This window comes from Pseudomonas sp. ok266 (assembly GCF_900110195.1).
In the GTDB taxonomy this organism is placed as follows: Bacteria; Pseudomonadota; Gammaproteobacteria; order Pseudomonadales; family Pseudomonadaceae; genus Aquipseudomonas; species Aquipseudomonas neuropathica.
Window position 1 is genome coordinate 227,955 of record NZ_FOCU01000002.1, and the last position, 57,671, is coordinate 285,625.

At 60.0% G+C, this 57,671-nt stretch carries 47 protein-coding genes and 1 riboswitch (2 of these 48 cut by a window edge); of the genes, 34 read left to right on the forward strand and 13 right to left on the reverse strand.

Annotated features, from left to right (window positions below; all coding sequences use genetic code 11):
• Together BMY54_RS04580 and BMY54_RS04585 are read left to right on the forward strand one after the other, a co-directional pair.
• Positions 1-693, forward strand: the 3' portion of a protein-coding gene (locus BMY54_RS04580) for a DUF4123 domain-containing protein (protein WP_093430116.1). It extends 21 nt beyond the left edge of the window; 693 of the gene's 714 nt are visible here — the last part of the coding sequence; its start codon lies beyond the left edge, outside the window; it ends in the stop codon at positions 691-693.
• 336 nt (positions 694-1,029) lie between these two features.
• Positions 1,030-1,350 (forward strand): hypothetical protein, encoded by a 321-nt coding sequence (locus tag BMY54_RS04585; RefSeq protein ID WP_093430117.1) that lies wholly within the window; start codon positions 1,030-1,032, stop codon positions 1,348-1,350.
• 50 nt (positions 1,351-1,400) lie between these two features.
• On the opposite strand, the gene BMY54_RS04590 is transcribed toward BMY54_RS04585, so the two are convergent.
• A complete protein-coding gene (locus tag BMY54_RS04590) occupies positions 1,401-1,856 on the reverse strand; it encodes a hypothetical protein (RefSeq protein ID WP_093430118.1) in 456 nt (151 codons plus the stop codon).
• Between the two features lie 424 nt (positions 1,857-2,280).
• On the opposite strand from BMY54_RS04590, the gene BMY54_RS04595 reads away from it, so the two are divergent.
• A complete protein-coding gene (locus BMY54_RS04595) occupies positions 2,281-3,120 on the forward strand; it encodes a 23S rRNA (adenine(2030)-N(6))-methyltransferase RlmJ (protein WP_093430119.1) in 840 nt (279 codons plus the stop codon).
• 129 nt (positions 3,121-3,249) lie between these two features.
• Here the strand turns inward: BMY54_RS04595 and msrA are convergent, their stop codons facing one another.
• The 5 genes from msrA to aceE form a co-directional block, all read right to left on the reverse strand.
• A complete protein-coding gene (msrA, locus tag BMY54_RS04600) occupies positions 3,250-3,915 on the reverse strand; it encodes a peptide-methionine (S)-S-oxide reductase MsrA (RefSeq protein ID WP_093430120.1) in 666 nt (221 codons plus the stop codon).
• A 220-nt stretch (positions 3,916-4,135) separates the two neighbouring features.
• Positions 4,136-6,832 carry a putative bifunctional diguanylate cyclase/phosphodiesterase gene (locus tag BMY54_RS04605; RefSeq protein WP_093430121.1) on the reverse strand — a complete coding sequence of 899 codons (2,697 nt, stop codon included), beginning with the start codon at positions 6,830-6,832 and terminating at the stop codon, positions 4,136-4,138.
• 252 nt (positions 6,833-7,084) lie between these two features.
• Positions 7,085-8,482 carry an alkaline phosphatase D family protein gene (locus BMY54_RS04610; RefSeq protein WP_093430122.1) on the reverse strand — a complete coding sequence of 466 codons (1,398 nt, stop codon included), beginning with the start codon at positions 8,480-8,482 and terminating at the stop codon, positions 7,085-7,087.
• Between the two features lie 276 nt (positions 8,483-8,758).
• Positions 8,759-10,732, reverse strand: coding sequence for a dihydrolipoyllysine-residue acetyltransferase (aceF, locus tag BMY54_RS04615; RefSeq protein ID WP_093430123.1), 1,974 nt, complete (start codon positions 10,730-10,732; stop codon positions 8,759-8,761).
• An 11-nt stretch (positions 10,733-10,743) separates the two neighbouring features.
• Positions 10,744-13,389 (reverse strand): pyruvate dehydrogenase (acetyl-transferring), homodimeric type, encoded by a 2,646-nt coding sequence (gene aceE / locus BMY54_RS04620; RefSeq protein WP_007915682.1) that lies wholly within the window; start codon positions 13,387-13,389, stop codon positions 10,744-10,746.
• 384 nt (positions 13,390-13,773) lie between these two features.
• On the opposite strand from aceE, the gene glnE reads away from it, so the two are divergent.
• From glnE to BMY54_RS04680, 12 genes are all read left to right on the forward strand, one after another.
• On the forward strand, positions 13,774-16,713 hold the full coding sequence (glnE, locus tag BMY54_RS04625) for a bifunctional [glutamate--ammonia ligase]-adenylyl-L-tyrosine phosphorylase/[glutamate--ammonia-ligase] adenylyltransferase (RefSeq protein ID WP_093430124.1): 2,940 nt from the start codon (positions 13,774-13,776) through the stop codon (positions 16,711-16,713).
• Between the two features lie 307 nt (positions 16,714-17,020).
• Positions 17,021-18,055, forward strand: a complete 1,035-nt coding sequence (gene waaF / locus BMY54_RS04630; protein WP_093430125.1) for a lipopolysaccharide heptosyltransferase II — start codon at positions 17,021-17,023, stop codon at positions 18,053-18,055.
• 1 nt (position 18,056) lies between these two features.
• Entirely contained in the window at positions 18,057-19,118 is a 1,062-nt protein-coding gene (waaC, locus tag BMY54_RS04635; RefSeq protein ID WP_077570514.1) for a lipopolysaccharide heptosyltransferase I, read from the forward strand.
• Positions 19,118-20,239 carry a glycosyltransferase family 4 protein gene (locus BMY54_RS04640; RefSeq protein ID WP_093430126.1) on the forward strand — a complete coding sequence of 374 codons (1,122 nt, stop codon included), beginning with the start codon at positions 19,118-19,120 and terminating at the stop codon, positions 20,237-20,239. Before waaC ends, BMY54_RS04640 begins: the two co-directional genes overlap by 1 nt.
• Entirely contained in the window at positions 20,239-21,045 is an 807-nt protein-coding gene (gene rfaP / locus BMY54_RS04645; protein WP_093430127.1) for a lipopolysaccharide core heptose(I) kinase RfaP, read from the forward strand. The genes BMY54_RS04640 and rfaP overlap by 1 nt, the downstream gene beginning before the upstream one ends.
• A complete protein-coding gene (locus BMY54_RS04650) occupies positions 21,045-21,779 on the forward strand; it encodes a lipopolysaccharide kinase InaA family protein (RefSeq protein ID WP_093430128.1) in 735 nt (244 codons plus the stop codon). The genes rfaP and BMY54_RS04650 overlap by 1 nt, the downstream gene beginning before the upstream one ends.
• Positions 21,776-22,528 carry a lipopolysaccharide kinase InaA family protein gene (locus BMY54_RS04655; RefSeq protein WP_093430129.1) on the forward strand — a complete coding sequence of 251 codons (753 nt, stop codon included), beginning with the start codon at positions 21,776-21,778 and terminating at the stop codon, positions 22,526-22,528. Before BMY54_RS04650 ends, BMY54_RS04655 begins: the two co-directional genes overlap by 4 nt.
• Positions 22,528-23,979 (forward strand): lipopolysaccharide kinase InaA family protein, encoded by a 1,452-nt coding sequence (locus BMY54_RS04660; protein ID WP_093430130.1) that lies wholly within the window; start codon positions 22,528-22,530, stop codon positions 23,977-23,979. Before BMY54_RS04655 ends, BMY54_RS04660 begins: the two co-directional genes overlap by 1 nt.
• Positions 23,980-24,098: 119 nt before the next feature.
• Positions 24,099-24,434 carry a YceK/YidQ family lipoprotein gene (locus BMY54_RS04665; RefSeq protein WP_093430131.1) on the forward strand — a complete coding sequence of 112 codons (336 nt, stop codon included), beginning with the start codon at positions 24,099-24,101 and terminating at the stop codon, positions 24,432-24,434.
• A gap of 172 nt (positions 24,435-24,606) precedes the next feature.
• Positions 24,607-26,361, forward strand: a complete 1,755-nt coding sequence (locus BMY54_RS04670; protein ID WP_093430132.1) for a carbamoyltransferase family protein — start codon at positions 24,607-24,609, stop codon at positions 26,359-26,361.
• Positions 26,354-27,262 (forward strand): glycosyltransferase family 2 protein, encoded by a 909-nt coding sequence (locus tag BMY54_RS04675; protein WP_093430133.1) that lies wholly within the window; start codon positions 26,354-26,356, stop codon positions 27,260-27,262. The genes BMY54_RS04670 and BMY54_RS04675 overlap by 8 nt, the downstream gene beginning before the upstream one ends.
• 75 nt (positions 27,263-27,337) lie before the next feature.
• Positions 27,338-28,777: a hypothetical protein gene (locus BMY54_RS04680; protein ID WP_256573804.1), complete on the forward strand. Its 1,440-nt coding sequence runs from the start codon at positions 27,338-27,340 to the stop codon at positions 28,775-28,777.
• Between the two features lie 3 nt (positions 28,778-28,780).
• Here BMY54_RS04680 and BMY54_RS04685 read toward each other — a convergent pair whose 3' ends face one another.
• A complete protein-coding gene (locus BMY54_RS04685; RefSeq protein ID WP_093430135.1) occupies positions 28,781-29,434 on the reverse strand; it encodes a toluene tolerance protein in 654 nt (217 codons plus the stop codon).
• Positions 29,435-29,559: 125 nt separating this feature from the next.
• Here BMY54_RS04685 and msbA point away from each other — a divergent pair, with 125 nt between their 5' ends.
• From msbA to BMY54_RS04720, 7 genes are all read left to right on the forward strand, one after another.
• Positions 29,560-31,386, forward strand: coding sequence for a lipid A export permease/ATP-binding protein MsbA (gene msbA / locus BMY54_RS04690; protein WP_093430136.1), 1,827 nt, complete (start codon positions 29,560-29,562; stop codon positions 31,384-31,386).
• On the forward strand, positions 31,380-32,276 hold the full coding sequence (locus BMY54_RS04695) for a GNAT family N-acetyltransferase (RefSeq protein WP_093430137.1): 897 nt from the start codon (positions 31,380-31,382) through the stop codon (positions 32,274-32,276). The genes msbA and BMY54_RS04695 overlap by 7 nt, the downstream gene beginning before the upstream one ends.
• Before the next feature lie 4 nt (positions 32,277-32,280).
• Positions 32,281-33,681, forward strand: a complete 1,401-nt coding sequence (locus BMY54_RS04700; RefSeq protein ID WP_093430138.1) for a PIG-L deacetylase family protein — start codon at positions 32,281-32,283, stop codon at positions 33,679-33,681.
• A gap of 64 nt (positions 33,682-33,745) precedes the next feature.
• Positions 33,746-35,167, forward strand: coding sequence for a bifunctional D-glycero-beta-D-manno-heptose-7-phosphate kinase/D-glycero-beta-D-manno-heptose 1-phosphate adenylyltransferase HldE (hldE, locus tag BMY54_RS04705; protein WP_093430139.1), 1,422 nt, complete (start codon positions 33,746-33,748; stop codon positions 35,165-35,167).
• Between the two features lie 130 nt (positions 35,168-35,297).
• Positions 35,298-36,272: a glycosyltransferase family protein gene (locus BMY54_RS04710; protein WP_093430140.1), complete on the forward strand. Its 975-nt coding sequence runs from the start codon at positions 35,298-35,300 to the stop codon at positions 36,270-36,272.
• Positions 36,273-36,959, forward strand: a complete 687-nt coding sequence (locus BMY54_RS04715; protein WP_093430141.1) for a hypothetical protein — start codon at positions 36,273-36,275, stop codon at positions 36,957-36,959.
• A 58-nt stretch (positions 36,960-37,017) separates the two neighbouring features.
• Positions 37,018-37,818 (forward strand): hypothetical protein, encoded by an 801-nt coding sequence (locus tag BMY54_RS04720; RefSeq protein ID WP_093430142.1) that lies wholly within the window; start codon positions 37,018-37,020, stop codon positions 37,816-37,818.
• A 4-nt stretch (positions 37,819-37,822) separates the two neighbouring features.
• Here BMY54_RS04720 and BMY54_RS04725 read toward each other — a convergent pair whose 3' ends face one another.
• The 4 genes from BMY54_RS04725 to BMY54_RS04740 all read right to left on the reverse strand — a co-directional run bounded on the left by BMY54_RS04725 (position 37,823) and on the right by BMY54_RS04740 (position 41,334).
• Positions 37,823-38,785, reverse strand: a complete 963-nt coding sequence (locus tag BMY54_RS04725) for a metal ABC transporter ATPase (protein WP_093430143.1) — start codon at positions 38,783-38,785, stop codon at positions 37,823-37,825.
• 31 nt (positions 38,786-38,816) lie between these two features.
• Positions 38,817-39,629 (reverse strand): aldo/keto reductase, encoded by an 813-nt coding sequence (locus BMY54_RS04730; protein ID WP_093430144.1) that lies wholly within the window; start codon positions 39,627-39,629, stop codon positions 38,817-38,819.
• Positions 39,626-40,801, reverse strand: a complete 1,176-nt coding sequence (locus BMY54_RS04735; RefSeq protein ID WP_093430145.1) for an NAD(P)/FAD-dependent oxidoreductase — start codon at positions 40,799-40,801, stop codon at positions 39,626-39,628. Before BMY54_RS04735 ends, BMY54_RS04730 begins: the two co-directional genes overlap by 4 nt.
• A gap of 200 nt (positions 40,802-41,001) precedes the next feature.
• Positions 41,002-41,334 (reverse strand): DMT family transporter, encoded by a 333-nt coding sequence (locus tag BMY54_RS04740; protein ID WP_016985677.1) that lies wholly within the window; start codon positions 41,332-41,334, stop codon positions 41,002-41,004.
• Between the two features lie 109 nt (positions 41,335-41,443).
• On the opposite strand from BMY54_RS04740, the gene BMY54_RS04745 reads away from it, so the two are divergent.
• Complete coding sequence (locus tag BMY54_RS04745; RefSeq protein WP_093430146.1) at positions 41,444-42,340, forward strand: LysR family transcriptional regulator; 897 nt, start codon at positions 41,444-41,446, stop codon at positions 42,338-42,340.
• 11 nt (positions 42,341-42,351) lie between these two features.
• Positions 42,352-43,626, forward strand: a complete 1,275-nt coding sequence (waaA, locus tag BMY54_RS04750) for a lipid IV(A) 3-deoxy-D-manno-octulosonic acid transferase (protein ID WP_093430147.1) — start codon at positions 42,352-42,354, stop codon at positions 43,624-43,626.
• A gap of 91 nt (positions 43,627-43,717) precedes the next feature.
• Here waaA and BMY54_RS04755 read toward each other — a convergent pair whose 3' ends face one another.
• Entirely contained in the window at positions 43,718-45,151 is a 1,434-nt protein-coding gene (locus tag BMY54_RS04755; protein WP_093430148.1) for a TolC family outer membrane protein, read from the reverse strand.
• Positions 45,152-45,357: 206 nt separating this feature from the next.
• Positions 45,358-45,463: riboswitch (TPP riboswitch) on the forward strand.
• 146 nt (positions 45,464-45,609) lie between these two features.
• Here BMY54_RS04755 and thiC point away from each other — a divergent pair.
• Both thiC and cytX read left to right on the forward strand, forming a co-directional pair.
• Entirely contained in the window at positions 45,610-47,502 is a 1,893-nt protein-coding gene (gene thiC, locus BMY54_RS04760; RefSeq protein WP_093430149.1) for a phosphomethylpyrimidine synthase ThiC, read from the forward strand.
• A gap of 140 nt (positions 47,503-47,642) precedes the next feature.
• A complete protein-coding gene (gene cytX / locus BMY54_RS04765; protein ID WP_093430150.1) occupies positions 47,643-48,935 on the forward strand; it encodes a putative hydroxymethylpyrimidine transporter CytX in 1,293 nt (430 codons plus the stop codon).
• Here cytX and BMY54_RS04770 read toward each other — a convergent pair.
• Positions 48,904-49,650, reverse strand: coding sequence for an RsiV family protein (locus BMY54_RS04770; RefSeq protein WP_093430151.1), 747 nt, complete (start codon positions 49,648-49,650; stop codon positions 48,904-48,906). The genes cytX and BMY54_RS04770 overlap by 32 nt on opposite strands.
• Before the next feature lie 228 nt (positions 49,651-49,878).
• Here BMY54_RS04770 and BMY54_RS04775 point away from each other — a divergent pair, with 228 nt between their 5' ends.
• The 8 genes from BMY54_RS04775 to parC all read left to right on the forward strand — a co-directional run.
• Positions 49,879-50,496 carry an NUDIX domain-containing protein gene (locus BMY54_RS04775; protein WP_093430152.1) on the forward strand — a complete coding sequence of 206 codons (618 nt, stop codon included), beginning with the start codon at positions 49,879-49,881 and terminating at the stop codon, positions 50,494-50,496.
• The gene (locus tag BMY54_RS04780) at positions 50,487-50,939 is read left to right on the forward strand and encodes a DUF1249 domain-containing protein (protein WP_034151669.1); all 453 of its coding nucleotides are present in this window, start codon (positions 50,487-50,489) and stop codon (positions 50,937-50,939) included. The genes BMY54_RS04775 and BMY54_RS04780 overlap by 10 nt, the downstream gene beginning before the upstream one ends.
• A gap of 99 nt (positions 50,940-51,038) precedes the next feature.
• Entirely contained in the window at positions 51,039-51,854 is an 816-nt protein-coding gene (gene cpdA, locus BMY54_RS04785) for a 3',5'-cyclic-AMP phosphodiesterase (protein ID WP_093430153.1), read from the forward strand.
• Positions 51,855-52,145: 291 nt separating this feature from the next.
• Complete coding sequence (locus tag BMY54_RS04790) at positions 52,146-52,754, forward strand: YqiA/YcfP family alpha/beta fold hydrolase (RefSeq protein ID WP_093430154.1); 609 nt, start codon at positions 52,146-52,148, stop codon at positions 52,752-52,754.
• 50 nt (positions 52,755-52,804) lie between these two features.
• Positions 52,805-54,712 (forward strand): DNA topoisomerase IV subunit B, encoded by a 1,908-nt coding sequence (gene parE, locus BMY54_RS04795; protein WP_093430155.1) that lies wholly within the window; start codon positions 52,805-52,807, stop codon positions 54,710-54,712.
• Entirely contained in the window at positions 54,712-55,701 is a 990-nt protein-coding gene (locus BMY54_RS04800; RefSeq protein ID WP_093430156.1) for an esterase-like activity of phytase family protein, read from the forward strand. Before parE ends, BMY54_RS04800 begins: the two co-directional genes overlap by 1 nt.
• Entirely contained in the window at positions 55,698-56,222 is a 525-nt protein-coding gene (locus BMY54_RS04805; RefSeq protein WP_007915776.1) for a retropepsin-like aspartic protease family protein, read from the forward strand. Before BMY54_RS04800 ends, BMY54_RS04805 begins: the two co-directional genes overlap by 4 nt.
• A gap of 7 nt (positions 56,223-56,229) precedes the next feature.
• Positions 56,230-57,671, forward strand: the 5' portion of a protein-coding gene (gene parC, locus BMY54_RS04810) for a DNA topoisomerase IV subunit A (RefSeq protein WP_093430157.1). The gene runs 823 nt beyond the window's last position; the window shows 1,442 of its 2,265 coding nt (coding positions 1-1,442); the start codon lies at positions 56,230-56,232; its stop codon lies off the right edge, out of view.

The following is a 57,671-nucleotide window of genomic DNA, read 5'->3' on the forward strand; positions in this document are numbered from 1 at the left end:
CCTGCCGATTGGTTGGCGCGGGAGCCGTTGAAAACTTCCGAGCAGTTGTTTGCGGTTTTCAGTAATGCCAGCGAGGCAAAGCCGTTCAAGGCTTGGTCAGAAGCGGCCAGTCCGATCTGGGCCGGGACGATCTATGCCGAGTGGGATGCGGTGATGCCTTACGTGGGAATTGTCGCTGCTGACAGTGAGTTTCTGCATTGGGTCGCCACTACCGAGTCGCGGGATTGGGGATGGTTGGCGGTGTCTTCGGCGAGTCTTGAAGAGGTGGCGGCGCACTTTCGCAGCCTCACCCAAGTGTGGATGCCGGGCGGCAAAACGGTGTTTTTTCGTTTCTGGGACGGGCGGTTTCTATTGCCGGTTCTGCAGGCCAATGAAGTGGATACGGCGCAGCTGTTTCCGCTGATCGGGCGTTGTTTGATTAATGGTCAGGCGCTGGAAATTGGTGGCAGGGCGCAGGTTTCGGGGCGGGCATTGCCGTGGTGGCAGGTGCCGGAGTCAGTGCTGGCGCAGCAGGGTAATGACGTGCAAACGGCCAATGCGTTGCAGTGGTTGAGCGAAGAATATCCGGTTCTTTTCGAGGCCTTTCCCGAGGCGGTTTTGCGTTGCAAGGTGAGGCGGTTTTTTCAGGTTTCAATGTCGGAAGATTCGTCGCAATCGGCGTTACTGGCGTTTTTGCTGGCAGAGTCGGAGTGAGTTTTCGGGGCGAAGGTCTCAGACGATTCCTTCGAGTTGCGGCGGTTTTCATGAACTGGTGGGCGGTGGGTTGCAGGGATAGTCTTTTCGTTGTCACTGCGAGAGTGGTGGCAGGGCGTAGGACCCCTGTGAAATTCACCGCGCACCAGCGCTGTCGTTTGATTGCGGCACTTAATACGTGTCCGTAGCATCGTTTGCGGCAGCTGTGCGCGGGAACGCTTCGGCGTGACTGAGTTTGGTGGGTTTCTCAGTTTCCTACTCTCGCGTACGGCTGCCACCTATACCCGTAGGAAGGTCACTTGGCAGCCTCTCTAAACCTATTGAGGTAAAACTGAAATGACTATGCTTAAACCCGATCCACCCTACGAAAAGATCATCCCCCATCCCGACAACCGCTTCATGGCGCTGACCGGCAATTGCAGCGACATGCCGACGCTGTTCATCGACACCCACGTGCCCCTCGACATCCTCATGGACGCCGCCAACCATCGCCTGCGCGCCGTGATCCAAGTGCTGGAAAACATGTGCATGCGCGGCTCGGTCGAATGCGACTCCGTCATCCTCAGCGACTTCGCCCAGCTCTGCGTGATTCCTTTGCGCGACGGCTGTGATGTGCTGGATGTCATCGGCAGGCGCCTGCGCGGCATGCCCGCCTGAAAAAGGTCAAAAGATCGCAGCCTGCGGCAGCTCCTACACGAGATTGGTGCTCACCCTGTTGGAGCTGCCGAAGGCTGCGATCCTTTGACTTTGATGGATGGAATGTACGCATCCTGCGTTTTGATAAAGCGGCTGAACGCCTCGGAGTTGTAGACCTTCAGGCACGCAAGGAACACTACTTTTTCATTCGAGTATTTGCTGTTTGAAGGTGTCTCTTCGTAAGCCGTTAATACGTAGTTTCGGGTTTCTTTATAGGGGTCGTGCAGCACCTGCAGTGTGTCTTCATTTTGCAGGATGGAATGCATGCCTTTGCCCATGAACGAATAGGCATTGGCGGACAATGCGATGTCTTTTTCCAGCGCGGAGTGTTCGTTGAATGGCTTCAGAATGCAGTGGCTCAGGCCGTAGTTCTTTAGTGTCTCGCGTGCCTGTTCAATGTGAGTTTCGTCGGCAAGGGCGAGGTATGGGCTAAGCAGGCTGAATAAGCAGATGATCAGATATCGCATGAGTTTTTGACTTCCTGTCGTTCATGGCTAGCCAGTTTAACGCCATAAAAGCAAAGCCCCTCACCCTAACCCTCTCCCAGAGGGAGAGGGGACTGACCGAGTTGTCTGGGTGATGTACGCCGACCTGCGACTTCAGCGGTGAACTTCGCTTGGCCAAGCCTGGAGGGTGGTGTTCTTTCTGGGGACTGACCGAGTTGTCTGGGCGGTTTACGCCGACTTGCGACTTCTGCACTGATCTTCGCTTGGACAAACCTGAGATCACGCTGATCTTTCAGGTCGGTGTAACTCGCAAGATCACCACCGTCAGTCCCCTCTCCCTCGGGGAGAGGGCTAGGGTGAGGGAAAGGCTTTTGTCCGCTCGGCTGCGAACCCCTGACTTGCCACGCGGTAAAAGGTAAACTTTGCGCCCTTCGCAGGAGCAGCCATGAATTATCGTCACGCCTTCCATGCCGGCAATCACGCCGATGTGTTCAAACACCTGACCTTGACCCGCCTCATCGCCTTGATGTCGCGCAAGGAGCAGCCGTTTGCCTATCTCGACACGCACGCCGGCATCGGTCTGTATGACTTGCAGGGCGATCAGGCCAACCGTACCGGTGAGTACCTGGAAGGCATCGCGCGCTTATGGGATCAACCGGATCTGCCGGCGCTGACCGCCGACTACATGAAGGTGCTGCATGATATGAACCCGGACGGCCAGTTGCGCTATTACCCGGGTTCGCCGGAGCTGGCGCGGCGCCTGACCCGCCCGCAGGACCGGGTGATGCTCAACGAGAAACACCCGGAAGACGGCGTGCTGCTCAAGGACAACATGGCCGGCGATCGTCGGGTCAAGGTTCATCTCGGCGAAGGCTGGCACGTCGCTCGTGCGATGTTGCCGGTGCAGGAAAAGCGCGCGGTGATGCTGATTGACCCGCCGTTCGAACAGCTCGACGAGATGCAACGTTGCGCGGCGTCGTTGAAAGAGGCGATTGGTCGTATGCGCCAAACCGTGGCGGCGATCTGGTATCCAGTGAAGGACCAGCGTGCGTTGCGCCGTTTCTATCAGGATCTGGCTGGCACCGGTGCGCCGAAGTTGCTGCGTGTGGAGCTGCTGGTGCATCCGCTGGATACGCCGAACAGCCTGAACGGTTCGGGCATGGCGATTGCCAATCCGCCGTGGGGGCTGGAGGAGGAATTGCGTGAGCTGCTGCCGTGGTTGTCGAAGAAGCTGGGGCAGACTCAGGGTGGGTGGCAGATGGATTGGTTGATTGCCGAGAGCTGATCAACGGCAAGATCAAAAGATCGCAGCCTGCGGCAGCTCCTACGCGGTTCGGCGTCGTCCACCAATGTGCGGACGATCACTGATCTCCTGTAGGAGCTGCCGAAGGCTGCGATCTTTTGCTTTCAAGGGTCAGTTACCCGCCAGGCTCGGTGGCATGCACACGCCAGTGCCGCCGATCCCGCAATAACCCTCAGGGTTCTTCGCCAGATACTGCTGGTGATACGCCTCGGCGAAGTACACGGTCGGCGCCTGTTCGATTTCGGTGCTGATTTCCCCCAGACCTGCTTTCGACAGCTCGGCCTGATAGGTCGCTTTGCTTTTCAGCGCCGCGTCCAGGTGCTCAGGCGAGGTTGCGTAGATCACCGAGCGGTACTGCGTGCCGATGTCATTGCCTTGGCGCATGCCCTGCGTCGGGTTGTGCAGTTCCCAGAACATCGCCAGCAGCTCTTCGTAGCTGACCTTGGCCTTGTCATACACCACCAGCACCACTTCAGCGTGGCCGGTCAGGCCCGAGCAGACTTCTTCGTAGGTCGGATTCGGCGTGAAACCGCCGGCATAACCGACGACCGTGCTGACCACGCCTTCACGCTGCCAGAAGCGGCGCTCGGCGCCCCAGAAGCAGCCCAGACCGAAGATCGCAAAGTCGACGTCCTGGAAAAACGGGCCAAGCAGCGGGGTTTCTTCAAACACGAAGTGCTTTTCAGGCAGGGTCATCGCGGTTTCGCGGCCGGGCAGAGCTTGTTCTTTAGTCGGGAGCACGTTCTTGTTCACCAGAATTTCCGAGCGCAGAACCATGATCGTTCCTCTCAGTCAGGTTGGATGTGAAAAGTCAGACCGCCAGTGTGCCGAATGATGCCCGACTTAGCACTCTCCAAATGTGGGGGCGACGGTGCGACGATTCGACTTGCTCGCGAAAGCGGTGGGTCAGGCAATGTTGATGTCGACTGACACTCCGTCTTCGCGAGCAGGCTCGCTCCCACAGGGGAGTGTCTTCTAGAGGAACGGCTTGTGGTGATCAGAGGCAGAGCGGACCGCGCGGGTAGCGTTTCAGCGCTTGGATGAGTTCAGCGCCCGGAATCGGCCGGTCAAACAGGTAACCCTGTCCGACATCGCAACGGTGGCGGCGCAGGAACGCCAGTTGTTCGGCGGTCTCGATGCCTTCGGCCACAACCTTGAGTTTCAGGTTGTGCGCCATGGCGATCACCGCCGAGGTGATTTCCATGTCGTCCTGGTTGTCGGGAATTTCGTGGATGAAGCTGCGATCAATCTTGATGATGTCGATCGGGAATTTCTTCAAATAACTCAGCGATGAATACCCGGTGCCGAAGTCGTCCATGGCTAGCGTCAACCCAAGGCGCTTGAGCTGGTCGAGTTGCAAGTGGGTGTCTTCGGTGGCTTCCAGCAGCAGGCCTTCGGTCAGCTCCAGCTCGAGCAGATTGGCCGGCAGCGCTTCTTCCTTGAGGATGTTGGCGATCGAGGCGACCAGATCCGGGTCGGAGAACTGTTTCGGCGACAGGTTGATCGCCACTTGCAGATTGCCCATGCCGGCGGCAGTCAACGCCTTGCTCATGCGGCAGGCCTGACGCGCGATCCACTTGCCGATCGGAATGATCAAGCCGGTTTCTTCGGCGACGCTGATGAACTGGTCCGGGCGAATCATGCCGCGTTCCGGGTGGTTCCAGCGCAGCAGCGCTTCCATGCCCAGCAGACGCCCGCTGCGCAGGCACAGCTTGGGCTGGTAGAACACGTCCAGCTCGTTCTGGGTCAGGGCTCGGCGCAGGTTGTTTTCGACGAACAGTTTGTAGCTGGCCTCGGCGTTCAGTGCTTCGGTGAAGACTTGCACCTGATGTTTACCGTTGGCCTTGGCTTTGTGCAGCGCCAGGCCGGCGTTACGCATCAGCGTTTGCGGATCGCGACCGTGTAGCGGCGCGCAGGCCAGGCCGACCGAACCGGTGACGCTGATCAACTGGTTGTCGACGAACATCGGCTTGTCGAGGGTCGCCAGCAATTGGTTGGCGATCTGCTGACCGGTCGCCAGGTCGGTGTCGTCGAGCAGCACGGCAAACTCGTTACTGGCGAACCGCGCGAGGCTGCCACTTGGGCTCAGGCTGTTGCGCAGACGCCGGGCCAGACTGATCAGCAGCTTGTCGCCGGTCTGGTGACCGAGGCTGTCGTTGATCCGCTTGAAATTGTCGATGTCGACCAGCAACAGGCTGATCGGCGTATCGCTGTCGCGGGCGAAGCGTTCGTCCAGATTGCGGATAAACGCCGGCCGGTTGCCGAGGTTGGTCAGGTTGTCGGTGTAGGCCAGTCGTTCGATGCGCTGCTGCGCCAGTTTGGTCTGGGTGATGTCTTCGTAGATGCCGATGTAATGCGTCAGCTCACGGTTGTCACCGTAGACCTTGGAGATCGACAGCTGACCCCAGTACGGTTCGAGGTTCTTGCGGCGGCTTTTGAATTCGCCCTGCCAGCTGTTGCTCTTGGCCAGCGCCGAGGGCGCGTCGAACAACAGTTCACTGAGGTTTTCCAGCGCCGGCAGCTCGGACAGACGCTGGCCGTGGACTTCTTCGGTGGTGTATTGGGTGATCGCGGTGAAGCTCGGGTTGACGTACTCGACCACGCCGTCGCAATTGACCAGCAAAAACGCGTTGGCGCTTTGCTCGACTGCACGCTGGAACAGGTGCAGGGCGCTGGTGGCAGTGCGGCGGTTGTGGTTGTTGATGACTTGCGCAAACTGGTCAGCCAGCTCGCCGGCAAAGGCGATTTCATCGGACTGCCAGGCGCGGGTGACGCCGGTCTGTTCCAGACACAGCACGCCGACCACTTGCCCGTCGACGCGAATACTGGCGTCGAGCATGGCGTTGACGTCGCGCGGGCGCAGGGCTTCGGCCATCTCCCGGGTACGCGGGTCGCGCATCGCGTTGTGCGCATCGATGGCGCGACTGCCGTGCAGGGCGTCCATGTAATCCGGGAAGCTACTGATGTCGATCACGTCCGGAAGGATATATTCCTGGGTCGCGCGGTGGTACGCGGAGATCGGCACCAGATGCTGGCCTTCGAGGTTCCACAAGCTGGCGCAGTCGATTTCATAGATATCGCAGGCGCAGCGGGTGATCAGCTCGGCGGCTTCCTGCAACGAGTTGTGCGTGCTGTAGCGCTGGCGCGCGAGCAGCAGAATCAGGTCCTGCTGGGCGCGCACGCGTTCCAGGTGCTGCAGTTGTTCCTGCTGCGCGCGTTGATTGAGTTCAAGGGCGATTTGCAGGCGTGAATTCTGGGTTTCGAGGTCGACGCAGGGCACCTGCGGCACTTCGTCGAACACATCATCGACCGCCAATAGATAGCCGCGCAGCAGATGACGATTGTGCTGTTTATACGCTTCGCCCAATTCGAGGATGTTCAGCTTGCCCGCGGCGGTGTGCAGGGTATAGCGCACCAGATAATGCGGGCTGTCGCGCAGTTGCTGCTGGATCGCGTCGTGCAGTTGATAGCGCGCTTCGGGTTCCATCAGGCTGGCGTAGGGTGAACCGACCAGGGCGCAAAGCTCAACGGCCGGCTGACCGAACTGGCGTTCACAGTTGGGATCGAGAAACAGCATCGCCCAACTGGCTTCATTCAAGCGCTCGAAACGCAGCATGCCGAGCCGCGAGGGCACAGGCAACTGCGTCACTACCTCGGCCGCCATACGGCTGGCGGCATCGGGTTGGCTCTTCATGAAGGGAACTCGCTTGGAAATATGCTGAACGCGCCGGGCTCTCGCCCTCTTTACTGTTGCCTGCGGCAAGGTTGCATCATTGCGGCACTGACTGACAAGAGACATGAAGGCCAAGTGCTATAAGAATATGTCGGCTGCGTCGGGCATTTCTCCAGCACGTCGTTGAAAAGAGTAAAAGATCGCAGCCTTGGGCAGTGTCTACAGGGGAATGCGCCCTCTGTAGGCGCTGTCGAAGGCTGCGATCTTTAAGGGTTAGCGCAGCTTTATGGCGATCGACTGCAGCCGTTTTCCATCCCGATCATGGTAATTGACCATAAGCTGATCAGCCTCGACCACCAAGTGGGCGAAATTGTCTTCACTCACCACCGTGCTGGTCAGTTCATGCCGATAATCGCCCGCCGCCGTGCGCACCAGCGGCTGATCCAGGATGAACGTGGACGCTTTGGCATATGGCAGCAGTTTGCTGTTGCACAGCGGCGAGGACACCACCGTGTGGATTTCGAACTCCGGGTCTTCGCTGTGTGTCAAACGAGCCGTCAGCGAGCCATGCACGTCCCCGGAAATGAACACGACATTCTTGATTCGCCGGGTGCGGATGGTTTCCAGCAGGCGCAGACGTTGTTCGGGAAAGGCTTTCCAGGCGTCATCGCCGTGGCGTTTGCGATCGGGATAGAACATCACGCTGGTGACCACGAACTTGACCCGCGCTGTGCTGTGGCTCAGCCATTTGACCAGGGCCTGTTCCTGTGCCTCGTCGAGGATGCGTCGGTCATCGGCTGACAAGTTGCGGCGGGTGCGACTATCGGTGACAAACCATTCGATATCGCCGTCGCTGAATTGATACCAGTAATGCTCAAGTGTCGAGTGATCTATTTCACCGTTACTTGTCAGCGGATGTACCGGGCTATGACTGGCCTGATACAACTCATAGGCAGCCATTGCGTTACGGTACAAGTCGCCGTCGGACTTGCTGGCATTGGCAGGCCAGTTATCTTCGATTTCGTGATCATCGAGAATCATGTAAGTCGACGTGCCAGACATCAACCGTTGAATGTTGGGTTGGGAAAACGCGGCGCGGTACTTGTTGAGAATGTCTTTGTATTCGCGATCCGGTGCGACCAGGTTCAAGTCGTCCACATAAATTTGATCGCCTGTCATCAATACCGCGCTGATCGGGGGTTGTATGCCCTCGATGAGCTGATTGATGGATGCAAAGATCCGGTCACCCAGTTGCGGCAGGGAGGCAATGCCAGCAGTCATGCGCAAGTAGCGGCAGGAGCCGACGATGTAGGCTCTGGGGTGCAGGGCTTTGCTGGAGCGGGTGCGCAGGCGATAGATTTCCCGTGGCCATTGCAACGGCAACTCGGCAACGCTGTCTGGCGTATGTACCGGATTCATCGGGCTGAACCAGCCGGTCTGATATTCATATTCGGTGTCGGCACTCAAGTTGTTGAGGGCGAACACATGTGACATGTCGCGTAATTCACTCAGTTGCGCAAAGTTACCTTTGGACCAATGTTGTGTGCTGGAAGCGCGATAACGAATCCCGGCAAATACCGGCGAGTTGTTCTGACGATCGCCACGCATGAAGATGCGCACATGATCAGTTGTAACGTGGCCGGTAATTGGGCCGATAGTTGGTTTTAACATGTCGATTCCATTCGAATTAACTTGAATTAACAGGGTTTCACTAAGTTTTCTTAGTTGAATTGGTTGCGCCTAGGTTAGTTGCGTATCGAATAAAAAAGATCGGTGCCAAGTCGACCGGAGTTGTGGCCGATGTCAGCGCGACGTGTGGGAAAAAGACGAGGGAGGTGTTTCTTCAGGCAAAAAAAAGCCCCGCCAAACTGACGGGGTTGAGGTACGAGCGTGTGGCGCTCGAAAGGGTGCAGCAATCGGCCCTCCGTTGCCGGAGGGCCGATCGAGTTACAGCAGGATCGTGCGGATGTCCGCCAGCAGGCTGCCCAGACGCTGGGTGAAGCGTGCGGCAGCGGCACCGTTGATCACACGGTGATCGTAGGACAGCGACAGCGGCAGCATCAGTTTCGGCTGGAAGGCTTTGCCGTCCCAGACTGGCTGGATGGTTGCCTTGGAAACACCGAGGATCGCCACTTCCGGCGCGTTGACGATCGGCGTGAAGCCGGTGCCGCCAATGTGGCCAAGACTGGAAATGGTGAAGCAGGCGCCCTGCATGTCGTCAGCAGTCAGCTTCTTGTCGCGGGCTTTGGCGGCCAGCGCAGCGGCTTCGGCTGCCAGTTGCAACAGGCTCTTCTGATCGACGTTCTTGATCACCGGTACCAGCAGGCCATCCGGGGTGTCGACGGCGAAGCCGATGTTCACGTACTTCTTGCGGATGATCGCTTTGCCGCTTGGCGCCAGCGAACTGTTGAAGTCCGGCAGCTCCTTGAGCATGTGCGCGCACGACTTGAGCAGCAGCGGCAGGATGGTCAGCTTGACGCCGGCCTTCTCTGCAACGGCTTTCTGCGCCACGCGGAAGGCTTCCAGCTCGGTGATATCAGCCGAATCGAACTGAGTCACGTGCGGGATGTTCAGCCAGCTGCGATGCAGGCTCGACGCGCCGATCTGCATCAGGCGAGTCATCGGCACTTCTTCGATTTCGCCGAAACGGCTGAAGTCGACGACCGGAATCGGCGGGATGCCCGCGCCACCGGTTGCGCCAGCAGCAGCGGCCGGTGCTTCCTTGGCCTTCTGCATCATCGCTTTGACGTAAACCTGCACGTCTTCTTTCAAGATACGACCGTGCGGGCCGCTGGCGCCGACAGCGTTCAGCTCGACGCCGAACTCACGGGCCAGTTGACGCACCGCTGGGCCGGCGTGAACTTTGGCGCCCGGCTTGGCCGGTGCGGCGGCTGGAGCGGCTGGAGCGGCAGCAGCAGGTGCAGCAGCCGGAGCAGCAGCGGCAGGTGCCGGAGCGCTCGGAGCAGCAGCGGCGGCAGCTGGAGCCGGGGCAGCAGCAGGCGCTGCGCCTTTGACTTTCAGCTTCAGAATCAGGTCGCCGGTACCGACTTCGTCATCCAGCTTGATGGAAACGCTTTCCACCACGCCAGCGGCAGGCGATGGGATTTCCATGCTCGCTTTGTCGGATTCCAGGGTGATCAGCGACTGGTCGGCTTCAACGCTGTCGCCAGCCTTGACCAACACTTCGATGATCTTGGCTTTGCCAGCCGAGCCGATGTCCGGAACGTGGATGTCCTGAACGCTGTCAGCCACCGGTGCTGCTGGCGCGGCTGCCGGAGCAGGCGCAGCGGCAGCGGCCGGTGCAGCAGCCTGGGCCGGAGCGGCAGCCGCAGGGGCCGCAGCACCCGCCACTTCCAGATCCAGAATCAGGTCGCCAGTGCCGACTTCGTCGTTGAGCTTGACGCTGATGGCTTTAACCACGCCAGCAGCAGGCGACGGGATTTCCATGCTCGCCTTGTCGGATTCCAGAGTGATCAAAGATTGATCAGCTTCGACGGTGTCGCCGACCTTGACCTGGATCTCGATGATCTGCGCCTTGCCCGAAGAGCCGATGTCCGGCACGTGCACTTGCTGAACCGAAGCGGCAGCAGGGGCAGCGGCTGGTGCAGCGGCAGCAGGTGCGGCAGCCGGTTTGGCCTCCGCTTTTGCAGCAGGCGCAGCGGCAGGAGCAGGGGCCGCTTCAGCGGCGCCCTCGACTTCCAGCTCAAGCAGTTCGTCGCCTTCTTTCAGACGGTCGCCCAGCTTCACTTTCAGGCTCTTGATGACGCCGGCTTTCGGGGCCGGCACTTCCATGCTGGCCTTGTCCGATTCCAGGGTCAGTATGCTCTGGTCGGCTTCGATACGGTCGCCGACCTTCACAAACAGTTCAATTACTTCACCTTCACCGCTGCCGATGTCAGGTACGCGAATGAGTTCGCTCACAAAATGTCTCCTCAGCAGTCCAGTGGGTTGCGTTTTTCCGGGTCGATGCCGAACTTGACGATGGCCTCAGCCACGACTTTAGGTTCGATATCACCACGGTCAGCCAGTGCTTCCAGGGCTGCCAACACCACGAAATGACGGTCGACTTCGAAGAAATGACGCAGTTTCTTGCGGCTGTCGCTGCGGCCGAAACCGTCGGTGCCCAGGACTTTGAATTCCTTGGACGGTACCCACTGACGGATCTGCTCGGCGAACAGCTTCATGTAGTCGGTAGAGGCGATGACCGGACCTTTACGGCCGTTCAGGCACTCTTCGACGTAGCTCAGCTTAGGCTTCTGGCCAGGCTTGAGACGGTTGCTGCGCTCGACAGCGAGGCCGTCGCGACGCAGTTCGTTGAAGCTGGTAACGCTCCATACATCAGCGCCGACGTTGAACTCTTCACGCAGGATCTTCGCCGCTTCACGGACTTCACGCAGGATGGTGCCGGAGCCCATCAGCTGAACGTGGTGTGCCGCATCGCGGGTGTCTTCTTCGAGCAGGTACATGCCTTTCTTGATGCCTTCTTCGGCACCGGCCGGCATGGCTGGCTGCTGGTACGACTCGTTCATCACGGTGATGTAGTAGAAGATGTCCTGTTGCTCTTCGGTCATCTTCTTCATGCCGTCCTGAATGATCACCGCCAGCTCGTAGCCGTAGGTTGGATCGTAGGTGCGGCAGTTCGGGATGGTTGCAGCCAACAGGTGGCTGTGACCGTCTTCGTGTTGCAGGCCTTCACCGTTCAGGGTGGTCCGGCCGGCGGTGCCGCCGATCAGGAAGCCACGGGTACGGCTGTCGCCGGCAGCCCAGGCCAGGTCGCCAATACGCTGGAAGCCGAACATCGAGTAGAAGATGTAGAACGGCAGCATCGGCTGGTTGTGGCTGGAGTACGAAGTGCCGGCAGCGATGAAGGAGCTCATGGCGCCTGCTTCGTTGATGCCTTCTTCAAGGATCTGACCTTTCTGGTCTTCCTTGTAGAACATGACCTGGTCTTTATCGACTGGCTCGTAAAGCTGGCCGACGGACGAGTAGATGCCGAGCTGACGGAACATGCCTTCCATACCGAAGGTACGGGCTTCGTCCGGGATGATCGGAACGATGCGCGGGCCGATTTCCTTGTCCTTGACCAGTTGCGCGAGGATCCGCACGAAAGCCATGGTGGTGGAAATTTCACGGTCGCCGGAACCATCGAGGATTGCCTTGAGGGTGTCCAGGTCCGGCGTCGGTACGCTGAAGCTTTGTGCGCGGCGCTGAGGCACGAAACCGCCCAGTGCAGTGCGACGCTCACTGAGGTAGCGGGCTTCGGCGCTGTTTGGCTCTGGCTTGAAGAACGGCAGGTTCTCCAGCTCTTCGTCCTTGACCGGGATGTCGAAACGATCGCGGAACAACTTCAGGCTGTCGACATCGACTTTCTTGGTGTTGTGCGCAGTGTTCTTCGCTTCGCCGGCACCGGTGCCATAACCCTTGATGGTCTTGGCGAGGATAACGGTTGGTTGTTCTTTGTGGTTGACCGCTTCGTGGTAAGCCGCATAGACCTTGTACGGGTCGTGGCCGCCACGGTTGAGTTTCCAGATCTCGTCGTCGGACAGATCAGCAACCATCGCCTTGAGTTCTGGCGTGTTGAAGAAGTGTTCACGGACGAACGCGCCGTCTTTGGCTTTGTAGTTCTGGTACTCGCCGTCGATGACTTCGTCCATGCGACGTTGCAGGATGCCGTCGACGTCTTTGGCCAGCAGTGGGTCCCAGAAACGGCCCCAGATGACTTTGGTCACGTTCCACTGAGCACCGCGGAACACGCCTTCGAGTTCCTGGATGATCTTGCCGTTGCCGCGAACCGGGCCGTCGAGGCGCTGCAGGTTGCAGTTGATGACGAAGATCAGGTTGTCCAGCTTCTCGCGGCCGGCCAGGGAGATCGCGCCCAGGGATTCCGGCTCGTCGCACTCGCCGTCGCCCAGGAAGCACCAGACTTTCTGTTTGCCCGGCTGGATGAAACCGCGGTGTTCCAGGTACTTCATGAAGCGTGCCTGGTAGATCGCTTGAATTGGACCCAGACCCATCGATACGGTCGGGAACTGCCAGAAGTCAGGCATCAGCCAAGGGTGCGGGTAGGACGACAGGCCCTGACCGTCGACTTCCTGGCGGAAGTTGTTCATCTGGTCTTCGGTGATGCGGCCTTCCATGAACGCACGGGCGTAAACGCCTGGCGAAGTGTGGCCCTGGAAGTAGATCAGGTCGCCGCCGTGTTCGTCGGTCGGGGCCTGGAAGAAGTAGTTGAAGCCGATGTCATACAGGGTCGCACTGGAAGCGAAGCTGGAGATGTGACCACCCAGGTCAGAATCTTTCAGGTTCGTACGCATTACCATGGCCATCGCGTTCCAGCGTACCAGCGAGCGAATGCGGCGTTCCATGAACAGGTCGCCAGGCATGCGTGCTTCGTGGGTTACCGGGATGGTGTTGCGGTAAGGCGTGGTGATGGCGTAAGGGAGCTGCGAGCCGCTGCGGGTCGCGAGTTCGCCCATACGGGTCATCAGATAGTGAGCACGGTCTTCGCCTTCTTTGTCGAGAACCGATTCCAGGGCGTCCAGCCATTCCTGGGTTTCGACGGGATCGAGGTCTTGCATGGCTTGCTCCAGGGCGGAAAGGCTTCCAGAATCGGTTGCCTGAGTTTGCGACTGGCCTTGTGGGCAGACGATTTAAAATTCTTGGATTGCCGATAGGTTGTTCCGGCGGCGTGTAGTTTTACTACAAATCTTCCGGCATTTCAGCCTTTCGAATGTATAGACGAGTAGTAAAACTACAGAAGAATGGCTTGTGGCCTCCGGCTGCGTTGTGAGAATAATCGTTAAGGTTGGTCTTTTACCATCCGAAAAAGGTGAAACTTTGATGTTCGCTGCCAACGATAAAGAAATTTCAGCTATTTCTAACTTTTGTTCGACAGTCTTCCGGGTAGCGGCTTTTCACCAATCACTACAAGCGGCCATTTACACGCCGATCAAGGATAGACCATGACCCTGCCCGTGCTTGCCGAACTGCCCGCCATTCTCCTGCCGTTGGTCACTCGATCGGAGCAGTCGTTCCGTACGGCCGTCGCCGCGCTGGAAGACGATCACGGCCTGGCGAACTGGACGCCAGAGCGCTGGGCGCAATTCGCCCGCGTCACCGCCGCCAGCGAATTCGTCATTGAACAGAGCGTTCGTGACCCTTTGATGTTGCTCACACTGGTGCAGTCCGGCGAACTCGACCGGGCCTTCGCGCCGGGTGAATTGTGTGCGCAGATTGCCGCTGCGGTGAACGCTGCCCAGAATGAAGATGAACTCGGTCGCGCCCTGCGCCGCCAGCGCGCCCGTCATCAAGTGCGGATCATCTGGCGCGATCTCACCCGCCAGGCCGATCTGGTACAGAGCTGCCGGGATCTCTCGGACATGGCCGACGCCACCATCGACCAGGCCTATCAATGGTTGTACAGCCGCCATTGCGAACAGTTCGGCACGCCGACCGGCCGCCGCAGCGGTGAGCCGCAGCAAATGGTCATCCTTGGCATGGGCAAGCTCGGCGCCGTTGAGTTGAACCTGTCTTCGGACATCGATCTGATCTTCGCTTACCCCGAGGGCGGCGAGACCGTTGGCGTGAAGCGTTCGCTGGATAATCAGGAATTCTTCATTCGTCTCGGCCAGCGCTTGATCAAGGCGCTGGATCCGATGACCGTCGACGGCTTCGTTTTCCGCGTCGACATGCGCCTGCGCCCTTACGGTTCATCCGGCGCGCTGGTGCTGAGCTTCAATGCGCTGGAGCAGTATTACCAGGATCAGGGCCGGGACTGGGAACGCTACGCGATGATCAAGGCGCGGGTGGTGGCCGGCGATCAGGTGGCGGGTGCGCAGTTGCTCGACATGCTGCGGCCGTTCGTTTACCGCCGTTATCTGGACTTCTCGGCGATCGAAGCGCTGCGCACCATGAAGCAGTTGATCCAGCAGGAAGTACGGCGCAAGGGCATGGCCGACAACATCAAGCTCGGCTCAGGCGGCATCCGCGAGGTCGAGTTCATCGCGCAGGCTTTTCAGTTGATCCATGGTGGCCGCGATCTGAGCCTGCAACAGCGTCCTCTATTAAAGGTGCTGAGCACGCTGGAAGGGCAGGGTTATCTGCCGCCAGCGGTGATCAGCGAATTGCGCGAGGGCTACGAATTTCTGCGTTACACCGAACACGCCATTCAGGCGATCGCCGACCGCCAGACCCAGATGCTGCCGGATGGCGCGCAGGATCAGGCGCGCATTGCGTTTATGCTCGGTTTTGCCGATTGGGACGCCTTCCACGAGAAGTTGATGTTCTGGCGCGGCCGCGTGGCCTGGCACTTCGCCCAGGTGATTGCCGATCCCGACGAGGATGAAAACGCCGAAAGTGAAGTGGTGGTCGGCGGTGAATGGCTGCCGCTGTGGGAAGAGGCGCAAGACGAAGAGGCGGCGTGCCGGCAGTTGGAGGAGGGCGGCTTTGCTGATGCCAGCAAAGCTCTGAAAGCGCTGGCCGGATTGCGCAGCAGCCCGCAATTGCGGGCGATGCAGCGGTTGGGGCGTGAGCGTCTGGATGCCTTTATTCCGCGTCTGCTCGCACAGGCTGTGGAACACGCCAACCCGGATCTGGTGCTTGAGCGGGTGTTGCCGCTGGTCGAAGCGGTCGCTCGGCGCTCGGCTTATCTGGTCTTGCTGACGGAAAACCCCGGTGCACTGCGGCGCTTGCTGACGTTGTGCGCCGCGAGCCCGTGGATCGCTGAGCAAATTACGCGTTTCCCGCTGCTGCTTGATGAATTGCTGAACGAAGGTCGTTTGTTCAAGCCGCCCTTGGCACCGGAACTGGCGGCTGAATTGCGCGAGCGCCTGACGCGGATTCCCGAAGACGACCTCGAACAACAAATGGAAGCCTTGCGCCATTTCAAATTGGCGCACCGCTTGCGCGTGGCGGCGTCGGAAATCGCCGGCAGCCTGCCGCTGATGAAAGTCAGCGATTACCTGACCTGGCTGGCCGAGGCGATTCTCGAGCAAGTGCTGGCCCTGGCCTGGCGCCAGACCGTGGCCAAGTACGGCACGCCGCTGCGCACCGACGGCACCTTGTGCGATCCCGGCTTCATCATTGTCGGTTATGGCAAAGTCGGCGGCCTGGAACTGGGGCATGGTTCGGATCTGGACCTGGTGTTTATCCACGACGGCGATCCGCAGGCGGAAACCGACGGGCCGAAGTCGATTGATGGCGCGCAGTTCTTCACGCGCCTGGGGCAGCGGATCATTCACCTGCTGACGGCGCAGACCAACTCCGGTCAGCTCTATGAAGTGGACATGCGTCTGCGGCCATCCGGTGCTTCGGGGCTGTTGGTCAGCTCGCTGGGGGCGTTTGCCCGCTATCAGGAAAATGAAGCCTGGACCTGGGAACATCAGGCGTTGGTGCGGGCGCGGGTGCTGGTCGGCAGTCAGGATGTCGGCCGGGCGTTCGAGAGCGTCCGCGCGCAGGTCTTGGGCAAGGCGCGCGATCTGGCCAAGTTGCAACAGGAAGTCAGTGAGATGCGCGCGAAGATGCGCGATAACCTCGGCACCAAGAGCACCGCGGCCGGTACGGCGGCAAATGCCTTCGACGCCACAGCGCCCTTCGACCTCAAGCAGGACGCCGGAGGTATCGTCGATATTGAATTTATGGTGCAATACGCGGCTCTGGCGTGGTCGCAAAGCCACCCGCCATTGCTGCGCTGGACCGATAACATCCGCATTCTGGAAGAGCTGGAACACGAAGGGCTGATGCCTGCCGAAGATGCCAGCCTGTTGCGCGAGGCCTATAAAGCCTACCGCTCCGCGGCTCACCGGCAGGCGTTGCAGAAGGACGCCGGGGTGATATCGGGCGATCAGTTTGCCGAAGAACGGCGGCAGGTTTTGCGGATATGGAAAGAGATGGGGCTAAGCTGAAACCGGTTTGTGCAGCACCCAATACCCTGTGGGAGCGAGCTTGCTCGCGAAGACGGAGTGTCAGACGACACCGATGTCGGATGTGCTGGCCCCTTCGCGAGCAAGCTCGCTCCCACAGTGGATCTACAGTGTCTGTAGATCTGAAGCAGGACGAAAAAACCATGTGGGAGCGAGCCTGCTCGCGATAGCGGAGTGACAGTCGACAGTCATGTTGAAGGTAATGACCCATCGCAAGCAGTGCCGCTCCCTCAGTGATTCTCGAGGCGGGGAGGCGTAAATGCCTCCCCGGTTCGTTTTTGGAAACCACATGAATATTCTGATCGTTGGGCCCAGTTGGGTCGGTGACATGGTGATGGCACAGACACTGTTTCAGTGTCTCAAACAGCGCCATCCGCAATGCGAAATCGACGTCCTGGCCCCTGAGTGGAGCCGGCCGATCCTGGAACGCATGCCTGAAGTGCGCAAGGCCTTGAGCTTCCCGCTCGGCCACGGTGCGCTGGAATTGGCGACGCGTCGGCGCATCGGCAAATCCCTGCGTGGTCAGTACGATCAGGCGATCCTGCTGCCCAACTCGCTGAAGTCGGCGCTGGTGCCGTTTTTCGCCGGCATTCCGAAACGCACCGGCTGGCGCGGCGAATTCCGCTACGGCCTGCTCAACGATGTGCGCACCCTCGACAAGCAACGCTATCCGTTGATGATCGAGCGGTTCATGGCTTTGGCCTATGAGCCGAACGCCGAGCTGCCGAAGCCTTATCCGCGCCCAAGCCTGCAAATCGACCCGGTCACTCGCGAAGCAGCGTTGGCCAAGTTCGGCCTGACCCTCGACCGCCCGGTGTTGGCCCTGTGCCCTGGCGCCGAGTTTGGCGAGTCCAAGCGCTGGCCGTCCGAGCACTACGCCAAAGTCGCCGAAGCGCGCATTCGTGAAGGCTGGCAGGTGTGGCTGTTCGGTTCGAAGAACGATCATGCGGTCGGTGAAGATATCCGCGCTCGACTGATTCCTGGCCTGCGTGAAGAATCGGTCAACCTCAGCGGCGGCACTTCGCTGGCCGAGGCCATCGACCTGATGTCCTGCGCCGACGCGGTGGTCTCCAACGACTCCGGCCTGATGCACGTTGCCGCTGCGCTGAACCGTCCACTGGTGGCGGTCTACGGTTCGACTTCGCCGGGTTTTACCCCGCCGCTGGCCGAGCATGTCGAAGTGGTTCGTCTGGGCCTCGATTGCAGCCCCTGCTTCGACCGCACCTGCCGTTTCGGTCATTACAACTGCCTGCGCCAGCTGATGCCGGATGCGGTCAACGATGCCTTGCAGAAGTTGCAGGGCTCTGTGGTCGAGGTTCATTAAGTTGCGGGTACTGCTGATCAAGACTTCATCGCTGGGTGACGTGATTCATGCGTTGCCGGCGCTGACCGACGCCGCCCGGGCCATTCCTGGGATCAAGTTCGACTGGGTGGTGGAAGAAGGCTTTGCCGAGATCCCGACCTGGCACCCGGCCGTTGGCAAAGTGATTCCGGTGGCGATCCGTCGCTGGCGCAAAAACCTCTGGAAAACCATCACCAGCGGCGAGTGGAAACGCTTCAAACAAAGTGTGCGCGCCAATAAATACGACTTGGTGATCGACGCTCAAGGCCTGCTGAAAAGCGCCTGGCTGACCCGTTACGTCAAAGCGCCGGTGGCCGGTCTCGATAAAGGTTCGGCGCGCGAGCCGATGGCTTCGCGTTTCTATGATCGCAAACTGGCTGTGGCCCGCGGTCAGCACGCCGTCGAGCGCGTGCGCCAACTGTTCGCCATCGCTCTCGGCTACGACTTGCCGAAAGGCTTGGGTGATTACGGCCTCAACGTCGAGCGTTTGGTCGAACTGCCGCGCAAAAATGCCTTTGTGGTGTTCCTGCATGGCACCACCTGGGACACCAAACACTGGCCGGAAAGTTACTGGCGTGAACTGACCGAGCGCGTCGGCTACCTCGGCGTCGGTGTCAAACTGCCGTGGGGCAACCCGCAGGAAAAGGCCCGCGCCGAACGCATTGCCGCCGGTTTCAAACACGCCGAAGTGCTGCCGAAGCTCAATCTGGCCGGCGTCGGCAAAGTCCTCGCCGGTGCGCAAGCCTGCGTCGCGGTGGACACCGGTCTCGGCCACTTGGCCGCCGCGCTGGACGTGCCGACCATCTCGCTGTTCGGCCCGACCAACCCAGGCCTGACCGGCGCTTACGGCAAGCTGCAGATTCACCTTGCCAGCGACTTCCCGTGCGCGCCATGCCTGCAAAAGAAATGTACCTATCAACCGACCGCGCAGGATGCCCGTCAGTTTGACCTGAAGCGTGAACAGCCGCTGTGCTTCACGCGTCTGAACCCCGAGCGTGTCGCCAGCCGACTGAGCACGTTGTTAATGGCTGAGGAGCTGCGCTGATGCAATTGGCATTCGTCCTGTACAAATATTTCCCGTTCGGTGGCTTGCAGCGCGACTTCATGCGCATCGCCCTTGAATGCCAGAAGCGTGGTCACCAGATCCGCGTCTACACGTTGATCTGGGAAGGCGACGTGCCGCCCGGTTTCGAAGTGCTGGTGGCGCCGGTCAAAGCGTTCTTCAATCACCGTCGCAACGAAAAGCTCAGCGCATGGATGGAAGCGGATCTGGCCAAGCGCCCGGTTGATCGCCTGATCGGTTTCAACAAGATGCCGGGGCTGGACGTTTATTACGCCGCCGACGGCTGCTTCGAAGACAAGGCGCAGAACCTGCGCAACTCTTTGTACCGTCGCTGGGGCCGTTATCGCCACTTCGCCGAGTACGAGCGCGCGGTGTTCGCCAAAGACGCGAAGACCGAAGTGCTGATGATTTCCGAAGTGCAGCAGCCGCTGTTCATCAAGCATTACGACACGCCGCTGGAGCGTTTCCACCTGCTGCCACCGGGCATTGCCCAGGATCGTCGCCGCCCGGCGGATGCCGCTGAAATTCGCGCCGGGTTCCGCGCTGAATTCAATCTCAAGGACGACGAACTGCTGCTGGTGCAGATCGGCTCCGGCTTCAAGACCAAAGGCGTCGATCGCAGCCTGAAAGCGCTGGCTGCATTGCCTGCCGAACTGAAGAAACGCACCCGGCTGTTTGTAATCGGCCAGGATGACCCCAAATTATTCCAGATGCAGAGCGCAACCTTGGGGCTGGGCGATAACGTAACGTTCCTCAAGGGGCGCAGCGATATCCCGCGTTTCCTGCTCGGCGCCGATCTGTTGATCCACCCGGCCTACAACGAAAACACCGGTACTGTGTTGCTCGAAGCGCTGGTCGCCGGTTTGCCGGTGCTGGTCAGCGCGGTCTGCGGTTACGCCCATTACATTGCCGAGGCGGATGCCGGGCGAGTGCTGGACGAACCGTTCGATCAGGCGCAACTGACGCAATACTTGACTGAAATGTTGCATGACGACGCTGCACGGGCGGCCTGGAGCCGCAATGGTCTGGCCTTCGCCGAGACGGCCGACCTCTACAGCATGCCGCAGCACGCGGCCGATGTGATTCTGGCGGAGCACGCTTAATGAAGTTGATGCTGGCTGAACCGTTCAAAAGCCTGTGGGCCGGCCGCGACCCGTTCGCTGAAGTCGAAGGCTTGCAGGGCGAGGTATACCGCGAGCTGGAAGCACGCCGGACGCTGCGCACGGAAGTCGACGGCAACGGATTTTTCGTGAAAATCCACCGAGGTATCGGCTGGGGCGAGATCTTCAAGAATCTGCTGACCGCCAAGCTGCCTGTTCTCGGCGCGGGCCAGGAGTGGCAAGCCATTCAGCGTCTGCAGGAAGTCGGCGTGCCGACCATGACTGCCGTGGCTTACGGCGAGAAGGGCAGTAACCCGGCAGATCAGCACTCGTTTATCGTCACCGAAGAGCTGGCGCCGACCATCAGCCTCGAAGACTTCAGCATCGATTGGGTCAAGCAGCCACCCGAGCCGAAACTCAAGCGCGCGCTGATCGCCGAAGTCGCACGCATGACCGGCATGATGCACCGCGCTGGCGTCAACCATCGTGACTGCTATATCTGCCACTTCCTGCTGCACACCGATAAACCGGTGACGCCAGACGACTTCAAACTCTCAGTGATCGACCTGCACCGTGCCCAGACCCGCACGAAAATCACGCAGCGCTGGCGCAATAAAGATCTGGCCGCGTTGTACTTTTCCGCGCTGGACATCGGCCTGACCCGCCGCGACAAACTGCGTTTCCTCAAAGGCTATTTCCAGCAACCGCTGCGCCAGATCCTGGCTGAAGAAGCGCCGTTGCTGAGCTGGCTGGAAGGCAAGGCCAACAAACTCTACGCGCGTAAACAGCGTTACGGGGATGCGCTCTGATGGCGGGTTGGACTCTCGAGCCGCAATACAGCGAGCTCGCCGAAGACTTCGGCAGTCTCGAAGCGGTATTTGCGTTGCAGGGCGAACGCCTGACCCGTGATCCGCTGTCGGAAGTGATTCGCGTGCAGCGCAACGGTGTCAATTATTACGTCAAACGCTATGTCGGCGCTGGTAAAGGCTTGCGCCGTTACCTCGGCAAGCCGCGGGTGAAGATGGAATGGCAGAACCTCAAGCGCTTCGCCAAGTGGGGCATTCCCACCGCTGAAGTGGTGGCCTGGGGCCTGGAACGACGTGGCGCGGCGTATGATCGTGGCGCGATGATCACCCGTGAACTGCCCGACACCGAAGACCTTTCGGCGCTCGCCGAGCGCAAGGATCCGAAACTCAAGGATCGCGCCTGGGTTGACGGCGTCAGTCGGCAATTGGCCGGCTATACCCGGACGATGCATGATCACCGATTTACCCATAACGATCTGAAATGGCGCAACCTGTTGATCGATGATCAGGCGCGGATATTTCTGATCGATTGCCCTAACGGCGAGTTCTGGCGCGGCTTCTGGCTCAAGTATCGGATCACCAAGGATCTGGCCTGTCTCGATAAACTCGCCAAATACCACCTGTCCAATACCCAACGCCTGCGCTTCTATAAGCAGTACCGCCAGTGCGATCGGCTTGATAGCGCCGACAAGAAACGGATTCGGCACGTGGTGAGATTTTTCGAGGGACGCGAATGACTGATTTTCTCGCCGCTGAAGACCGCGCACTGCTTGAGCGCCATGGTCTCGGCACTTTTGACGCGCTTTGGGCGAAGCAGCTTGAGGCCGTGGACGAACCCAATACCGCCCGTGGCGGTTGGAGCAGCGTCTTCCGTTTGGATCTTGAAGGGCAGGGTTATTACCTCAAGCGCCAGAGCAACTACCTGACGCGGACCTTGCACGCACCTTTCGGCGAGCCAAGCTTTGCCCGCGAGTTTCGCAATATCAGTCGCTATCGCAAGCTCGGTATCCCGGCGCTGCAAGCGGCGTTTTTCGGTGAGCGTAAGGTCAACGGCGAAGTCCGTGCCATTCTGCTGACTCGGGCACTCGATGGCTGGAGTGATCTGGAATCGCTGTTGCAGCGCTGGGCGCAGCTCAGTACCGCGCAGCATTCAGCCATTCTCAAGGCTTGCGGATTGCTCGCGCGGCATCTGCACGGCGTGCGTCAGGTGCACGGCTGCTTCTATCCCAAACATATTTTTCTGCGAGCCACCGGTGACGGGTATCAGGCGCAATTGATCGACCTGGAAAAGACCCGACCGTTGTTGTTTGGTATGCGCGACCGGATCAAGGATCTGGAACCGCTGCAACGTCGCGCACCGGAATGGAGCGAGGCGCAACTGCGTGAATTGCTCGCGGCTTATCTCGATCAGCCCACTGACAGCGCGCTGCTGGACAGCTGGCTCGCCCGGCTGACCGCGCGTCGCAGCCACAAGGAGACCCGCTGATGCAATTGTCGGAGCTGGCCGGTGCCGGGCGAGCCCCGCAACTGCCACTGACGGTGACGCTGGCTGATGCCGCCGGGAGTGCGGATCTGCAGTTGCTGAGTCTGCTGCGGGTGTTGCCGGGACAGCGTTATGTTGGTGCCGGTGTCTGGCGCGGGCGTCCGGTGCTGGCCAAATTGCTGGTCGGCGGCAAAGCTGCCCGGCATTTTCAGCGCGAGCTGGAAGGCGTGCGCTTGCTGGCTGCGCAAAGCCTGACCACGCCAATGCTACTGGCCGATGGTTTGCAAAATGGCGAAGGTGGCTGGTTGCTGTTCGATTTCCTTGAGGGTGCCGAAAGCCTTGGCGATGCCTGGGCGAAAGTCGAGTCGCTGCCGGTGTTGGCCGATGAACAATCGGCGGTGCTGGCCGAGGCGCTGGGCGCTATCGGCCAATTGCACGGCAAAGGGCTTTGGCAGGAAGACCTGCACCTGGACAATCTGCTGCGCCACGGCGGCCGGTTGTACTTGATTGACGGTGCCGGGATTTGCGCAGAAACCGCCGGCCAGCCGTTGTCGCGACAAAAAGTCCTGGAAAATCTCGGGGTGTTTTTCGCCCAGTTACCCAAGGCGCTGGAACCGTTCACTGAAGAACTGCTGGTGTATTACCTGTTGAGCAACAGCGAGCATGCGTTGCCGCTGGAGGTCTTGCAGAAACAGATCGACAAAGTGCGGCGCTGGCGTTTGAAAGACTTCCTGATCAAGGTCGGTCGCGAGTGCACGCTGTTCAGTGTGCAGCGTGGAGCGTTCGCTCTGCGCGCAATCCGCCGCGAAGAAGAGTCAGCCATGCTGCCGGTGCTGGCGCAGGCCGATGCGTTGCTTGATCAGGGTCACCTGTACAAGACCGGTGGTGCGGCGAGCGTTGGCAAGGTTCAGGCCGGTGCGCGCACGCTGGTGATCAAGCGCTACAACATCAAGGGCTTTGCGCATTGGCTCAAGCGTTTCTGGCGGCCAAGTCGGGCCTGGCATTCGTGGCGCGAAGGCAATCGCCTGGCGTTTCTCGGCATCGCCACACCCAAACCGCTGGCGGTGCTGGAACAGCGCTTTTTGTGGCTGCGCAGCCGTGCGTATCTGGTGACCGAGTTCCTGCCGGGGCCGGATATCATCGAGCGCTTTGCGCCGTACGTTGAAAGTGGTGAAGCGCCGGAAGCGGAGTTGCAGGCGCTGGATCAGTTGTTCGCCAGATTGATTGACGAGCGGATCAGTCATGGCGACTTCAAGGGACATAATCTGTTCTGGCAACAGGATCGCTGGGCGCTGATCGATCTGGACTCGATGTGCCAGCATGGATCTGTCGGCAGTTTCGCGCCGGCCTATGCCCGTGACCGTGCGCGATTCATGCGCAACTGGCCCGAAAGCAGCGCGCTGTATCAGATTATTGATCTGCGTTTGCCGAAAGACATTTCCAGCGTGGCCTGAGACAAACCAGCAGTAGAGGACAAGATTCAGCGACTTGTCCTACAGCTTCTCCAGAAGCCATGAACTGTGCCCTGTTCAGTCCCGATGCTAATTTGCCCAACGACCTTGGAGGGCGAATTTTGACCATTAAACAGGCTGCAACGCTGGGTGTATTTTCATGGATTCTGGCTGGCTGTGGCAGCGCCATGACTGTCTTGCAGGACGATGCCGACGTGGCGCGGGACATGCGCAAACAAAAAACCTATTGCCAGTCCATTCCGCGGATTTACAGCGGTCTGGCCTTCGATTTCTGCGTGTTGAACGCGCCGCCGGATCCCAGCGGTTTTCTGGTGCCATTCGTGTTGCTGGATCTGCCATTGTCGGGAGTATTCGATACAGTAGCGTTGCCCTATACGGTTTATCGTCAGCTCACCGACGGCAATCTTGGTATTTACTGGCGCAAGGGCAGTTATTGAGTAGCAGGGTAAGGTTTCTCCAGACCATTCACCCAGAGGGCAATCGCACAGGGTAATTCCCTACTCGTTTACGCTATAATCCCGCCCTTTAGCTGTCACTCGCCCTGTGCGAGGGCACATCAATTTTCAAGGCGCATCGCGCCTGCACGCAGACTAAAGAGGCTAGACCCCTGTGGCATTGACGATTCTTGGCCTGTCCGGCGCCCTTAGCCATGACCCTTCAGCAGCCTTGTACATCGACGGCAAGCTGGTGGCGGCGGCTGAAGAAGAGCGCTTCGTACGCGATAAGCATGCAAAGAACCGCATGCCCTACGAGTCGGCGAAGTTCTGTCTTGAGCAGGCCGGCATCAAGCCGTCCGACGTTGACGTAGTTGCGATCCCGTTCGCTCCGATCAGCCTGTTCGGCAAGGCGCGCTGGCACTACGCCAAGCGTTACTGGTATGCACCGGATCGCGCCCTGGATGCGATCCTGATGGGCAACCGCCGCTACAAGCGCTACCGCAACAAGATTGTCTGGTGCCTGGAGCAATTGGGTTTTGATCCGAAGAAGATCAAGATCGAACCAGTCGAGCACCACTTGGCTCACGCCTCCAGCGCCTACCACTGCTCCGGTTTCAAAGAAAAAACCGCGATCCTCGGTATCGACGGCAAGGGCGAGTACGCCACGACCTTCTTTGGCTACGGTGAAAACGGCAAGATCCACAAGATCAAGGAATTCTTCGATCCGGACTCCCTCGGCGGCCTGTATGGCGCGATCACCGAGTTCCTCGGCTTCGAGATGCTCGACGGTGAGTTCAAGGTCATGGGCATGGCGCCGTACGGCGATGCCAGCAAGTACGATTTCTCGCGTCTGGCCTCGTTCGAAAACGGTGAGCTGGTGATCAACACCGACTACGCCAACGTTATCGGCCTGCGCCGCTATAAAGAGAAGGGTAAAGGCTTCTACTTCTCGCCTAAGCTGATCGAGTGGCTGGGGCCGAAGCGCGAAGGCGATATTGCTGACGAACCGTACATTCACTACGCCGCGAGCATGCAAGCGCTGTTCGAGAAACTGGCGCTGCAGATGATTGATCACTATTTGGGTGACGTGCTCAAGGAAACCGGCAAACTGGCCTTCGCTGGTGGCTGTGCGCTGAACGTCAAACTGAACCAGAAAATCATTGCCCGCGACGACATCAAGGAACTGTTCGTGCAACCGGCGTCCGGCGATGCCGGTACGGCGGTCGGCGCAGCAGCCTATGTGTCCCACGCCCGTGGCGTGCCGGTAGAAAAGATGGAACACGTCTACCTCGGCCCGTCGTACAGCAACGAGGACGTGATCGCCGCCTGCGCCCGTCACGAGAACAAGCCGGCGTGGCGCAAGCTCGATAACATGCCGGAACAGATCGCCAAAATCATGGTTGATGGTAATCCCGTGGCCTGGTTCCAGGGACGTATGGAGTTCGGTCCGCGTGCATTGGGCGGTCGATCGATCATTGGTTGCCCGAGCGTGGCCGGCGTGGCCGACCGCATCAACCATCAGATCAAGTTCCGCGAGCGCTGGAGGCCTTTCTGCCCGTCGATGCTCGACACCGTTGCGCCACAGATGATCAAGATCGATCATCCGGCGCCGTTCATGACTTTCACTTTCGAAGTAGCGGACGAGTGGAAGACCCGTGTGCCGGAAGTCGTTCACGAAGATGGCACTTCTCGTGCCCAGGTCCTCAAGCGTGAATACAACCCGCGCTACTACGACATGATGAAGGCGCTGGAAAACCTGACCGGTAACGGCGTATCGCTGAACACCTCGCTCAACCGTCGTGGCGAACCGATGATTTGCTCGCCGACCGACGCGCTGAACATGTTTTTCGGTTCGGATCTGGAATACCTGATCATGGAAGATATTCTGGTCGTAAAAGAGGGTGTGAAAGGATACGAACTTGACTGAAACACTGATCAGCGTCGTCATTCCGGTTTACAACTATGCGCGAACGCTGCCTCGTGCAGTGGAGTCGGTGTTGGCGCAATTGGATGAAACGACGGCGGATCTGCTGGTCATCGACGACGGGTCGACGGACGATACGCCTGAGGTAGTGGAACGGCTCCTGCTTAAGCATGGCGGTCGTTTTCGTGCGCTGCGTAAAAGCAACGGCGGATTGTCATCGGTGCGCAATCGGGGGCTGGAAGAGACAACCGGGCGATATCTGGTGTTTCTCGACTCTGACGATGAAATGGCTCCCGGTGCATTGGCTGCGCTTGCGCAGCACATTGCCAGTCATCCGCAGACTCTTATGGTGATCGGTGCGCACTGGTCAGTGTTCGCTGACGGGCGCCGCAGTTTGCAGGCGGCCAGGCCTTTGCCTGGGACGCCCCGCCAGCGCCTGCAGGGTTACCTGCTGAACAAGACGGTGTCGATTTCCAACGGTGCCTGTGCGATGCACCGCGAAGTGTTCGCTCTGGGCAATTACCCGGAACATTTGCGCAACGTCGAGGACCTGCCAGTGTTTGCCCAAGTGCTGGCGCGCTACCCCTGCACCGTTCTGGACAAGCCTCTCGCACTGATCCACAAGCACGCCGACAGCATGCGCCATGATTTGCGCCAGAGTCTTGCTGCCGGTACGGAGCAGGTCGTCAGCGAAGTGTTTTCCAGCCGAAGAATGCCCGAAGAAATGTGTGATCTGCGCCAGGCGTTTCTGGCACAACGCTGTTTGTCGCTGTTTCGCGACTGTTATTCCCATGGCGAGTACAAGCTGGCCAGGTCGTTCTATTTCCAGGCTTTGCGTGCAGACTGGCGGACGTTTTCACGCTGGTCATACACCCGCAAGGCTTTGCGGTTGCTGTTTCGGTAAGCGGGTCGCGATGATGTGCGCGTACCTTGTAACGGATGTCGGTGAGGTGGCTGGGTGAAAGATACGGGCGGTAGCGTGGCAACTCGAGTCTCCAGAATCATCGATAAATACCCGGTCTGGCTGGCGTTTGTGGGCAGCGCGCTGTTATCGCTGATAGCCGTCCTGGGCACTGCGACAGTGGGGCGTGATGCCGCGCTGTACATCGATATTGCGCAACAGGTCACCGAGTACGGGCCGAATGTGGCTTGGGCTTCTTTCGACTGGCCCTGGTTTTCCTTTCTGCTGGCCGCTACGCATTCCATCCTGCATTTGCCGCTGGAGTTGAGTGCCTATCTTTGGTGTGCACTCTTTTTTGCCGGCACCAGCGCGTTGATGGTGGACTGCGTGCGTCAGCGGTCTGCGCAGGTCACCGGTTGGGCGTGCCTGGTGGTATTGGCCATGCCGGCGGTGAATGCCTTTCGAAATGACATCATCCGTGAGTGCGGTTTCTGGTTCTTCTGCACGCTGACGCTCTGGCTCGCGCTGCGCTGGCAAGCCCGTGGCGGCTGGTTGCGCGCGGCATTCATTCATCTGGCAATCGTCGCTGCAGCCTTGTTTCGGCTGGAAGCCTTGTTGCTGGTGCCGGCGTTGGCTCTGTGGCAGTTGCCCAACCTGTGGTCATCTGGCCGGCGGATGCAGTTTGCCCAGTTTTCGCTGCTGCCGGTTTTGGGGCTGCTGGCCATTTCGGCAACCGGTGTACTCATGTCGGCGCGAGTGATGCTGTATCTGGACATGATTGCCCCGCACAGTGTGTTTGCGTCCTTTCAGATGCTGTGCGATCAGTTTGCCAATTCGCTCATCAACAAGTACTCCCAGGATGAAGCCGGGCGGATCATTTTCTTCGGCATCCTGGCGACCATGACCATCAGTTTTGTGAAGTTGATGGGACCTTTCGCCGTTCCCTTCATTCTGCGGCGTAACTGGGGGGTGTTAGGCGTCTACTGGCGCGACTATCGACCCTTCGCTTGGGCGGCATTGCTGTATCTGGTCGTGCTGGTGCTGTTTTTCATCAAGCAACAGTTCATGAATACGCGCTACCTGAGCTTTCTCAATCTGTTGTTTGTGCCCGTGCTGGCGATGGGGCTGGCGGCGTTCGTTCGCGAGTTCCCGCGTTGGGGCAAGTGGCTGGTGGTTCTGTGTTTGCTGGTGATGCTGTCGAACGTCATCTCCACCGGGGCCGGCAAAACCCATTACGTCCAGGCCGGGCGCTGGTTGTCGGCCCATGTCGAGCCAGGGGCGAAGACCTATTTCGAGGATGGACGGATCAGCTATTACGCCGGTCGCGGCTACGTGTTGCCGATACTGACCGCAGAGGAAGCGATGTCGGCAGCGCACGCGGGCGACTATCAGTACTTCCTCATTGAGGCCAAGGGTGACGAGCCTTGGCTGAATGAGTGGCTGGTGGCGCACAAGCTGCGCATCATCGAGCATTTCGCCAATCGCAAAGGTGCCACTGTAGTGGTCATCGGCCGCTAAGGCTTAACCGAGCAGCGGGCGCAGGCGCGAGATCAGCGGCGCTTGCCGGTTGCTCGGCAGTGCCTGCCGATAGCCCTCGATAAACGTGTCGCCGGCGTCCTGGCCGAGCAGCCATTGGCGGTCTTCCTTGTAGCGCAGCAAATGCGCGAAGTTACGCAGGCGTTTACTGTCACTGAGCGCGTGCTTCTGGCAGCGCAGGTCGGCAATATCGATCAGGCCCAAACGCTTGTCGGGGGTCTGCACGACGTTGCCAAAGTGCAGTGATCGAAAGTACACACCTTTTTCGTGCAGCAGGGCGAAGTACCCGCCCAGCTGGAATCTCAGTGTGTCAGCCTCTTCGTCAGTGCCTTGTAGCTGACGCACTGTATTGCCTTCCAGCGGGCTGTAATACACGCAGTCACGTTCGATGCTCGGGATGCGGTAGACCGCGATGACTTTGGGGCAGAGGATGCCGCGTTGTTCGAGGGCCCGGGTATTGTCGGCAAAGCGTTGTGCATAGGGGTAGAACAGTGCCGAACTGAGCAGCCGCTTGCGGCGGAACAGCTTGAGCATGCGTCCATCGGCCAATCTGAGCACCTTGTCGCCGGAACCGTCGGCTTCCAATACGTGTGCACCCGCGCGCAGTGCCTCGTAAGTGCTGTGATCAATCGATTGCATATCCGGCTCCCCATCATTAGCGGGGTATCTTAACCGAGTTGGTCGAAGGCTGGCTTGAAGTCATGTTTATCGGGGCAAAAACGCGTGTGATATCATCGGCGCCTCACTGAATTGCGCGGATCACCATGAGCAGTCCTGAACCGAAAGCCCAGTCCACGCTGGCGATCTATTTCCGCCTTTTGGCTTACGTGCGGCCTTATGCCGGCCTTTTCCTTCTCAGCATCGTCGGGTTTCTGATTTTCGCATCGACTCAGCCGATGCTCGCTTACATCCTCAAGTACTTTGTCGACGGTCTGGCCAATCCTGAAGCCAGTCTGTTCCCGGGCAACCCTTATCTGGGCAAGCTGCAGTTGCTCGAAACCGTGCCACTGATGATCGTCTTCATCGCGTTGTGGCAGGGCGTGGGTTCTTACCTGGGCAACTTCTTCCTGGCGCGGGTTTCTCTGGGCCTGGTGCATGACCTGCGGGTGGTGTTGTTCAATAAATTGCTGGAGTTGCCCAATCGCTTCTTCGACAAGAACAATTCCGGCCACCTGATTTCCCGGATCACCTTCAACGTGACCATGGTCACCGGCGCGGCAACGGATGCAATCAAAGTCGTCATCCGTGAAGGCATGACCGTGATTTTCCTGTTCTGCACACTGTTGTGGATGAACTGGAAGCTCACGCTGGTGATGGTCGCCATCCTGCCGTTGATCGGTTTGATGGTGAACAGCACCAGCAAAAAATTCCGCAAGCAAAGCAAGAAGATCCAGGTCTCGATGGGCAACGTCACGCACGTCGCGTCCGAGACCATTCACGGCTATCGCGTCGTGCGCAGTTTTGGCGGCGAGCAGTACGAAAAGGATCGCTTTCGCGATGCCAGCCAGAGCAACACCGACAAGCAGTTGACGATGACCAAGACCGGCGCCGTTTACACGCCGATGCTGCAGCTGGTGACTTACAGCGCCATGGCGGTGGTCATGTTCCTCGTCCTGTACCTTCGCGGCGATGCATCGCCGGGTGATCTGGTGGCCTACATCACCATGGCTGGCTTGTTGCCCAAGCCGATCCGTCAGTTGTCGGAGGTCAGCTCGACGATTCAGAAAGGTGTCGCCGGTGCCGAAAGTATTTTCGAGCAACTGGATGAGCCGGCGGAAGTGGATCAGGGCACGGTCGAGCAAGATCGTCTCGAAGGCCGTCTGGAAGTGCGCAATCTGAGCTTCCACTATCCTGACACCGACAAAGCGGTGCTCAATGACATCAGTTTCGTCGTCGAACCGGGGCAAATGGTTGCCTTGGTCGGCCGCTCGGGCAGTGGCAAATCGACCCTGGCCAGCCTGATTCCGCGCTTCTATCAGCATGATCATGCGCAGGGCCAGATCCTGCTCGATGGCGTGCAGGTGCAGGACTTCACCTTGCGCAGCCTGCGTCGGCAGATTGCTCTGGTGACCCAACAGGTCACGCTGTTCAACGATACGGTGACCAACAACATCGCCTACGGTGATCTGGCCGGTGCGCCGTTCGATGAGGTCAAGCGCGCGGCCACCGAAGCCTATGCCGATGAGTTCATCATCAAGATGCCGCAAGGCTACGAAACCATGGTCGGCGAAAACGGCGTGCTGCTGTCCGGCGGCCAGCGTCAGCGCATCGCCATTGCCCGGGCGTTGCTCAAGGATGCACCGCTGCTGATTCTCGACGAGGCCACTTCCGCGCTCGATACTGAGTCGGAGCGGCATATCCAGGCTGCCCTGGATCATGTGGTGAAAAACCGCACGACCCTGGTGATCGCCCACCGTTTGAGCACCATCGAGAAAGCCGACCTGATTCTGGTCATGGACGAAGGTCGCATCGTCGAGCGCGGCTCTCACGCACAATTGCTCGAGCAGAACGGCTATTACGCCCGTCTGCACGCCAAAGAGTTTGAAGAGGGTGACGAGCCTCAGCCGGCACACGCGACCGACGTATGCTGACGATGTTTCGCAGCTTTCGCGAGCGTGGCTGGACCGAAATCGACCGGGACAGCTACGCCCGCGCCTGGCAACGTTTCGGCGGCAGTTTTGCTACACACCCCGAAGTCGTCGAGCGCTTGTCGACGTTCCTTGGCATCGAGTTGCGCTACCTGGGCTGGGTCGTTGGCGGTGATGTGCTGGCCGCCATCCCTTGCTGGGGGCGGCATGTTGCGTTGTCCAAGGAAGTGCTCAAGCGCGAGGGCAAGCGTGGCTTGCTGGACATGGGCAATGCGGAAATCATTCTGCCGATCGCGCCAGACGTCATCGTGCCGGTGCGCCAGCGCGTGGCTTATGTGTCCCAGCTCAATGCCGGGCAGATCAGCACGCTGAAGCCACAGCCTGAGGGCCTGGCGCTGGCCCGGTTGCCGGAAGAATATTCGAAGAAGTTCCGCTACAACCAGCGTCGCGAACAGCGCCTGCTGGAAGAGGCGGGCGCATCGCTGGTGCCGATGTCCGACTTTACGCCGCAGGAACAGGCTGCCGCTTACGGCGATTTATTCCAGCGTCGCTGGGGCTTCGAGGTGCCGGGCAAGGCCGGGCTGGTTGAGGTCTTTACCTTGCTGCGCGAGTTCATGACCGGTTCGGTGGTGATGCTCGAATCGGCGCCCGTCGCCATTCAGGTGCTCTATCGCGTCGAGGCCCCGCAATGGGTTTCGCTGGAATACATCAACGGTGGTGTCGACCCGCAGAGCCGCGAGTTCAGCCCCGGCAGTGTGCTGAGTTTCGTCAATACCCAAGAGGCCTGGGCGCACGCGCAAGCGCTGGGCAAACCTCTGCGTTACTCATTCGGTCGTGCCGACCGAGAGTACAAGGATCGCTGGTGCCACACGGTGCCGGTCTACAAGGTCTGAATTCATGAGCGCTCGCAAGCAACAGCTTCTCAAGGCCCATCGGCGCAACAAGCGTCTGTTCCTGATCGCCTTTGTGCTGGCGCTGTTGCTGATCGGCGTGCTGATCGCGTGGTGGCTGGTGCCGTTGTTGCTGGTGCTGGCCTGGGTCGCTCACGAGGCCTGGTTTGCCGACCATTTGTTCTACCGGCCTACCGACGACTATCAATACGACTTTCCGCCGCAAACCGCGCGGCAGGCCGTGAGTCTTGAGGGCGGCGTGGTAGGCCTGAGCGAACCGCTGGCGCAGGGCGAGACATTGGTACTCGAACTCGAAGTGAAGTCCACCTGGCTGGGGCGCTGGCTCGATCCCTATGTTGAGGTGGGCGATGATCGTCAGGATCTGGAGCGGGGCGTCAGAGGGCGGCGTTTCCTCAATCTGTCGGGGCAGGTCGATGCGCTGGCGCAAGGGGCTCTGACGCTGCGTGGCCGATATTGCGTACCTGCTGCGACGGGCGTGTTGTGGGTAATGGCCAATCCGGACTACAGCCGCCAGCGGGTCATGGTCATCGCGCCCCATGCCGATGATGCAGAACTCGCCGCCTTCGGTCTGTACAGTCGATGCGAAGACGTCAGCATCGTCACCCTGACCCAGGGTGAGATCGAGGCTGAAGACTTTCAGCGCCTGGGCCTTGATCAATCCGCAGCAGCACGATTAAAGGGCCGCTTGCGCAGTTGGGACAGCCTGGTGATTCCGCTGTGGGGGGGCGTGCCTGCCGAGCGTTGTGTGCAATTGGGCTATTACTGCCTGCAACTGCCGTCGATGGCCGAAGCGCCGACCCAGGCGTTCGGCTCCCGGGAATCGCAGGAAAACGATATTCGCAGTGTGCGCCGGCATAACCCATTGATCCTGCCCGCCGACGTTGACGGGCAGTCGACCTGGCAAAACCTGCTGGGTGATCTGACGGCCCTGCTTGAGCACTATCGCCCGGAAGTGGTCGTTACACCGCATCCTGAACTCGATCCCCACAGTGATCATGTAGCGTCGGCCCAAGCGCTGCTTGAGGCTATCGAACGCAGTAGCTGGAAACCGGCGACCCTGCTGCTGTACGCCAATCACCTGCACGACAATGATCGCTGGCCGATGGGGCCTGCCGGTGCGGGTGTTCCGCTGCCTCCCGCCATCGAGCCGCTACCGGCTGATCGCCTGTGGAGTCCGCTGCTGTCGGCTGACGTGCAACTGGACAAAGCCATGGCGCTGGCCATGGAACACGATCTGCAGGGCCGACAGGCGTTCAAACGGCAATTGCGCCGCTGGATCCAGCAGGCTCTGGCCGGCCGTCGCTGGCCTGAAACGGGCAGTAACGAGTTTTTCCGCAAGGCGGTCCGGCGTCACGAGTTGTTCTGGGTGCGCGACCTTTCAGATTGAGGCGGACGGCGCTTTACCCTGTGTTAATATCGCGCCCCTGTTCATTTTGTATGTGGGTTGCTCCATGAAGTTGTCCATGCCGCGTTTCGATCAAGCCCCGGTCTTGGTAGTCGGCGATGTCATGCTCGACCGTTACTGGCATGGCGGAACCTCACGGATTTCCCCTGAGGCGCCGGTGCCGGTCGTTAAGGTCGAGCAGATCGAAGACCGTCCGGGCGGTGCCGCGAACGTTGCCTTGAACATTGCCGCGCTGGGTGCGCCGGCGTCGCTGGTCGGTGTGACCGGCGATGACGAAGCCGCCGACAGCCTGAGCAACAGTCTCAAAGGCGCGGGCGTACGCGCTCTGTTCCAGCGCATCGCGCACCAGCCAACCATCGTCAAGCTACGGGTCATGAGCCGGCACCAGCAACTGCTGCGTATCGACTTTGAAGAACCGTTCGCCACCGACGCTCTGGCCCTTGGTTCGCAGGTCGACGACCTGCTCGAAGGCATCAAGGTGCTGGTGCTCTCCGATTACGGCAAAGGCGCCCTGAAAAACCATCAGGCGCTGATCCAGGCCGCCCGCGCGAAGAACATTCCGGTGCTGGCCGATCCAAAGGGCAAGGACTTCTCGATCTATCGCGGCGCCAGCCTGATCACTCCCAATCTCAGCGAATTCGAAGCCATCGTCGGCGGTTGCGTCGATGAGCATGAGCTGGTGAGCAAGGGCGCCGCCCTGATGCACGACCTCGAACTCGGTGCGCTGCTGGTAACGCGCGGCGAACATGGCATGACCCTGTTGCGTCCGGATCAGCCGGCGCTGCACCTGCCGGCCCGTGCCCGTGAAGTGTTTGATGTCACCGGTGCCGGTGACACGGTGATCTCCACCCTGGCGGCAGCGATTGCCGCCGGTGAAGACCTGCCCCACGCCGTTGCGCTGGCCAACCTGGCCGCCGGCATCGTGGTTGGCAAACTCGGTACGGCCGCCATCAGCGCCCCGGAACTGCGTCGCGCCATTCAGCGTGAAGAAGGTTCCGAGCGCGGAGTGTTGGGGCTGGAGCAGTTGCTGCTCGCCGTGGCCGATGCCCGTGCGCACAACGAGAAGATCGTCTTCACCAACGGCTGCTTCGACATCCTCCATGCCGGCCATGTGACCTACCTGGAGCAGGCGCGGGCACAGGGCGACCGGCTGATTGTCGCGGTCAACGATGATGCTTCGGTCAGCCGTCTCAAAGGCCCGGGCCGCCCGATCAACAGTGTTGACCGGCGCATGGCGGTTCTCGCCGGCCTCGGCGCTGTGGACTGGGTGATCAGTTTCCCTGAAGGCACCCCGGAGAACCTGCTGCGCGAGGTCAAACCGGACGTGCTGGTCAAGGGCGGCGATTACGGCATCGATCAGGTAGTCGGCGCTGATATCGTCACTGCTTATGGCGGTACCGTAAAGGTGCTGGGACTGGTGGAAAACAGCTCGACAACTGCGATTGTCGAGAAGATCCGCAGTCGTTGATCAGATGAATTTTTACCGTTGTGTACTGCGTGTGAACGGATTTTGCCTTGGGGATTTTACCGTTTCCGTTGATGTAGGCAGCTTTGAATCCGATGCGCTTGCCTGCCTTCGTCGCGTGGTCAATTAACCTATGAAAGTCATGCTCCTGGTGATGGACGAGCAGCGGGTCATTCTCGACCGGCTCTACGACATCGTGCAGCAGAACTGTGATGAGTGTTTCATCTATCGTTTGAGCAAAAAACAGCAGTTGAATCTGGGGTCGTTTCTGGCCTCGGTCGATTACCAGACCTTCGATCGCGTGGTGATTTTCTCCCGGGTCAAACGTCTGGCCACGCAACTGCAGGTGCTCAAATGCATCCCCGGGCTGGTCTTCCTCGAACACGACGCCTACCAGAACTACATGCCAGCGAGTAAATACCGCGGCGTGTATTCACGGCTCTACCGTCGCCTGCCGAGTTGCCGGGCGCTGGTGTCCGGTGCTGTGGTCGCGCGCAAGATGCTTGCTGAAGGCATCGATACGGTGTTCGTCTCCAAAGGTTATGACGAGCAGATGTTGCACAATACCGGCGTCGAGCGGGACATTCCCATCGGTTTTCTTGGCAGCTTGAAAAGCACCGAATATGCCGAGCGCAAAGCCATGCTCGAGTCGCTCTCGCAGCGAACCGGGATGCTGGTGACCCGTACCAAGTCGGGTGCGGAATACCTGCAGACGCTCAATCGCATCAGGATTTTCGTCAGCGCCGACATCGGCATGAACGAGTTCATGATCAAGAACTATGAGGCCATGGCCTGCGGTTGTGTGCTACTGGCCTGGAGTCAGGGCGAAGAAGACCGTCTGCTCGGCTTTGAAGACATGCACAACACCGTGTTCTACCGCAGCGCAGATGAAGCGGTGGAAAAGATCCAGCTGCTGCAGAGCGACCCGGAACTGGCAGAGCGCATCGCCCGCAATGGCCAGGAGTTCGCGCAAAGCCGTTATTCCTTTGCCCGTGTCGGTCAGGCACTGGCTACGGAAATCCAGCGTGAGATGCGTCCATGGCAGCCGCCCTCGGCGTTCACGCGATTCTGGGTGAAGCTGCGTTACGGGATGAAGGTGCCGGTCTGAATGAAGGACGAACACATGGCGCTGGATGCGCTGCCCGGTGGTGATCAGTCCGTACCGGGGGCGTTACCGACAGAACTTCTCGACTGTCTGAGTCGTGCGCCTCGGGTGGTGCTGATTGCCAACAACCCGGCCATTACCGCGGCGGACTTTCAGGCGTTGAACATTGGCGTCGATGACGTCGTCGTCAGCTTCAATACCTGCATCAAAGCGGCGCTGCTCAACAAGCAGAGCGTCAATGTCTTTGTGCATGGCTACAACGCGCCGGACGCGTATTTTTTTGGTCTGCCTTACGCGCCGCCGGTACAGCAGATGTTCGAACAGGCGAGCGAACGTTGTTTCAGCATGCTGGTGGGCTGCGCCGCACCGATGTGTCCACTGCCACGCGTGGCCATGTATTGGGATCGCATTCCACTGCCGCCACTGTGGAACTACCCGGTCGACCGCCCGGGCGGCAAGCGCTACGTTGGGCCTTCCACCGGTTTCAACACGCTGGTGCTGTTTGACTGGTTGCGCGCTCATGCCGGTTATACCTATCAGCTCATGACCCTGGGCTTTTCCAACGAAGCAGGAAAACTGTGGGGCGGCCATGCCTGGGACTATGAGCGTGACTGGCTGCAGAAGTCGGACATCATTGTGGTGCCGCTGCAAACCCGTCGCTGGTGGCAAAAGCTGTTTCGGCCAAAGTAAGCGATATCGTCTATCCGGTTGCCAGCAGGCCCGAACTACTTTCAAAAGGTGCTGTTGAGTGTTGAAAATTGCCGTGGCTTTTTTCGGGATCCCGAGAAATTCGCCGATCTGTTTCCCCTCCATCGAGCAGAATGTGCTGGCGCAGTTGCCTGCAGGCAGCGACGTAAAGTGCTTCTACCATCTGTACAAGATCGATGAGGTGCAGAACTCGCGATCCGGTGAGAAAGGCGAACTGAAGGCGGACAACTACCAGCCATTCGAATCGATGACCGGCACACTCACCTCGACCGAGGGCGTGCTGGAGCGCTGGGATTTCGAACAGGTCAAAGCACAGGGCGATACCTGGGCAGATGACTTTGCGTCATTGCGCAATTTGATCTTTCAGCTCAACTCATTGCATACCGTGACCAGCATGATCGAGCCGTTCAATCCGGATTTCGTTGTGTTCGTGCGCCCGGACAATTTCTTTCACAGCGCATTGCCTGCCTATGTCTTCGCTCACCCCGAGGCTCGCAAGCACAACGCTTATATTCCTGACTGGCAATGGTGGGGCGGTTTGAACGACCGTTTTGCCGTGTGCGGGCGCGACACGTATGTCGCGTACGGCAAGCGCATCGAATGTATTTTCGATTTCTGCAAGGCAACAGGCCGAAAGCTGCATTCCGAACGCTTGCTTAAATATGCCCTGCAGCAGGTCGATGCCAAAATCTGCACGCTGCCGACGCAGGCATCGCGGGTGCGCATTACCGGTGCATTTGCCGAAGAATCGTTCTCGCCCAAGCGTGGCATGGGCAAGCGCGAAAACCGCTACTTTCATTTCTTCGCCGGGTTGCGCACCTGGTGGGACCGTCGCCGCTAAACCGTTATTTACCGGTTTTCTTGCCCAGACCGACCAGTCGCAGCGCCTTGATACTCAGTTGCTTGAGTCCCTGACGCGGGGCTTTCGCCGGTTGCAGGCCCTGCTGCACCAACCAGTCCTTCCAGCGAATCCGCTCTTCGCGCACAACCCAGCCGGTTTGTGTGGCAAAACTCTCGGCCAGATAAAGACCCCGGGTGCTCGCCGGTACCAGTTTGTCGCGCTTGAGCGTGTACAACTCTGCCAGTGGCGCGCCGTCCTTGAGGGGCATCAAGTACAGGTCAGGCCGTTTGCGGTCGAGTCGGGCCACCAGTTGATCACCCTCCAGGCGTTCGTCGACGTGGAACAGGCTCAGGGACTTGGCTTCCTTGGGCACATCCAGACGCAAGTCGTAGATCAATTGCAGCGATGCGGTCGGCAGATGCACGTAGGCCCTTGGGCGTTCGAGCAATTGCAGATTGGCGCTACGTATCGGTCGCGCTGAGCCGGACAGCGGGGTCAGGCGAAACGGCAGCGCTTCGCGATAATGCAGTGCAGCGGAGTAGGGCGCCGGCAGCCAGGTGTCGTTGAAACGTCCGCCGAGCCAGCCTTCCGGTGTTTCCAGCAAACACTCTTCGGCAATTTCCTGAATGGCCGTGTGTAGCGGAATATTCAGTTCATGCGCCGGCACGTAACCGGAAATCAATTTGAGCACGACATCGCCACGATCCTGACGGCGCTGGCGCACCAGCACCCAGTAGTCGCGATTCTGCCAATGCAGGGTCAGGCGCACGGAAACCCCGAGGTTGGCCAGTTCCAGCGAGAAGCGCTCGGTGTCAGCCACGCTCACCGGTTTACGCCGCTGCAAGGTCTGCGCAAAGTTCAGCGGCATGCCGACGCTCTGGTAGGTCAGACCTTCGGGGGTGGCTTCGACGTACAACGGCAGGGTCTTGAAGTTGCTCGGGTTCTTTCTGATGAGCGTGCGCGGCATATCGGCTCCTGCTTAAGGCCGCGAAGCGGCGTCAGTGACCACGTAGGACCTGGGCAACGGTCGCAACGTTGTGGGCGAGGTGCAGCGGATTGATCGTCCCGACAATAGCACTGGCCACGCCAGGTTGCGCGAACAGCAATTCGAAGCTGGCGCGCACCGGATCCACGCCCGGACTCAAACAGACGTGACCGCTGGCCAGGGCTTTTTTCACCAGAATGGCTTTGCCGTGGGCAGCAGCATAGTCAATGACAGCCTTCTCGTTTTGTTCGTTCAGATTGTAGGTGACCATCGCACAGTCGCCTTGCTCCAGCGCTTTCAAACCGCCCTCGACGGTTTTGCCGGAAAAACCGAAGCCGCGAATCTTGCCCTCGGCCTTGAGCGCGGCGAGTGTCGCGTAGACCTCTTCGTGCTCGAGGATCGCCATGTCGTTGCCGTCGGAATGCACCAGCACCAGGTCGATAAAATCGGTTTCAAGACGTTGCAGGCTACGCTCCACCGACATCCGTGTGTGTGCTGCGCTGAAATCGTGTTGCGAGAGGCCATCGGCAAACTCTTCGCCGACCTTGCTGACGATCACCCAGTCTTGACGTTGACCGCGTAGCAACGGGCCAAGGCGTTCTTCGCTGCGACCGTAGGCCGGGGCGGTGTCGATCAGGTTGATGCCCAGATCGCGCGCCTGACGCAGCAGCATCCGCGCTTCATCATCGCCGGGGATCTGAAATCCGTTGGGGTATTTCACCCCTTGGTCGCGGCCGAGTTTGACTGTGCCCAGGCCCAGCGGCGAAACCGTCAGGCCGGTGCTGCCCAAGGGACGATGCAGATCGTGCAGGGTGGCAATGGTCATGGCAGCAATTGCTCCCAGGCAGGAACGCCCAGCGGTGGTTTTGGCAGTGCGGGCAATGGTTCGGTGGCTTGTGGCTGGATGCCGTCGCGCTCCAGGGCGGCGATGACCCGGTCAGCGAAGTCCGGCGCCAGCGCCAGTTTGGTCGGCCAGCCGACCAGCAAGCGGCCTTGCTCGGCAAGGAAGGCGTTGTCCGGGCGCGTCAGCCCGGTTTGCAGTGGCTCGGCACGGTCAACCCGCAGGGTCGCCCATTGCGTAGTGCTGAGGTCGATCCACGGTAACAACTGGGCGATCTCTTTCTGCGCGGTGGCAATCTGCTCGGCCGGCTCGCGGTTCACACCTTCGCTTTCGGCGATGTCGCCACCCATGTACCAGACCCACTGGCCGTCAGCGGCCGGATGCGTGGTCACAGTGATGCGCGGTTTGGTGCCGCCGCCCAGGCAGTGGGCGTACAGCGGCTTCAGACCTGGGCCTTTGGCGATGATCATGTGCAGCGGGCGGCGTTGCATGGCCGGCTGGCTCAAACCGAGGTCTTCGAGCAGTTGGGCAGTACCGGCACCGGCGCTGAGGACAATGCGTTGCGCGCGGATTTCGCGACCATCGACTTTCAGGCCGACCAGCACGCCGGCCTCCAGCAGTGGCTCGATGGTTTGCCCGGCGAGCAGGCCATCTCCGGCCAGATCGGCCAGGCGCTGGATCAGGCTCGGCACGTCAACCACCAGTTCGGCAAGGCGATAGACCTTGCCCTTGAAGCGTTTGTCTTGCAGGGCCGGCGGCAGTTGCTCGCCCTTGACCTGATCGACCCGGCCGCGCACGGCTTTACTGGCGAAGAAACTGGTGAGGTTGCCGGCGAGGGTGCCTGGCGACCACAGGTAATGGGCCTCGGACAGCAGGCGTACGCCGGACAGATCCAGTTCGCCACTGCCGGCCAGCGCCTCACGCCAACGACGCGGCATGTCGGCGATGGCTTCCGAGGCGCCAGTCAGCGCGCCGTGCAACGCGTACTTGGCGCCGCCGTGGATAATGCCTTGGGACTTCACACTCTGCCCGCCGCCGAGGCTGGCGCTTTCCACCAGCACGGTCGAAAAACCCTGGCGGCGCAGGCGCGCGTTCAGCCAGAGGCCGGCGACACCAGCGCCGACAATCAGAACGTCGGTGGAAATAACGGATGGCATGCAGCGACCTCAGTGTTCAAGACGAGGGCGCAGTATACAGACTCGGGAAAGGGGCGGATTTGTCGATGATCAACAGGTTGAACGCAGAACCAAATGTGGGAGCGAGCTTGCTCGCGAAGAGGGTGTGTCAGATAGCAATCATGCGTCTGACGAACCGCTTTCGCGAGCAAGCTCGCTCCCACAGGGATTGTGGTTGGATTTTAGTGGCCGGCGGTTTTCGAGAACAACTGGATCACCACGACACCCAGCACGATCAACGCCATCCCCAGCATCGCCGGGATATCCAGCTTCTGTCCGTAAATGAACAGCGCCGCGACGCTGACCATCACAATCCCCATGCCCGCCCACACCGCATAGGCCACGCCAACCGGAACGGTGCGCACCACCAGGGTCAACATCCAGAACGCGATCGCGTAGCCGACGATGACCAGCACCAATGGCAGTGGCGTGCTGAAGCCTTTGACCGCTTTCATCGACACGGTGGCGATCACTTCGGCACAGATGGCAATGGCCAGGTAGGCGTAGGCGTTCATGTTCAAATCCTCAATGTGAAACGTTGCTTGCTGAGGCGGCATTCTAGTGATTCGCCAGATGGGGTAAAGTCATTACCTATCTGTTATAGAGATGGGTAGGTGAATCAGCATGCAGTGGAATCTGGATCAACTGCGGGTTTTTGTCGACGTCGCCGAACACCGCTCGTTTTCCGCCGTGGCGCGCCAGCAGCGTAAAGCGCAGTCGGCGATCAGCAGCGCGATTGCCATGCTCGAAGATGACTTGGGCGTCAGCCTGTTCGAGCGTAGCAGCGGCCGTCAGCCAACGCTCACCGAGGCGGGCGAAGCGCTGTTGGAAGAGGCACGTGAAGTCCTGCGTCAATGCGAGCGCCTGAATGGCCGGGCGATGGCGATGCTGCGCGGCCAGGAAGCACAACTGCGTGTGGCGCAGGATGAGGCGATGCCCTATCAGGCGCTGGTGGAAAGTTTCGGTGAACTGGCCGAGCAGTTCCCTAGCCTGGAAGTGCAATTGACCAGCGCCGCGCAAGGCGAAGTCGCGCGCAAGCTGGTCGAGCGTCGTGCCGACCTCGGCCTGTTGTTCTATCACGATGAAATCCCCGAAGCACTGGAGCGCCGGGTGCTCGGCAGCGTCGAAATGGTCACGGTCTGCGGCATCAATCATCCGCTGGCGAAGCAGTCTTACGTGACCTGCCAGCAACTGGCGCAGCACCGGCAATTGTTGATGTCGACGCAAACCAGTGTCTATCCCGGCAACGAGCCGGCCAGCCCGCAGGTATGGCGCGCCGACAGTTTTTACGTGATGTCCGAATGGCTGGTGCGCGACCTCGGCTGGGCCTGGTTGCCCCGGCATGTGGTGCAGTACTCGGCCTATCAGGGCTTGATGGTCGAACTCGACAGCGAATGGACCCCGCCGGCACTGGTGGTGGAACTGGTCTGGCGCCGCGACGAACCGCTCGGCCCGGCCGCGCGCTGGCTGGCGGAACGTTTTGCCGTGCACTTGCGGGCGATCGGCGACAAAAGTCGATAAACTCCGCCGCCATGAATAGAACTCTCTACACCGCGCTGTTTTACCTGGGGCTGCCATTGGTGGCGATTCGGCTATGGCTGCGTGCGCGCAAGGCGCCGGCGTATGCCAGGCGGATTGGCGAACGTTTCTCCTACGGCATGCCGACGCTGCAGCCCGGCGGCATCTGGGTGCACGCGGTGTCGGTGGGCGAAAGCATTGCTGCGGCGCCGATGATCCGCGCCTTGCTGCAACGTTATCCACAACTGCCGATCACCGTGACCTGCATGACCCCGACCGGTTCGGAGCGGATTCAGGCGCTGTTCGCCAATGAGCCGCGCATCCAGCATTGTTATCTGCCGTACGACTTGCCGTGTGCGGCTGCGCGTTTTCTTGATCGCGTTCAGCCCAAGCTCGCGGTGATCATGGAAACCGAGCTGTGGCCCAATCACATTCATCAGTGCGCCAAGCGCGGAATTGCCGTGGCATTGGCCAATGGACGCTTGTCCGAGCGTTCCGCCAAAGGCTATGGCCGCTTCGGCAAACTGACCGCGCCGATGCTCGCCGAAATGAGTTTGTTCGCCGTGCAGACCGAAGCCGAAGCCCAGCGCTTCCGCGATCTCGGTGCGCGCCCGGAAACCGTTGAGGTCACCGGCTCGATCAAGTTCGACCTGACCATCGATCCGCAACTGCTGCAACGTGCAGCTGACTTGCGTGGCCAGTGGCAGGCGCTGGAGCGTCCGGTGTGGATTGCCGCCAGCACCCATGAAGGCGAGGACGAAGTGATCCTTGACGCTCATCGGCGCTTGCTGGCCAATCACCCGGATGCGTTGCTGATTCTGGTGCCGCGTCACCCGGAGCGTTTCAACTCGGTGTTCGAACTGTGCCAGCGCGAAGGCTTCGCCACGGTGCGGCGTTCGACTGGGGCCAATGTCGATGCGCAGACGTCGGTGCTGCTCGGCGACACCATGGGCGAGTTGCTGTTTCTTTATGCCTTGGCGGACAGCGCGTTTGTCGGCGGCAGCCTGGTAGCCAACGGCGGGCACAATCTACTGGAGCCGGCAGCCTTGGCCAAACCGGTGATCAGCGGCCCGCACCTGTTCAACTTCCTCGACATCGCCGCGCAATTGCGCGAAGCCGGAGCGTTGGCCGAGGTCGATGATGCCGAAGGGCTGGCGCTGGAAGTGCAGCGCCTGTTTGAGCTGCCGCGTGATGCGCAGCGTATGGCCGACGCCGGGCTGGCGGTGATGCGCCGCAATCAGGGCGCGTTGCAGCGTTTGCTGGATGGTTTGGGCCGACTGATCAAGTAAAGCAAAAAAGATCGCAGCCTTCGGCTGCTCCTACATTGGAATACGTTTCCTGTAGGAGCTGCCGAAGGCTGCGATCTTTTGTTTTTAAGGCTTAAGGCCGGGCCTTGAGCTGCGCCTCGGCCGCTTTGGCCAGATCCGGCGGGAGGAAATCCTTGTCCGGGTTGTAGTCGGCTTTCAGATAACGCCGTAGATCTTCCAGATCCCCCGGGTTCAACGTTCCCGCCGCCTGCTTCAAACGCAGGTTGTCGAGGATGTAGTCATAACGCGTGTTGTTGTAGTTGCGCACCGAGGTGTACAGCTGGCGCTGCGCATCGAGCACGTCGACGATGTTGCGCGTACCGACCTGATAACCGATTTCCGTGGCTTCCACTGCGCTCTGGTTGGAGATGATCGACTGGCGACGCGCCTGCACCTGCTCGACGTCGGTGTTCACCGCGCGGTGCAGGTTGCGGGTGTTCTCGACGATCTGCCGGCGCAGGGATTCGCGCTGTTGTTCGCTCTGATTCAGTTGCTCATACGACTGGCGCACTTGCGAGCTGGTCAGTCCGCCGCTGTAGATCGGGATGTTCAATTGCAGGCCGACCGTGCTCTGTTCGACATTGTCACGGTACGGCACACCGAAAGCGTTCGGGTTGGAAAAGCCGAGGGCGTCGTTGTCACCCTTTTCGTATTTGGCTACGGCATCGAGGGTCGGCAAGTGGCCGGCCTTGCGCTGCTTGAGGGTCTGCTCGGCGGAGCTGACGGCGAAGTTGCTCGCCAGCAGATTGAGGTTCTGTTTCGCCGCAGTATCGACCCACGCCTTGGCGTCGTTCGGCGCCGGCGGCAGGATCGGCAACGTGTGGACGATGCCCTGAATCGAGTTGTACTGGCGGTTGGTCAGGGTAATCAGCGCTTCGAAGGCATCATCGACCTGACGCTGGGCAACGATGCGGTTGGCCCGTGCGGTGTCGTAGCTGGCTTGCGATTGCAGCACGTCGGTCTTGTCCGACAGGCCGACATCGAAGCGTTCGTTGGACTGGTCGAGCTGGCGCTTGAACGCGGCCTCTTCAGCTTTGGTCGAGGCGAGGTTGTCCTGGCTGCGCAGCACGTTGAAATAGCTTTCGGCCGATTGCAGGATCAGGTTCTGTTCGGTCGCCGACAGTTGCAGCGCTGCTTGCTCGTTGACGTCCTTGGCCGCCTGGTACTGGAACCAGCGATCGGCGCGGAACAACGGCTGGGCCAGAGTCGCCTGGTAGGAGTGAGCGCTGCGGTTGGCAGTGGCCGAGGGCTGATCGATCGACGTCCGCACATTGGCCACCTCAGCGCCGCCTGACAGGTTCGGCAGCAGACCGGCGCGGGCCTGTGGCACCACTTCTTTCTGTGCGCCGTACTGCGCGCGGGCTGCGGCGAGGTCGGCGTTGTTGTCGACCGCCTCCTGATAGACGCTGACCAGATCGGTTTTGGTCGACAAGGGCGCTTCTGCTGCCCAGGCCATTGCGTTGGACGCACAAGACACGGCAAGAGCCAGTGAGAGTTTGCGCAGCATGAGGCGATCCCTAGCATTAATATTATGGAAGTAATCCGGGCGCCAAAGGTAAGGCGCAGGCCCCACAGCGTCAAGGCGTGGCGGGGCAAAGCGAGTGTAGTTGCGCATTTGCCTCACAACAATCGGCCAAGCCCCTGTATTTATGCCATTCATCATGGTGTTTGCTGCGGTGTTGGCGTTCTATGCCGGTTGTGTCTAGACTGGCCGGGTTCTTGTCGGGGTGCCTTGCTATGAGGCTGAGATCGAATAATTTCGGATCCCGTTGAACCTGATCAGGTTAGCGCCTGCGTAGGGAACAAGATTTCTCGTCACCCGGCGAGTCCTCTTGTGCTTCGTCCGGGAAATTGTTCGACAATCGAACGCTCGACGACGAGGCACAGCACCGGTCCTGGTGCGTCCGTGCCTTTCAGGTTCTGCTCCGACAATCCACTGCCTGGATGCTGTCTGGAGAGCCCGTGATGACGACTACAAAATCAAAAAACGCGATCAACCTGAGTGACTCGGCCAAGGTCGACGAGCAATCGGTCAAACCGTTCACCCGTTCGCAAAAAGTCTACGTTCAGGGCTCGCGCCCGGACATCCTCGTGCCGATGCGTGAAATCACCCTCGATGTGACCCCGACTGACTTCGGCGGCGAAATCAACGCGCCGGTTACCGTTTACGATACCTCGGGCCCCTACACCGATCCGAACGTGGTGATCGACGTGCGCAAAGGCCTGGCCGATGTGCGTTCGGCGTGGATCGACGACCGTGGCGACACTGAGCGTCTGGCCGGCCTGAGTTCCAACTTCGGTCGCGAGCGCCTCGCCGATCCGGAATTGACCAAACTGCGCTTTGCCCACGTCAACAACCCGCGCCGCGCCAAGGCCGGGGCCAACGTCACGCAAATGCACTACGCGCGTCAGGGCATCATCACGCCCGAGATGGAATTCGTCGCCATCCGCGAAAACATGAAACTTGAAGTGGCCCGCGCCGCCGGCCTGCTGGACCAGCAACACCCGGGTCACAGCTTCGGCGCCAGCGTGCCGAAAATCATCACCCCGGAATTTGTCCGTGAAGAGATCGCCCGTGGCCGCGCAATCATTCCGGCCAACATCAACCACACCGAACTGGAACCGATGATCATCGGCCGTAACTTCCTGGTGAAGATCAACGGCAACATCGGCAACAGTGCCTTGGGTTCGTCCATCGAAGAAGAAGTGGCGAAACTGACCTGGGGCATTCGCTGGGGCGCGGACAACATCATGGACTTGTCCACCGGTAAGCACATTCATGAAACCCGCGAGTGGATCATCCGCAATTCGCCGGTGCCGATCGGCACGGTGCCGATCTATCAGGCGCTGGAAAAAGTCGGTGGCGCGGCTGAAGACCTGACCTGGGAGCTGTTCCGCGACACGCTGATCGAGCAGGCCGAGCAGGGCGTCGACTACTTCACCATTCACGCCGGCGTGTTGCTGCGCTACGTGCCGCTGACCGCCAAACGTGTGACCGGTATCGTTTCCCGTGGTGGTTCGATCATGGCCAAGTGGTGCCTGGCGCATCACAAGGAAAACTTCGCCTACACGCATTTCGAAGAAATCTGCGAAATCATGAAAGCCTATGACGTCAGCTTCTCGCTGGGTGATGGCTTGCGTCCGGGTTCGATTGCCGACGCCAACGATGCCGCGCAATTCGGCGAACTGGAAACCCTCGGCGAACTGACCAAGATCGCCTGGAAGCACGACGTGCAAACCATGATCGAAGGCCCGGGCCACGTGCCGATGCAGTTGATCAAGGAGAACATGGACAAGCAGCTGGAGTGCTGCGACGAGGCGCCGTTCTACACCCTCGGCCCTCTGACCACCGACATCGCGCCGGGCTACGACCACATCACCTCGGGTATCGGTGCGGCAATGATCGGCTGGTTCGGTTGCGCCATGCTCTGCTACGTGACGCCTAAGGAACACCTGGGCCTGCCGAACAAGGATGACGTGAAGACCGGGATCATCACCTACAAGATCGCCGCGCACGCAGCGGACTTGGCCAAAGGGCATCCGGGTGCACAGATTCGCGACAACGCCTTGAGCAAGGCGCGCTTTGAGTTCCGTTGGGAAGACCAGTTCAACCTCGGTCTGGACCCGGACACTGCGCGTTCGTATCACGATGAAACCCTGCCGAAGGATTCGGCGAAGGTCGCGCACTTCTGTTCGATGTGCGGGCCGAAATTCTGCTCGATGAAGATCACTCAGGAAGTCCGCGAATACGCGGCCAACCAGCGGATCGACGCGGTCGACGTGGACGTCGCCCAAGGCCTGGCGGAACAGGCCGAGCGGTTCAAGAAGGAAGGCAGTCAGCTGTACAAAAAGGTTTGATCTGACCTGAAAAGGGTGGGCCTGCGAGGGCCCCTTCGCGAGCAGGCTCGCTCCTACTTTGGAATGCATTCAAGTGTGGGAGCGAGCTTGCTCGCGAATGCGATCAACACAACAACAAATGTCCCTCTGAGATAACACCCTTGAGCATTCAACCCAGCACCTATTCCCCCGACCTCGCCGTACCCGCCGACAAGCGTGTGTTCGGCGGTCGCGATCTGTTTTCCCTGTGGTTCTCCCTCGGCATCGGCCTGATGGTTTTGCAAACCGGCGCATTGCTCGCGCCTGGCCTGGGCTTGTCCGGTTCACTGCTGGCGATTTTCCTCGGTACACTGGTTGGCGTTTTGCTGCTGGCCGCCGTCGGCGTGATCGGCAGCGACACCGGCCTGTCGTCGATGGCCGCGCTGAAACTCAGCCTCGGCAGCAAGGGCGCGAGCCTGCCGGCGCTGCTGAATTTGCTGCAACTGATCGGTTGGGGCTCGTTCGAAATCATCGTCATGCGCGACGCCGCCAGCCTGCTCGGCACCCGGGCGTTCAGCGAAGGTTCGTTGTGGTCGAGCCCGCTGTTGTGGACACTGTTTTTCGGTGCGTTGGCGACGTTGCTCGCGGTCAGCGGCCCGCTGACTTTCGTCCGGCAGATCCTGCGCAAGTGGGGCATCTGGCTGTTGCTGGCGGCGTGCCTCTGGCTGACCTGGAACCTGTTCGCCAAAGCCGATCTGGCCGATCTCTGGTCGCGTGCCGGTGACGGTTCGATGCCGTTCGCCGTGGGCTTCGACATTGCTATCGCGATGCCGCTGTCGTGGCTGCCGCTGATCGCCGATTACTCGCGTTTCGGCAAGCGCGCGAAGAATGTGTTTGGTGGCACTGCGGTCGGTTTCTTCATCGGTAACTTCTGGCTGATGAGCCTTGGCGTCGCCTACACCCTGGCCTTTGCGCCAAGCGGTGAAGTCAACGCGCTGTTGCTGGCTCTGGCTGGCGCCGGTCTGGGCATTCCGCTGCTGCTGATTCTGCTCGATGAGTCGGAAAACGCCTTCGCCGACATTCATTCGGCAGCGGTATCGAGCGGGATTCTGTTGCGCCTGAAAGTCGAACATCTGGCCTTGGCCATCGGCGTGATCTGCACGCTGATCGCCCTGCTGGCGCCATTGGCGCAGTACCAGAATTTCCTGCTGCTGATCGGTTCGGTGTTTGCGCCGCTGTTCGGCGTGGTGCTGGTGGATCACTTCATCCTGCGCAAGCGTAGTGCTCAGGTCGCGTCAGCCGCGTTGCGCTGGCCGGCGTTGTTGGCGTGGCTGGGCGGCGTGAGCACCTACCACTTGCTGGCGAATCTGTATCCGGATGTCGGCGCAACCCTGCCGGCGCTGGTGCTGGCAGGGCTGTTGCAGCTCGTGCTGGGCCGGGCCTTCAGTTACGGCCGGGAAACAGCTCGGGCTTGAGAATGCCGTTCAGACGCGGGTAAGGAATCTTCAGTTCGACGTGGCCCAGTGCGTAAGGCGCAATGGTGCTCACGTCGTACTTGAGGATCACACCGCCATAGGTCAGCGCCACGTTCGGGGTTTTCACGAACGGCCAGCTCTTCACAAAGTCCGCTTCCTGGTCGAGCTTGGTGCTGATCAACCAGCTGTTGTGCGCGACTTGTGCCGCTTTCCAGAATGCCTCTTCCTGACCCGGCATCAACATGTCGGACAGGTTCAGTACTTTATGCTGCTGGCGCGAATAGTTGATGAAACCGCGACCCGGTGTGCCATGCGCACCGCCGGTGTCGAGGTAGCTCGATAGTTCGATGATCACCAAGCCGTCATGCTGCTCACGTACTTTCGCTTGCAGGTAGCTGCTGTTGCGTGGGCCGGCGCTGGCCAGAAACTGATCGCGGTAGGCCGCCAGGGTTGGCGCCACCGGGGCGTTTTTCTCGGTGCGGGTCATTTGCAGCAGGCGTTTTTCGATAATGCCGTCCAGCGCAGGTTCGGCCGGGAAGCGCAGGGTGTCGATGTTCACCAGCGGGCAATCAGGGTTGGAACATCCAGGCTTAAGTTGTTCCGACGCATCGCGGGTGGTTTCCAGCGGTGTGCGGTAGTTGGGCTGGAACAGGCTTGCGCACGCGCCGAGGGTCAGGGCGATGGCGGCCACGGAGGCAATTTTGAAAAGCGACATGGGCGTCCTTTCGAAAGCAGGGGAAGGCAAAAAGATATCCGCTTCGACTCTCGCAGAAGCAGTCAGTTCGCCACTAAGCTAATTAGAGTGGGTTTCGCCTCCACCGTCCATCCCGCTGACGGTAAAGGGGCTGCATCAAACCGTTCGGGCGCGTTAGGATGGCGCGAAGTCGAGGTTGCCAGTCACCAACAGCAACCTCGTAATGGATCTGCAGTAAAGAGGATGCTCATGACTGATTTTGCCAACGCCATTCCGACCACCGTCGACGTCGTGCGACGCGAGCGCTGCTACGAGGGTTTTTACAAACTCGATCGTTTGCACCTGCGCCATGAATTGTTCGCCGGTGGCATGAGCCGCGAGATCAACCGTGAAGTGTTTGTGCGTCACGATGCGGTGTGCATGTTGCCCTACGATCCACAGCGCGACGAAGTGGTGTTGATCGAGCAGTTCCGCGTCGGCGCCATGGGCAAGACCGACAATCCGTGGCTGGTCGAACTGGTCGCTGGTCTGATCGACAAGGATGAGCAACCGGAAGAAGTTGCTCACCGCGAGGCGCAGGAGGAAGCTGGGCTGGACATCAAGGCCCTGTGGCCGATGACCAAATATTTCCCGTCGCCGGGCGGCAGCAACGAGTTTGTGCATTTGTATCTGGGGCGTTGCAGCACCGAAGGCGTTGGCGGCCTACATGGCCTGGAAGAAGAGGCAGAAGATATCCGCGTCACGGTCTGGGCTTTCGAAGATGCCTTGCAGGCCGTCCGTGACGGTCGCATTGCCAACGCGGCGAGCATCATCGCCTTGCAATGGCTGGCGCTGAACCGCGCCGAAGTGAGGGGGTTATGGTCGTAAACAAGCTGCGCGATCGTTATCGAGTCGACCTCGTGGGGCTGCAAGCCGCCTGCGAGGCCAACTACGCGCGCTTGATGCGACTAGTTCCGGACATGCGCAACGAACCCGAGGCGCGGCGCATCGCCGTCACTCAGGGCGAGCAGATGCTCGGCGTGCTGGCCCTCGAAGTGCTACAAACCTGCCCGTACACCACCACTTTGCAGGTGCGTCAGGAACACAGCCTGCCATGGCTGCCGGTGCCGCAACTGGAAGTCCAGGTCTATCACGACGCGCGCATGGCCGAAGTGGTCAGCGCCGAACATGCACGACGCTTTCGCGGCATCTATCCTTACCCGAACGCGGCGATGCATCAGCCGGATGAAAAGGCTCAGCTCAATCTGTTCCTGGGGGAATGGTTGAGTCACTGTCTGGCGTTGGGGCATGAGTATGAAGTCGTACGCTAGTTGTGAACTGCGTCCGGTTCGGCGGTTTCCTCTTTCCCTGATCCCCCAGCATAATTGCGGCACTTGATCGATTCCGTGCTTTTGCCTTGGGAGAGCGCCTTGCCGAGCGTATCCACGTTGACCTCCGCCGATACGGCGCTGCTGGTGCAGTTGTCCGACAGCCATCTGTTTGCTGAAACGGACGGCACGCTGCTGGGCATGAACACCCGTGAAAGCCTGCAAAAGGTCATCGAATTGGTGCTGGAACAACAGCCGCAGATCGATCTGATTCTGGCCACCGGTGATATCTCGCAAGACGGCACGCTGGAGTCGTATCAGCAGTTTCGCCAGATGAGCGCCCAAATCACTGCCCCGGCGCGCTGGATTCCCGGTAATCATGATGAGCCGATGATCATGGCCCAGGCCGCCGTGCAAAGTACGCTGCTGGAGCCAGTGGTCGATATCGGCAACTGGCGGGTGACTTTGCTGGATTCGGCGGTGCCGGGTTCGGTGCCGGGGTTTCTGCAGGACGATCAATTGCAACTGCTGGTCCGTTCGCTGAGCGAAGCACCGGAGCGCCATCATCTGGTGTGCTTTCACCATCATCCGGTGTCGATTGGTTGTGCGTGGATGGAGCCGATCGGTTTGCGCAATCCCGAGGCATTTTTCGAAGTGCTGGATCGTTTTCCGCAGGCCCGGGCGGTGTTGTGGGGGCATGTGCATCAGGAGATTGACTGCGCTCGCAACGGCGTACGTTTGCTGGCTTCGCCGTCGACGTGCATTCAGTTTGAGCCGGGGAGTGTGGACTTTAAGGTGGGTGAGCAGGCGCCGGGGTATCGCTGGTTGCGGTTGTTGCCGGATGGGCGGTTGGAGACCGGGGTTGAACGCGTCAGCGATTTTGCCTTCACGGTTGATTACGGTTCCAACGGCTACTGATCGAATCAAAAGCCCCTCATCGGAACGCCGTCCGCCCAGCCCTCTCCCGGAGGGAGAGGGGGCCGACCGAGGTATCCATCGACCTGAAAGAATGTGTTGATTATGGATTCGCTGAAGCTCGCTCAAGTCGGTGTAGCACTTGAATATCCCCCATTCAGTCCCCTCTCCCTTTGGGAGAGAGCTAGGGTGAGGGCCGCCCCTGCTGAATGACCAATTTCTCGAAACCACCCCCAATCCGCGCTTCTCTCCCTGTAAACTCCGCAAACCCAAACCGACACCCAGGGAGCTCAAATGTCCGGTTCGATCCTCTATATCCACGGTTTCAACAGCGCTCCGGCCTCGAAAAAGGCCTGTCAGCTGGTCTCCGTGATGGAGCAGCTGGGTTTGAGCGACAAATTGCGTGTCCCGGCCCTGCATCATCACCCGCGCGAAGCCATCGGTCAGTTGGAACAAGCGATTGCCGAACTGGGCAGCCCGCTGCTGGTGGGAAGCTCACTCGGCGGCTACTATGCGACTCACCTGGCCGAGCGCCATGGCCTGAAAGCCCTGCTGGTCAACCCGGCGGTCAGCCCGCACCGGATGTTCGACGGCTATCTGGGCCCGCAGAAAAACCTGTATACCGATGAAACCTGGGAATTGACCCACGACCACGTCACGGCCCTCGCCGAACTGGAAGTGCCGGCGCCTCAGGATGCGCAGTGTTATCAGGTGTGGTTGCAGACCGGCGATGAAACACTGGACTATCGCCTCGCCCAGCAGTATTACCGCGCCTGCGCCTTGCGTATTCAGGCCGGCGGCGACCACAGTTTTCAGGGTTTCGCCGGGCAATTGCCGGCGTTGCTGAGTTTTGCCGGCATTGGCGCCGATTTGTATCAGGCCATCGATTTCTCCGCATTGTGAGCTGTGGCCCCATGAATTCTTTTTTCACCGAACATTGACGACGAGACCCTATGGCCACTCCCAGCGCTAGCTCTTATAACGCCGACGCCATCGAAGTCCTCTCGGGCCTCGACCCGGTGCGCAAACGCCCCGGCATGTACACCGACACCAGTCGGCCGAACCACCTCGCCCAGGAAGTCATCGACAACAGTGTCGACGAAGCCCTGGCGGGTCACGCCAGATCGGTGCAGGTCATCCTCCATGCCGACCATTCGCTGGAAGTCAGTGACGACGGCCGTGGCATGCCGGTCGACATTCACCCGGAAGAGGGCGTGTCGGGTGTCGAGCTGATCCTCACCAAGCTCCACGCGGGCGGCAAGTTTTCCAACAAGAACTATCAGTTCTCCGGCGGTCTGCACGGCGTGGGTATTTCCGTGGTCAACGCCTTGTCGACCGAAGTCCGTGTGCGTGTAAAACGTGACGGCAACGAATACCAGATGACCTTCAACGACGGTTTCAAAGCCTCGGAACTGGAAATCGTCGGCACCGTCGGCAAGCGCAACACCGGCACCAGCGTCTATTTCGCGCCGGACCCGAAATACTTCGATTCACCGAAATTCTCCATCAGCCGCCTCAAGCACGTGCTCAAGGCCAAGGCTGTGCTGTGCCCGGGGCTGCTGGTCAGCTTTGAAGACAAAGGCACCGGCGAGAAAGTCGAGTGGCATTACGAAGACGGTCTGCGTTCCTATCTGGTCGACGCCGTCAGCGAATTCGAACGCCTGCCGAACGAGCCGTTCTGCGGCGCTTTCGCCGGTAATAAAGAAGCGGTCGACTGGGCCCTGCTGTGGTTGCCGGAAGGTGGCGACGCGGTGCAGGAAAGCTACGTCAACCTGATCCCGACGGCGCAGGGCGGTACTCACGTCAACGGTCTGCGTCAGGGCCTGCTTGATGCGATGCGCGAGTTCTGCGAATTCCGCAGCCTGCTGCCGCGCGGCGTCAAGCTGGCGCCGGAAGATGTCTGGGAGCGCATCGCGTTCGTCCTGTCGATGAAGATGCAGGAGCCGCAATTCTCCGGCCAGACCAAAGAGCGACTGTCGTCCCGTGAAGCGGCGGCGTTCGTCTCCGGTGTGGTCAAGGATGCGTTCAGCCTGTGGCTCAACGCCAACCCGGAAACCGGTCTGGCCCTGGCGGAACTGGCGATCAACAACGCCGGTCGTCGTCTTAAGGCCAGCAAGAAAGTCGAGCGTAAACGTGTGACTCAGGGGCCAGCGTTGCCTGGCAAACTGGCGGACTGCGCCGGGCAGGACCCGATGCGTTCCGAGCTGTTCCTCGTCGAAGGTGATTCCGCTGGTGGTTCCGCCAAGCAAGCGCGGGACAAAGAGTTCCAGGCGATCCTGCCGTTGCGCGGCAAGATCCTCAACACCTGGGAAGTCGATGGCAGCGAAGTACTCGCCAGCCAGGAAGTGCACAACATCGCCGTGGCCATCGGTGTCGATCCGGGTGCGGCGGATATGAGCCAGCTGCGCTACGGCAAGATCTGCATCCTTGCCGACGCCGACTCCGACGGTCTGCACATCGCAACGCTGCTCTGCGCATTGTTCGTCCAGCATTTCCGCCCGCTGGTGGATGCCGGTCACGTCTACGTGGCGATGCCGCCGCTGTACCGCATCGACCTGGGCAAAGAAATCTACTACGCCCTCGACGAAGCCGAGCGCGACGGCATTCTCGACCGTCTGGTCGCCGAGAAGAAGCGCGGCAAACCACAGGTCACCCGATTCAAAGGTCTGGGTGAAATGAACCCGCCGCAGTTGCGTGAGACCACAATGGACCCGAACACTCGGCGTCTGGTGCAACTGACGCTGGGTGAAGACTTCGCCGAAACCTCGGAAATGATGGACATGCTGCTGGCGAAGAAACGCGCCGGTGACCGCAAGACCTGGCTCGAATCCAAAGGCAACCTCGCCGAGGTGCTGGCCTGATGCGGTTTGGCTGGGCCTTGGCGGGTGCGTTGCTGCTGAGTGCGATGGGCGTGTCGGCCGAGCCGTTGCAGGAATTGCGCGTGCTCTCCGAGCACCCGGTCGACGGCATGCGCGGCGGCAACCTGTCGGGGCTGGCCATGTGCGGCAGCGAGTTGTGGACGGTGTCGGATCGCGATGACGATCAGATCTATCGGCTCAATACCGCCGATCAGGTCTGGCAGGCCGAAGCCTTGCACATCGACGTGCCCCTGGTGCCGGAGACCGGTCTGCCGTGGGGGTTGCGCTCGCGCAATTGGGCCGCATCGTTCGTGCGCGGTGGCGACCTGGATTTCGAGGGCATCAGCTGCGACAGCGCCGGCAATCGCTACATTGTCAGCGAGGGCCATGCGGCAGTCTTGCAGGTGCCCGTCAGCGGCCCGGTCAACTGGCTGAAGATCTCGCCGATGATGGTTCGCGAAGCACGGGCCAGCGGCATGCTCCTGCATTTCAATGCGATCTTCGAGGGCTTGGCGATCAATCCGGCGGGCGATCAGATGTGGCTGGCTGCCGAACGGCAAAGCCGTGGCTTGCTGCTGATCAAGCGCCAGCAGACGGTGTGGGATTGCGACGGTCGTTGCGTGCTGCTCAGCGAGGGCGGTAAGGAAATGCAGCCGCCGCAGTTCCCGAAGGCCAGAGCGGTCGACCGGGACTTTTCCGACCTTTCATTGTTTAACGGCAAATTGTTTACCCTTGAGCGCAACGCCTTTCAGATTTGTCGGCGCGATGCGCAGACCGCCAAGGTGGAACGTTGCTGGTCTTACGCCGCTGAATTGTTGCAGGCCAACCGCCGTTATTCGCAGAACTTCGGGCTGGAAGAGGCGCTGATCGTCGACGCTGATGGTGCGTGGGTCGGTGTCGACAATAATTTCGGCCCGCGGGCCGACGGTGAGGTTCGGCCGATCGTCTGGCGCTTCGCCGCGCCTGACGGTGGCTGGAGCGCCAAGCCTTGAGCCAGCAACCCCCGGGCAAGCGCGCCGGTCGGGTGCTGATGATTCTGGCCTGGTGTGCGGCGCTGTTTCTGGCGACGCGGTTTTTTGGCCAGTGGGAGCAACGCCAGCAGAATCCGAACGTCGTGGTCAGTTCGGAGCAGGGCGAAGGGTTTATCGAGGTGAAGCTGGCCGGCAATGCCCAAGGGCATTTTGTCGCCAGCGGTCAGATCAACGGCGAACCGGTCGAGTTCATGCTCGACACCGGCGCAACCGATGTGGCGATCCCGGCGGATCTGGCCAAGCGTTTGAAGCTGGAAGAAGGTTTCGGTGTGACCCTGAGCACGGCCAATGGCCTGAGCCAGGGCTATCGAACCAAAATCGACCGCCTGCAACTCGGTGACATCGTGCTGCGCGACGTCCGCGCACTGGTGGCGCCGGGGCTGCATGGCGATCAGGTGCTGCTCGGCATGAGCGCCCTGAACAAACTTGAATTTACTCAGCGCGGTGGCACCATGCTGCTGCGCCAGACAACGAACCGATGAGGCCTGCATGAGCAACCCCCTTGATCTCAGCCTGGACGGTGTAGAACGCCGCTCGTTGGCCGACTTCACCGAAAGTGCCTACCTCAACTACTCCATGTACGTGATCATGGACCGTGCTCTGCCGCATATCGGCGACGGCCTGAAACCGGTACAGCGGCGTATCGTCTACGCCATGAGCGAGCTGGGGCTGGACGCCGACTCCAAGCACAAGAAATCGGCGCGTACCGTCGGTGACGTGCTCGGTAAATTCCACCCGCACGGTGACTCGGCGTGCTACGAAGCGATGGTGCTGATGGCGCAGCCTTTCAGCTATCGCTACACGCTGGTCGACGGTCAGGGTAACTGGGGTGCGCCGGACGATCCGAAGTCCTTCGCCGCCATGCGTTACACCGAAGCACGCCTGTCGCGTTATTCCGAAGTGCTGCTCAGCGAACTGGGCCAGGGCACTGCCGACTGGGGCCCGAACTTCGACGGCACCTTACAAGAGCCGCTGGTGCTGCCGGCGCGTCTGCCGAACATCCTGCTCAACGGCACCACCGGTATTGCCGTGGGCATGGCCACCGACGTGCCGCCGCACAACCTGCGTGAAGTCGCCACCGCTTGCGTGCGTCTGCTCGATGAGCCGAAAGCCACGGTCGAGCAGCTCTGCGAACACATTCAAGGCCCGGACTATCCGACCGAAGCGGAAATCATCACGCCGCGCGCCGACTTGCTGAAGATGTACGAAACCGGCAAGGGCTCGGTGCGCATGCGCGCCGTGTACCACGTCGAGGACGGCGACATCATCGTCACCGCGCTGCCGCATCAGGTGTCCGGTGCCAAGGTACTGGAACAGATCGCCGCGCTGATGCAGGCCAAGCCGTCGAAAGCCCCGCAGATCGCTGACCTGCGCGACGAATCCGACCACGAAAACCCGTGCCGCATCGTGATCATTCCGGTCAACAGCCGCGTCGATCATGAAGCGCTGATGCAGCACTTGTTCGCCAGCACCGAGCTGGAGTCTACCTACCGGGTCAACGTCAACATCATCGGTCTGGACGGCAAGCCGCAGCTGAAAAACCTGCGAGCGCTGCTGGTCGAGTGGCTGGAATTCCGCGTGCTGACCGTACGTCGCCGCCTGCAATTCCGCCTCGACAAGGTCGAGCGTCGTCTGCACCTGTTGGACGGTTTGCTGATCGCCTACCTCAACCTGGATGAAGTGATTCACATCATCCGTACCGAGGAGCATCCGAAGGCCAAGCTGATCGAGCGTTTCGCCCTCAGTGAAATTCAGGCCGACTACATCCTCGACACCCGTCTGCGTCAGTTGGCGCGACTGGAAGAGATGAAGCTGCGCGACGAGCAGGACGAACTGCTCAAGGAACAAGCCAAGCTGCAAGCCCTGCTGGGCAGCGAAGCCAAGCTGAAGAAGCTGGTGCGCACCGAACTGTTGAAAGACGCCGAAACCTA

Excerpts from the sequence above, each read along its gene's own strand:
- BMY54_RS04685 (WP_093430135.1), bottom strand. The coding sequence starts at position 29,434 with ATGCAATCGATTGATCACAGCACTTACGAGGCACTGCGCGCGGGTGCA.
- msbA (WP_093430136.1), top strand. The coding sequence starts at position 29,560 with ATGAGCAGTCCTGAACCGAAAGCCCAGTCCACGCTGGCGATCTATTTC.
- BMY54_RS04605 (WP_093430121.1), bottom strand. The coding sequence starts at position 6,832 with ATGAAGAGCCAACCCGATGCCGCCAGCCGTATGGCGGCCGAGGTAGTG.
- BMY54_RS04710 (WP_093430140.1), top strand. The coding sequence starts at position 35,298 with ATGAAAGTCATGCTCCTGGTGATGGACGAGCAGCGGGTCATTCTCGAC.
- BMY54_RS04740 (WP_016985677.1), bottom strand. The coding sequence starts at position 41,334 with ATGAACGCCTACGCCTACCTGGCCATTGCCATCTGTGCCGAAGTGATC.
- BMY54_RS04695 (WP_093430137.1), top strand. The coding sequence starts at position 31,380 with ATGCTGACGATGTTTCGCAGCTTTCGCGAGCGTGGCTGGACCGAAATC.
- BMY54_RS04800 (WP_093430156.1), top strand. The coding sequence starts at position 54,712 with ATGCGGTTTGGCTGGGCCTTGGCGGGTGCGTTGCTGCTGAGTGCGATG.
- msrA (WP_093430120.1), bottom strand. The coding sequence starts at position 3,915 with ATGGTTCTGCGCTCGGAAATTCTGGTGAACAAGAACGTGCTCCCGACT.
- BMY54_RS04610 (WP_093430122.1), bottom strand. The coding sequence starts at position 8,482 with ATGTTAAAACCAACTATCGGCCCAATTACCGGCCACGTTACAACTGAT.
- BMY54_RS04775 (WP_093430152.1), top strand. The coding sequence starts at position 49,879 with ATGACTGATTTTGCCAACGCCATTCCGACCACCGTCGACGTCGTGCGA.
- aceE (WP_007915682.1), bottom strand. The coding sequence starts at position 13,389 with ATGCAAGACCTCGATCCCGTCGAAACCCAGGAATGGCTGGACGCCCTG.
- BMY54_RS04730 (WP_093430144.1), bottom strand. The coding sequence starts at position 39,629 with ATGACCATTGCCACCCTGCACGATCTGCATCGTCCCTTGGGCAGCACC.
- waaF (WP_093430125.1), top strand. The coding sequence starts at position 17,021 with ATGAATATTCTGATCGTTGGGCCCAGTTGGGTCGGTGACATGGTGATG.
- BMY54_RS04585 (WP_093430117.1), top strand. The coding sequence starts at position 1,030 with ATGACTATGCTTAAACCCGATCCACCCTACGAAAAGATCATCCCCCAT.
- BMY54_RS04650 (WP_093430128.1), top strand. The coding sequence starts at position 21,045 with ATGGCGGGTTGGACTCTCGAGCCGCAATACAGCGAGCTCGCCGAAGAC.
- BMY54_RS04640 (WP_093430126.1), top strand. The coding sequence starts at position 19,118 with ATGCAATTGGCATTCGTCCTGTACAAATATTTCCCGTTCGGTGGCTTG.
- BMY54_RS04780 (WP_034151669.1), top strand. The coding sequence starts at position 50,487 with ATGGTCGTAAACAAGCTGCGCGATCGTTATCGAGTCGACCTCGTGGGG.
- thiC (WP_093430149.1), top strand. The coding sequence starts at position 45,610 with ATGACGACTACAAAATCAAAAAACGCGATCAACCTGAGTGACTCGGCC.
- BMY54_RS04655 (WP_093430129.1), top strand. The coding sequence starts at position 21,776 with ATGACTGATTTTCTCGCCGCTGAAGACCGCGCACTGCTTGAGCGCCAT.
- waaA (WP_093430147.1), top strand. The coding sequence starts at position 42,352 with ATGAATAGAACTCTCTACACCGCGCTGTTTTACCTGGGGCTGCCATTG.
- BMY54_RS04745 (WP_093430146.1), top strand. The coding sequence starts at position 41,444 with ATGCAGTGGAATCTGGATCAACTGCGGGTTTTTGTCGACGTCGCCGAA.
- glnE (WP_093430124.1), top strand. The coding sequence starts at position 13,774 with ATGACCCTGCCCGTGCTTGCCGAACTGCCCGCCATTCTCCTGCCGTTG.
- BMY54_RS04660 (WP_093430130.1), top strand. The coding sequence starts at position 22,528 with ATGCAATTGTCGGAGCTGGCCGGTGCCGGGCGAGCCCCGCAACTGCCA.
- BMY54_RS04725 (WP_093430143.1), bottom strand. The coding sequence starts at position 38,785 with ATGCCGCGCACGCTCATCAGAAAGAACCCGAGCAACTTCAAGACCCTG.
- BMY54_RS04700 (WP_093430138.1), top strand. The coding sequence starts at position 32,281 with ATGAGCGCTCGCAAGCAACAGCTTCTCAAGGCCCATCGGCGCAACAAG.
- BMY54_RS04790 (WP_093430154.1), top strand. The coding sequence starts at position 52,146 with ATGTCCGGTTCGATCCTCTATATCCACGGTTTCAACAGCGCTCCGGCC.
- BMY54_RS04755 (WP_093430148.1), bottom strand. The coding sequence starts at position 45,151 with ATGCTGCGCAAACTCTCACTGGCTCTTGCCGTGTCTTGTGCGTCCAAC.
- BMY54_RS04715 (WP_093430141.1), top strand. The coding sequence starts at position 36,273 with ATGAAGGACGAACACATGGCGCTGGATGCGCTGCCCGGTGGTGATCAG.
- BMY54_RS04770 (WP_093430151.1), bottom strand. The coding sequence starts at position 49,650 with ATGTCGCTTTTCAAAATTGCCTCCGTGGCCGCCATCGCCCTGACCCTC.
- BMY54_RS04735 (WP_093430145.1), bottom strand. The coding sequence starts at position 40,801 with ATGCCATCCGTTATTTCCACCGACGTTCTGATTGTCGGCGCTGGTGTC.
- BMY54_RS04590 (WP_093430118.1), bottom strand. The coding sequence starts at position 1,856 with ATGCGATATCTGATCATCTGCTTATTCAGCCTGCTTAGCCCATACCTC.
- parE (WP_093430155.1), top strand. The coding sequence starts at position 52,805 with ATGGCCACTCCCAGCGCTAGCTCTTATAACGCCGACGCCATCGAAGTC.
- rfaP (WP_093430127.1), top strand. The coding sequence starts at position 20,239 with ATGAAGTTGATGCTGGCTGAACCGTTCAAAAGCCTGTGGGCCGGCCGC.
- BMY54_RS04595 (WP_093430119.1), top strand. The coding sequence starts at position 2,281 with ATGAATTATCGTCACGCCTTCCATGCCGGCAATCACGCCGATGTGTTC.
- hldE (WP_093430139.1), top strand. The coding sequence starts at position 33,746 with ATGAAGTTGTCCATGCCGCGTTTCGATCAAGCCCCGGTCTTGGTAGTC.